The following is a 57,671-nucleotide window of genomic DNA, read 5'->3' on the forward strand; positions in this document are numbered from 1 at the left end:
TTACGGGTTCCACTTAACATTCCACCGTTGCTGTTGGGCAGCATTTGCTGCTGGCTGGAATTAAACTCGCCAGGCTGAGACTGAAGGACGCGCTGGGAGTTGGAATTGATTTGGTTTTCCATATGCTGTTGTTGCATACGCGTCTGTGTTTGCAACTGCTGATTGAGCATCCCTTTCTGCTGAATCTGCTGCGATTGCATTTGGGTTTGCATACGCTGCTGGCTCGGGATCTGATAACCGGGTTGATTCGGGTTATTCATGGTGTTGATGGGCTGTGCAAAGCCTGCAAACGGCAACAGCATGGCTAAAAGTAAGAGTCGTTTCATCGCTTTTCTCCTCTCGGGGATCTCTTAAGTTTACTCCTTTCTCGCCGTTACGATGATTATTTCAGAGTTATGCACCAGGCTTAGTGGGGGCTGACCCCATACATCTGGAGAATAACGATGATAAAACCGACGTTTTTACGCCGGGTAGCCATTGCTGCTCTGCTCTCAGGAAGTTGTTTTAGCGTTGCTGCCGCTCCGGCTGCACCGCCGCCGGTATCATACGGTGTTGAGGAGGATGTGTTCCATCCCGTGCGTGCGCAGCAGGGGATGGTGGCCTCCGTGGATGCGCTTGCCACTCAGGTGGGGGTGGATATTCTTAAACAGGGTGGGAATGCCGTCGATGCCGCCGTGGCCGTTGGCTACGCGCTGGCGGTGACGCATCCCCAGGCGGGCAATCTGGGTGGTGGCGGTTTTATGCTGCTGCGTACCAAAGACGGTAACACCACGGCGATTGATTTTCGCGAAATGGCCCCTGCTGGCGCGACCCGCGACATGTTCCTTGATGAGCAGGGCAACGCCGATGCGAAAAAGTCGCTGACGTCGCATCTGGCATCCGGTACGCCGGGTACCGTCGCGGGTTTTTCGCTGGCGCTGGAGAAATACGGCACGATGCCGCTGAACAAAGTGGTACGTCCGGCGATGAAGCTGGCGGAAGAGGGCTTTGTGGTTAATGACGCACTGGCCGACGATCTGAAAACCTATGGCAGTGAAGTGCTCCCTAATCACGAGAACAGCAAAGCCATTTTCTGGAAAGACGGCGAGCCACTGAAAAAAGGCGATAAGCTGGTACAAAAGAACCTGGCGAAAAGCCTGGAAATGATTGCCGAAAGCGGCCCGGATGCGTTTTATAAAGGGGCTATTGCCGATCAGATCGCCGGGGAAATGCAGAAGAACGGTGGGCTGATGACCAAAGAGGACTTAGCCAGCTATAAAGCCGTGGAGCGTACGCCGATTAGCGGTGACTATCGCGGGTATCAGGTCTTCTCCATGCCGCCGCCGTCCTCTGGCGGTATTCACATCGTGCAGATCCTCAATATTCTTGAAAACTTTGATATGAAGAAGTACGGGTTTGGCAGCGCCGACGCCATGCAGGTCATGGCTGAAGCGGAGAAATATGCCTACGCTGACCGCTCGGAGTATCTGGGCGATCCCGATTTTGTGAAAGTGCCATGGCAGGCACTGACCAACAAAGCCTATGCTAAAACGCTTGCCGATCAGATTGATATCAACAAGGCTAAGCCTTCCAGCCAGATTAAACCTGGCAAGCTCGCCCCGTATGAAAGCAATCAGACCACTCACTTCTCGGTGGTGGATAAAGACGGCAATGCCGTGGCGGTGACCTATACCCTGAATACCACCTTCGGGACCGGTATTGTGGCGGGTAACACTGGCATTCTGCTCAATAATGAAATGGACGACTTCTCTGCCAAGCCGGGCGTACCGAACGTATACGGTCTGGTAGGCGGCGATGCCAACGCGGTCGGACCGAAGAAGCGTCCGCTGTCATCTATGTCGCCGACTATCGTGGTAAAAGATGGGAAAACCTGGCTGGTTACCGGCAGCCCAGGCGGGAGTCGAATTATCACTACTGTGCTGCAAATGGTGGTCAACAGCATTGATTTCGGGATGAACGTCGCCGAAGCGACCAACGCACCACGCTTCCATCATCAGTGGTTGCCGGACGAGCTTCGTATTGAGAAGGGCTTCAGCCCGGATACAATCAAACTGCTGGAGCAAAAAGGACAGAAAGTAGCGCTGAAAGAAGCGATGGGCAGCACGCAGAGCATTATGGTTGGACCGGATGGCGCACTGTATGGCGCGTCCGACCCGCGTTCCGTGGATGATTTAACGGCGGGTTACTGAGGATAATGGCCCTCTTCGCTGGAAGAGGGCCGGTTTGGAAGGCCCAATGGCAGTTATTATAATTCATTGTCTCCAGGTAACCTTAGCTTCGTGTTGTTTTGCTCTCTTCATAGTCTTGTAAATATTTCTCCAGCGGCCAGGCAGTGCCTAAACCAACGATTTCACCGCTATCTTTTATCGATGATGAATGGCGCATATCGCTGCAGCGATTCAGACCAGCGGAATATTTGGCTGCTTTTATCCTGCAGGTTTACTCGCTCTAAATCATAAAACTCGTGCGTTTTTGCCGAACGCATTTTGAGGATATATTTACTTTCGCTGATGTCGTGCTGTCTTGTACCGTCTTTATTCCACTCTCCGGCGATGTCCGTATATTGATAAACAAGGTCGGAATACACGTTGATTATCCTGTTGTCTTTGATCGCATAGAGCTCCAGCACTTCATAAAATGCGCCGCCGCCGGAATACGCATCAGAGTATCCACCGCGCACCCCAAACGCCAGCGTATCGGGTGCGATCCGGTACGGTGCCAGATCCAGTTTTGTATAATAGGCCAGCGGTCTGACGGACTCATCATCGCTCTCTTTTTCGGCGGTTTTATTCCACTCAGAGAGTTGGTTTAATGGTTTTTCCGAGCGTGCAATCGGCGTTAGCTGTTGGTTCTGCCAGGAAAAAACGCCGAGATATAATTTATTGGCGTGCCCGTTGCTGTAGTTTTCCGGACAGTTGTTATCCGCGTATTTCTTTGCCTGCCCGGCGTCGGCCGGATTGTCGGCGAAACAGGCGACACCGATATATTTGCCGTCTTTGCCCCAGGCTTTGGCACCCGTGAGGATCAGGTTGTCAGGATCTTCATTCGGCGCAACCCAGGCAATCCACGCGTTCTCAGATAATCCCTGTGGAAGCTCGCCAAATCCTTTGGCTGGGGTTGCTCCCGCCATTTGCTCAGCAAAAATCTGTTTACCTTCCGGGTGTTGAATGGCGCTGGGCACGGAATCGAGATTTTGTACGGTAGTGGCGAAAGCAGGGGAGAGTGCTGCCAGCAACACCAGGGGAAGGTACTTTTTCACTCTTGCGTCCTTTCAATAAGAAGGGCGATAAGACTCGCCCTTAATTTTATTTCACGCGCGCCATAAAGTAGGCATCAACGTATTCACCGTTGCGCAGGCCGTATTTCTTACCTGTGCCTTCGATTTCAAAGCCGTATTTCTTATACACCGCCACGGCCGGCTCATTATCAACAAATACCGTTAGCTCAATACGCTCGACGCGCAGCCAGTTGTCGCACATGTCGATCATCGTGCGAATCAACGCGCTGGCAACGCCGCGATTGTGCCACCGTGCATCCACGCAGATACCAAAATCAGCCACGTGGCTGCGACGCGGGCGTTGCGCGACCTCAATACAGAGATGCCCCACGACGATATCGTCAATACAGGCAACCAGTTGTTTGACCCCGGCTTGCTCGGTTAGCCTCGCTTGCCACATCTCGAGGGAAGGATGAGGAACCTGTAGCGTGTTGTGGTACACCTCCGGCTGGGCGTGGATCTGACGAATTGCGTCGTAATCTTTCGGTTCAGCGTGGCGTATCACTATCTCACTCATTCCTTATCTCCAGCAGGGTTAATTGTGTATTTACACTCGCTGAGAAAGAAAATTCCGTCAACTGCATTTTTTTGCAAAAAGAAGTAGACAAGTGCGAATGAGAATGATTATTATTGCTCTGCGTTCAGGGGAACCCCTACGGAGAACCTGAAAGCACGACATTGCTCACATTGCTTCCAGTATTACTTTAGCCAGCTTTTGCTGGCTTTTTTTTTGAGGTTTTGTGTCTGCCTGGCTTACTTGCCATTTCGTCCCCGGGAAGTGCTCGTGCTCCTCACGTACATTTAGTACGCTCCGGGCCCTGCGCGCTTGCCGTGAACAAACTGCCTGCGACGCCGACGGCCGATCCTGTCGCCCTGTGGTGCAGTTCAAGCGCCATCCGGCAAAGAATCCAACATTCAGTCTCCAGCCGCTTTGCGCTATGGTGTAGACAATCACCTTCGAAAGGATCGTCTCATGACCTTACACTGCGCATTTATTGGTTTTGGTAAAAGCACCACTCGCTACCATTTGCCGTACGTCCTCAACCGCAAAAATAGCTGGCATGTCGCGCACATTTTTCGCCGCCACGCCAAGCCGGAAGAGCAGGCACCACAATATTCACATATTCACTTCACCAGTGACCTTGACGAGATCTTAAACGATCCGCAGGTGAAGCTGGTGATCGTCTGTACCCATGCTGACAGCCATTTTGAATACGCCAAACGCGCGCTGGAAGCGGGTAAAAACGTGTTGGTTGAGAAACCCTTCACGCCGACGCTTGCGCAAGCAAAAGCACTGTTCGAACTGGCGCAAAGCAAAGGGCTGACCGTTACGCCATATCAGAACCGTCGTTTTGATTCCTGCTTCCTCACCGCTAAAAAAGCGATTGAGAGCGGCAAGCTCGGCGAAATTGTTGAGGTTGAAAGCCATTTCGATTACTACCGCCCCGAGGCGGAAACCAAGCCGGGACTGCCGCAGGACGGCGCATTCTATGGTCTGGGCGTACACACCATGGATCAGATTATCTCGCTGTTCGGTCGTCCCGATTGCGTGGCCTATGACATCCGCAGCCTGCGCAACAAAGCGAACCCGGATGATACCTTTGAAGCACAGCTGTTCTACGGCTCCCTGAAAGCCATTGTTAAAACCAGTCACTTGGTGAAAATCGACTATCCGAAGTTTATCGTTCACGGTACCAAAGGCTCGTTTGTGAAGTACGGCATCGACCAGCAGGAAACCAGCCTGAAGGCCAATATCATGCCTGGTGAGCCAGGTTTCGCTGCTGACGATTCCATTGGGATGCTGGAGTACGTTAACGATGACGGCCTGACGGTAAAAGAAGAGGTGCAGCCGGAAGTGGGGGACTATGGTCGCGTCTATGATGCGCTTTACCAGACGCTGACAGCCGGTACGCCTAATTACGTCAAGGAATCTGAAGTTCTTACCAACCTGGAACTCCTCGAACGCGCCTTTGAACAGGCTTCTCCGGCGACGATAACTCTCGCCAAATAGCCTGCGCAGACTCCTCTGGGCTTGTTCATTTTTTTTGAACAGAGGAGTCAATTTTCACCCTCTATGATCCCCGGCGGATTGAGTCCACACTTACTCCATCGAAAACATCTGGGGGTGAACACAATGATCTACTTACGCAAAGCTAATGACCGTGGCCACGCTAATCATGGCTGGCTCGATTCCTGGCATACCTTCTCTTTTGCCAACTACTATGACCCAAACTTTATGGGGTTCTCGGCACTGCGCGTGATTAACGATGACGTGATCGACGCAGGTCAGGGCTTTGGTACTCATCCCCATAAAGACATGGAAATCCTGACTTACGTGCTGGAAGGCGCGGTGGAACATCAGGACAGCATGGGGAACAAAGAGCAGGTTCCGGCCGGTGAGTTCCAGATAATGAGCGCCGGGACGGGGATCCGTCACTCGGAGTACAACCCGAGCAATACTGAGAAGCTGCATCTGTATCAGATTTGGATCATGCCGCAGGAAAACGGTATTACCCCACGCTATGAGCAGCGCCGTTTTGATGCCGCTCAGGGTAAACAACTGGTGCTGTCGCCAGATGCCCGTGATGGTTCGCTGAAAGTGTACCAGGATATGGAGTTGTACCGTTGGGCACTGGTCAAAGATGAGCAGTCGGTGCATCAGATTGCCGCTGAACGCCGCGTCTGGATCCAGGTAGTAAAAGGTAACGTGACAATTAACGGGACCAAAGCGACCACCAGTGATGGTCTGGCAATCTGGGATGAGCAGGCCATTTCTATTCATGCCGACAGCGACAGCGACAGCGAAGTGTTGTTGTTTGATCTGCCGCCAGTATAAAAATACACGGCATGCTTAAAGCTGCATCTGTGTTGGCTTTCCTCGCTCACCCCGGTCGCGTACTTAATGTACGCTCCCGGGGATTTACTGCGTCGCCGCCTTGATGCAACTCGAATGATTTTGTGTATTTCTCACAATAAAAAACTCCTTTTTTTCTCTGCGAAGGTTCACGCACGTCCGTGGTAAACTGGGAGAATCTATCCCTTTTTAACGCTTCAGGACGATGAAAAAGAAAAGACCCGTACTTCAGGATGTAGCCGACCGCGTGGGCGTGACCAAAATGACGGTCAGCCGCTTTTTGCGTAACCCGGAGCAGGTCTCCGTGGCGCTGCGGGGCAAAATTGCCGCTGCACTTGATGAGCTGGGTTATATTCCCAATCGCGCTCCTGATATCCTTTCTAACGCCACCAGCCGCGCTATCGGCGTACTGTTACCGTCTCTCACCAACCAGGTTTTTGCTGAAGTGCTACGCGGCATTGAGGCTGTCACTGACGCTCATGGTTATCAAACCATGCTGGCGCACTACGGCTATAAGCCTGAGATGGAACAAGAGCGTCTGGAATCGATGCTGTCGTGGAATATTGATGGCCTGATCCTCACCGAACGTAGCCATACGCCCCGTACGCTGAAAATGATTGAGGTTGCCGGTATCCCGGTGGTTGAGCTGATGGACAGCCAGTCCCCATGCCTTGATATTGCCGTGGGCTTCGACAACTTCGAAGCCGCGCGTCAGATGACAGCCGCTATCATCGCCCGCGGGCACCGTCATGTTGCCTATCTTGGCGCACGCCTTGATGAACGTACTATCATCAAACAGAGAGGCTACGAGCAGGCAATGCGCGATGCCGACCTGGTGCCGTACAGCGTGATGGTGGAGCAGTCCTCTTCCTACTCCTCCGGTATTGAACTTATCCGTCAGGCGCGGCGTGAATACCCGCAGCTCGATGGTGTCTTTTGTACCAACGATGACCTGGCGGTAGGGGCGGCCTTCGAATGCCAGCGTTTAGGGCTGAAAATCCCTGATGACATGGCGATTGCCGGATTCCACGGTCACGACATCGGGCAGGTGATGGAGCCGCGTCTGGCGAGCGTGCTCACGCCGCGTGAACGCATGGGCAGCATTGGCGCAGAACGTCTGCTGGCGCGCATCCGCGGTGAGGCCGTCACACCTAAAATGTTAGATTTAGGTTTCACCTTGTCACCGGGCGGATCTATTTAAGCCAACAAGTTTGAAGTAGCTCACACTTATACACTTCGAGCACGAATGGATATTGCTTCTCTATTTATCCGGCTGGACAATGTTACCGATAACAGTTACCCGTAACAATTTCCTGATTCTTGTACCAGTGGGGGCAACGCTTTGAGCACGACTAATCATGATCACCACGTTTACGTTCTGATGGGCGTATCGGGCAGCGGTAAATCTGCTGTCGCCAGCGAAGTGGCGCATCAACTGCAGGCCGCGTTTCTTGATGGCGATTTTCTCCATCCGCGCAGCAACATCATGAAAATGGCTTCTGGTGAGCCACTCAACGATGACGACCGCAAACCGTGGTTACAGGCGTTGAATGACGCCGCCTTTGCGATGCAGCGTACCAACAAGGTTTCGCTGATCGTCTGTTCCGCCCTGAAAAAAGTCTATCGCGACCAGCTACGCGACGGTAACCCGAACCTCTCTTTCATCTATCTGAAAGGGGATTTTGACGTTATCGAAAGCCGCCTGAAAGCGCGTAAAGGCCACTTCTTCAAAACGCAGATGCTGGTGACCCAGTTTGAAGCGCTGGAAGAACCGGGTGCGAATGAAAACGATGTACTGGTGGTCGATATCGATCAACCACTGGACGGTGTGGTCGCCAGCACCATTGAGGTTATTAACCAGGGCAGTAAGTAGTGAGTACATTAACGCTTGTTTTAACAGCAGTAGGGTCCGTTTTATTACTGCTGTTTTTAGTAATGAAGGCGCGTATGCACGCCTTCGTTGCTTTGATGGTGGTATCCATTGGTGCAGGTCTCTTTTCCGGTATGCCGCTCGATAAAATCGCGGCGACCATGGAAAAAGGGATGGGAGGCACGCTCGGTTTCCTGGCGATTGTTGTGGCGCTGGGGGCGATGTTCGGCAAGATTTTGCATGAGACCGGAGCTGTCGATCAGATTGCCGTCAAAATGCTGAAATCCTTCGGTCACAGCCGCGCACATTATGCGATTGGCCTGGCCGGTCTGATTTGCGCGCTGCCGCTGTTCTTTGAGGTGGCGATTGTGCTGCTGATTAGCGTGGCATTCTCAATGGCGCGCCATACGGGGACGAACCTGGTTAAGCTTGTGATCCCGCTGTTTGCGGGGGTGGCGGCTGCTGCGGCATTCCTGCTGCCTGGGCCTGCGCCGATGCTGCTGGCCTCTCAGATGCACGCCGACTTTGGCTGGATGATCCTGATTGGCCTGTGTGCCGCGATTCCGGGCATGATTATCGCCGGGCCGCTGTGGGGGAATTTCATCAGCCGTTACGTCGAGCTGCACGTACCGGAAGATATTTCCGAGCCGCATTTGGGCGAAGGCAAAATGCCATCCTTTGGCTTCAGCTTATCGCTTATCCTGCTGCCGCTGGTGCTGGTGGGACTGAAAACTATCGCCGCACGCTTTGTTCCGGTCGGTTCTACAACCTATGAATGGTTCGAGTTTATCGGTCACCCGTTTACCGCGATTCTGGTTGCCTGTCTGGTGGCGATTTACGGTCTGGCGGTGCGCCAGGGCATGCCAAAAGACCGCGTGATGGAGATCTGTGGCCATGCGCTGCAGCCGGCGGGGATTATTCTGCTGGTGATTGGTGCGGGCGGTGTGTTCAAACAGGTTCTGGTTGATTCTGGCGTCGGTCCGGCGCTGGGCGAAGCGTTAACCGGTATGGGCCTGCCGATTGCCATCACCTGCTTCGTGCTGGCGGCGGCGGTGCGTATCATTCAGGGTTCCGCGACTGTGGCCTGCTTAACGGCGGTTGGTCTGGTGATGCCGGTGATTGAGCAACTGAACTACTCCGGTGCCCAGATGGCGGCACTGTCTATCTGTATCGCGGGCGGCTCTATCGTGGTCAGCCACGTTAACGACGCCGGTTTCTGGTTGTTCGGTAAATTTACCGGTGCGACCGAAACGCAAACGCTGAAGACCTGGACGATGATGGAAACTATTCTCGGCACGGTCGGTGCGATTGTCGGTATGATTGCCTTTCAGCTGTTGAGCTGATGGCATTGCCCGGTGGCGCTTGCGCTTACCGGGCCTGGAAATGAGCACACATCCACACCGTAGGCCGGGTAAGCGCAAGCGCTACCCGGCTTTTTTATAGCACGACCAGCCCTTCTTCTGTTTTCAGCCAGCGCGGCGCTTTTAGCGTATCGGCGAAATAGCCCACCAGATCCTGCAGTAAGTCACCCGCCACTCGTTCCATCTCGTCAGACTGCGTTTTACTCATCAGCAGGTGCGTTAATAACTGACAGTAGCGCCCCATCTGGTCTGGTTCCGGCTCGAAAAGGGGAAAACGGGTCGGGAATGTTTCTACCGTCAGACTGGCCTGTAGATGCTGCGGTACAGGCTCCGTTAAGGTCGGTTGCAATAACGCGAGACAGGCCGACAGACGTGCACAAACCGCCAGTTTTTCAACCGGGTCATGGCATTCAACCAGCCCTTCGACAAAACGCTCGCAGTTATCCGCCAGTTCGGTGAAATCCGTGGCATGGCTAAAGGGCAGGGTAAATAAAGAGTGTGAAAAGAGAGGGGGAGTCGCCATAGGGCAGCCTCCAATGAGCCAAATTTTACCGCCACCTAAGGGACCAACCTTTTGGTGGCGGGCTGAACGGAGTTGGTCCTACCGGCCTCATTGGATACCGGCGCGTCTTACAACGCCACCGTCCAGCCCACCATTGAGGTGTAGCTGGTCGCACGACAAAAGTGAATTTTATCGCGAATGAGGTAATCAGGGGACCAATCCTGGCACCTGATTTTGCAGGTGCAGCGAGAAGATAATGCCAATCCGCGATGCTGACAAGAGGGCATTCCGGAAGGCACCTCGCAGAAATGAAAATACGTTTTTTCAGCGAGTTAAAAGCGTAAGGAATACCTGAAATTACAGCGGTGCCGGAGAGCCAGGATTGTTAAGGGGGTTGCGTAGCCCCCTTAACACGTTCACTGGTGACGAGATCTCAGAGAAGTAATGAGCATAACGTGAACGGAACTGTTCTCCGGGTAACATGCTATCTGAGCCAAAAAGTAGAGATTACCCCTTCATCCACATCCTTACGCCGTCGAGGAACATCTGGGTAGCCATCATCACCAGAATCAGCCCCATCAGGCGCTCCAGTGCGTTAACCCCTTTCTCGCCCAGCAGGCGTAAAAACAGCGAAGACTGCAGCAAAATCACAAAAGTACCACCCCAGGCGATCAGCAGCGCAATCACCAGATGCCCCATCTGGTTCGGATACTGATGTGATAACAGCATTAATGAAGCCAGGATTGTTGGACCCGCTACCAGCGGGATCGCCAGTGGCACGATAAACGGCTCTTCGCCTGCCGGAAGCCCGGTGCTATTCCCGGTGGCGCTGGGGAAAATCATCTTAATGGCGATCAGGAACAAAATGATGCCCCCGGAGATCGAAACGGTTTCCGCGCGCAGGTTAAGAAATGCCAGTATTTTCTCGCCAGCAAACAGGAATATCAGCATCACCAACAGCGCAATGAACAGCTCGCGAATCATAATCGCGCGGCGGCGTTTTGGTTCGGTATGTTTCAATACGGACATGAAAATGGGCAGATTTCCGAGCGGGTCCATAATAAGGATCAATAAAACTGCCGCTGAAATGATTTCATTCATAACTCAAATTCCCTTACTATTACCGCGGACTTTCTGCTTGCTTGCGCAGCGAGATAAGTCGCATTACTGATGGCTTCGCTATCATTGATTAATTTCACTTGCGACTTTGGCTGCTTTTTGTATGGTGAAGGATAGGCCAGTAGGATACTGGTTAGCATACACAGCACACATCTCTGCAGGAAAAAAACGCTATGAAAAATGTTGGTTTTATCGGCTGGCGCGGTATGGTCGGCTCTGTTCTCATGCAACGCATGGTTGAGGAGCGTGACTTCGACGCCATTCGCCCTGTTTTCTTTTCTACTTCCCAGCTCGGGCAGGCGGCACCGACATTCGGTGGAACCACGACCGGCACGCTTCAGGACGCTTTTGATCTGGATGCGCTGAAGGCGCTCGATATCATCGTGACCTGTCAGGGCGGCGATTATACCAACGAAATCTATCCAAAGCTTCGTGAAAGCGGTTGGCAGGGTTACTGGATTGACGCGGCCTCTTCGCTGCGTATGAAAGACGATGCCATCATCATTCTCGATCCGGTTAACCAGGATGTCATCACTGACGGCCTGAACAAAGGTATTAAGACCTTTGTCGGCGGTAACTGTACCGTTAGCCTGATGCTGATGTCCCTCGGTGGCCTGTTTGCCAATGACCTGGTTGACTGGGTTTCCGTGGCGACCTATCAGGCGGCCTCCGGCGGCGGCGCGCGCCATATGCGCGAACTGCTGTCCCAGATGGGTCATCTGTATGGCCATGTGGCCGATGAACTGGCAACCCCTTCCTCTGCTATTCTCGATATCGAACGTAAAGTGACGACCCTGTCCCGCAGCGGTGAACTGCCGGTTGATAACTTTGGCGTACCGCTGGCCGGTAGCCTGATTCCGTGGATCGACAAACAACTTGATAATGGTCAGAGCCGCGAAGAGTGGAAGGGACAGGCTGAAACCAACAAAATTCTTAACACCTCTTCCGTGATCCCGGTTGATGGTCTGTGCGTGCGCGTCGGTGCGCTGCGCTGCCACAGCCAGGCGTTCACCATTAAACTGAAAAAAGATGTGTCTATTCCGACCGTGGAAGAACTGCTGGCAGCGCACAATCCGTGGGCCAAAGTCGTGCCAAACGATCGGGATATCACCATGCGTGAGTTAACCCCGGCGGCCGTTACCGGCACGCTGACCACGCCAGTAGGCCGTCTGCGTAAGCTGAATATGGGACCGGAGTTCCTGTCAGCCTTTACTGTGGGCGACCAGTTGCTGTGGGGTGCTGCAGAGCCATTGCGCCGTATGCTGAGTCAGTTGGCGTAATGTGGGACGGCCTGATGACGCCACGTTTATCAGGCCTACAAACGACGCGAACCACCTGGCCGGATCAGTCAATACGGCTTTCCGGCAGAGTGATTGCGTGTTTTAACAATGGGTGCTGAGTCACCCATTTTTTTGCGTAATACAGGAGTAAGCGCAGATGTTTCATTTTTTACCAGGAGTAAGATAAAGCATTGGCTATTCTTTAAGGGTGACTTAGTACCGGAGGTATTAAGTTGTTGCCTGAAGGTGGGACGACGCAGAGAGGATGCACAATTGTGCTGCGCCGTTCAGGTCAAAAAAAGTGTCACTACCTGATGTCGAAGATCAGTTGGAAGGCGTGACACCATAAAACAGGATGACAACCATGTCCGTTCGTATCGATAGAGACGTGATTAATGCGCTAATTGCAGGCCATTTTGCGGATCCTTTTTCCGTACTCGGTATGCACCAAACTGACGCTGGACTTGAAGTCCGCGCCCTATTACCTGACGCCACCGAAGTGTGGGTGATCGAACCCAAAACCGGACGCAAAGTCGGCAAGCTGGACTGCCTCGACTCTCGCGGTTTTTTCTGTGCTGTACTTCCCCGCCGTAAAAATTTCTTTCGCTATCAGTTAGCTGTTGTCTGGCATGGACAGGAGAATCTGATTGATGACCCTTATCGTTTTGGCCCGCTGATCCAGGATATGGATGCCTGGCTGTTATCTGAAGGTACGCACCTGCGACCTTACGAAACGCTGGGCGCGCATGCGGATACCATGGATGGCGTAACTGGTACGCGCTTCTCCGTCTGGGCGCCTAACGCTCAACGCGTGTCAGTGGTTGGGCAGTTCAACTACTGGGATGGCCGTCGCCACCCGATGCGCCTGCGTAAAGAAAGCGGTATCTGGGAGTTGTTTATCCCCGGCGCGCAGCATGGTCAACTGTATAAATACGAGATGATCGATGCGAACGGTAAGCTGCGAATCAAAGCGGACCCTTACGCCTTCGAAGCGCAAATGCGCCCGGAAACCGCGTCGCTTATCTGCGGTCTGCCGGAAAAAGTGGTGCAAAGCGAGGAGCGAAAAAAAGCCAACCAGTTTGACGCGCCGATCTCTATCTATGAAGTGCACCTGGGCTCATGGCGTCGTCATACCGATAACAACTTCTGGCTGAGCTACCGCGAACTGGCGGATCAGTTGGTGCCTTACGTCAAGTGGATGGGCTTTACCCATCTCGAACTGTTGCCGATTAATGAGCATCCGTTCGACGGTAGCTGGGGCTACCAACCTACCGGTATGTATGCACCGACCCGTCGTTTCGGGACGCGTGATGATTTCCGTTATTTTGTGAATGCCGCGCATCAGGCCGGACTGAACGTCATTCTCGACTGGGTGCCGGGCCATTTCCCGTCGGACGACTTTGGTCTGGCAGAGTTTGATGGCACCAATCTGTATGAGCACAGCGACCCGCGCGAAGGGTATCACCAGGACTGGAACACGCTGATCTACAACTACGGTCGCCGTGAAGTCAGTAACTATCTGGTGGGCAATGCCCTGTACTGGATTGAACGTTTTGGTATCGATGCGCTGCGCGTAGATGCCGTGGCGTCGATGATTTATCGCGACTACAGCCGTAAAGAAGGGGAGTGGGTCCCGAACGAATTTGGCGGTCGTGAAAACCTCGAAGCCATTGAGTTTTTACGCAATACCAACCGTATTCTTGGCGAGCAGGTGCCGGGGGCCGTGAGCATGGCGGAAGAGTCCACCGACTTTGCCGGCGTTTCAAGGCCGCAGGATATGGGCGGTTTAGGATTCTGGTATAAGTGGAACCTCGGCTGGATGCACGACACGCTGGACTACATGAAGTTGGATCCGGTTCATCGTCAGTTCCATCACGATAAGCTGACCTTCGGCATGCTGTACAACTACACCGAAAACTTTGTCCTGCCGCTGTCGCACGATGAAGTGGTACACGGTAAAAAATCAATTCTCGATCGCATGCCGGGGGACGCATGGCAGAAGTTTGCCAACCTGCGCGCCTACTACGGCTGGATGTGGGCCTTCCCGGGCAAGAAACTGCTGTTTATGGGCAACGAGTTTGCTCAGGGGCGTGAGTGGAACCATGACGCCAGCCTCGACTGGCATCTGCTGGAAGGCGGCGATAACTGGCACCACGGCGTACAGCGTTTGGTGCGCGATCTGAACCTTACCTATCGTCATCACAAAGCGCTGCACGAGCTTGATTTTGATGCCTATGGCTTCGAGTGGCTGGTGGTGGATGACAAAGAACGTTCGGTGCTGGCTTTCGTTCGTCGTGACAAAGTCGGTAATGAAATCATTGTTATCAGCAACTTTACGCCAGTACCTCGCCACGGCTATCGCTTCGGTATCAATCAGCCGGGCAAATGGCGCGAGATCCTCAATACCGACTCGATGCATTATCACGGTAGCAATACCGGTAACGGCGGCGCGGTACACAGCGATGAAATCGCCAGTCATGGTCGTCAGCACTCACTGAGCCTGACGTTGCCACCGCTGGCAACGATCTGGCTGGTGCGGGAGGGATAATGACGCAACTGGCAACCGGCAACGCCACCCCCCATGGTGCAACGTATGACGGCCATGGCGTCAATTTCACCCTCTTTTCGGCCCACGCTGAACGCGTTGAATTATGCGTATTCGATGAGCAAGGCTGCGAACTCCGCTACGACCTGCCGGGGCGTAGCGGCGATGTCTGGCACGGCTATCTGGCCAACGCCCGTCCCGGTCTACGCTATGGCTATCGCGTACATGGTCCGTGGCAACCGCAGCAGGGCCACCGGTTTAATCCGGCGAAACTGCTGCTTGACCCTTGCGCGCGTCGGGTGGATGGCGAGTTAAAAGATAACCCACTGCTGCATGGTGGGCTGAATGAACCGGATCATCATGATAACGCCGCCATCGCGCTGAAGGGCGTGGTGGTGTCCGACCATTATGACTGGGAGGATGATGCCCCGCCGCGCACGCCGTGGGGCAATACCGTAATTTACGAAGCGCATGTCAAAGGGCTGACGTATTTGCATCCTGACCTGCCGGAAGAGATTCGCGGGACCTACAAAGCGCTGGGTCATCCGGTGATGATCGACTATTTCAAGCGCCTCGGCATTACCGCGCTGGAGCTGTTACCGGTGGCGCATTTCGCCAGCGAACCGCGGCTTCAGCGACTGGGCCTGTCAAACTACTGGGGCTACAACCCGGTGGCGATGTACGCGCTGCATCCGGCCTATGCCAGCTCGCCGGAGAGTGCGCTTGATGAGTTTCGCGACGCGGTAAAAGCGCTGCATAAAGCGGGTATTGAGGTCATTCTCGACATCGTTTTAAACCACAGCGCCGAGCTGGATCTCGAAGGACCTGTCTTCTCGCTGCGCGGAATTGATAACCGTAGCTATTATTGGATCAGAGATGATGGCGATTACTACAACTGGACCGGTTGTGGGAACACCATCAATCTGAGCCATCCTGGCGTTGTGGAATACGCATGCGAGTGCCTGCGCTACTGGGTTGAAACCTGCCATGTGGATGGTTTTCGTTTTGATTTGGCTTCCGTCATGGGGCGTACGCCTGAGTTTCGTCAGGATGCTCCGCTGTTTACCGCGATCCAAAACTGTCCGCTGCTCTCACGCGCCAAGCTGATTGCGGAACCGTGGGATATTGGTGAAGGCGGGTATCAGGTGGGGAATTTCCCCCCGCCGTTTGCCGAGTGGAATGACCATTTCCGCGATGCGACGCGACGTTTTTGGCTCCAGCGTAATCTTTCGTTGGGCGAGTTTGCCGGACGTTTTGCCGCATCCAGCGACGTGTTTAAACGCCCGGGCCGCAATCCCAGCGCCACGGTCAATCTGGTGACCGCGCATGACGGTTTTACGCTACGCGACTGCGTTTGCTTCACAAATAAGCACAATGAAGCGAATGGTGAGGAAAATCGCGACGGCACTAGCAATAACTACAGTGACAATCATGGTAAAGAAGGATTAGGCGGCTCGCTGGACCTGATTGAGCGGCGGCGCGACAGCATTCATGCGCTGTTAACCACGCTGTTGCTCTCCCAGGGAACGCCGATGCTGCTGGCGGGTGATGAGCATGGTCATAGCCAGCACGGTAATAATAACGCTTACTGCCAGGATAACGCCTTAACCTGGCTGGACTGGCAGCAGGCAAACAGTGGGCTAACCACATTTACCGCCGCGTTGATTCATCTGCGTCGGCAAATACCTGCATTAACAGGCGATTGCTGGTGGGAAGAGGGCGATGGCAATGTTCGTTGGCTGAATAAGTACGCACAACCCTTAAGTGCGGATGAGTGGCATAACGGCCCGAGGCAGATGCAAATCCTGCTTTCAGATCGTTTCCTGATTGCAATAAACGCCACGCTTGAGGTGACAGATATCGTTTTACCTGAAGGGGAATGGCACGCCATTCCCCCATTTGCCGGAGAGGATAATCCGGTGCTTACGGCGGTCTGGCAGGGACCTGCGCACGGACTGTGTGTGTTCCAGAGAAGATAAAAAGGAGTTAGTCATGGTAAGTTTAGAGAAGAACGATCGTGTAATGTTGGCGCGCCAGCTGCCATTAAAATCTGTTGCCCTGATCCTGGCCGGTGGCCGCGGTACTCGCCTGAAAGATTTAACCAATAAGCGTGCCAAGCCTGCCGTGCACTTTGGCGGTAAGTTCCGCATTATCGATTTTGCCTTATCCAACTGTCTTAATTCCGGGATCCGCCGTATCGGCGTGATCACTCAGTACCAGTCACACACGCTGGTGCAGCATATTCAGCGCGGCTGGTCGTTCTTTAGCGAAGAGATGAACGAGTTCGTCGATCTGCTGCCTGCCCAGCAGAGGATGCAGGGTGAAAACTGGTATCGCGGTACGGCGGATGCGGTGACCCAAAACCTGGACATCATTCGACGCTATAAAGCGGAATATGTGGTGATCCTCGCGGGCGATCATATTTATAAGCAGGACTACTCACGCATGCTGATCGACCACGTTGAGAAAGGCGCGCGTTGCACGGTGGCCTGTATGCCAGTGCCTATTGAAGAGGCCAGCGCGTTTGGTGTAATGGACGTGGACGACACCGATAAAATTATCGAGTTCGTTGAAAAACCTGCCAACCCGCCAGCGATGCCTAATGATCCGACCAAATCGCTTGCCAGTATGGGGATCTACATCTTCGACGCCGATTATCTGTATGAACTGCTGGCGGAAGATGATCTCGATGAAAAATCCAGTCACGATTTTGGCAAAGACATCATCCCGAAAATCACCGAAGCTGGCATGGCATATGCTCATCCATTCCCATTGTCCTGCGTACAGTCTGACCCGGAATCCGAGCCGTACTGGCGCGATGTGGGAACGCTGGAAGCCTACTGGAAAGCAAACCTCGATCTGGCTTCGGTGACGCCTGAACTGGATATGTACGACCAGGACTGGCCAATCCGTACGCATATGGAATCACTGCCGCCGGCGAAATTTGTTCAGGACCGTTCCGGTAGCCATGGAATGACGCTGAACTCGCTGGTCTCCGGCGGCTGTATTATTTCTGGTTCGGTGGTAGTGCAGTCCGTTCTGTTCCCGCGAGTGCGGGTGAATTCATTCTGTAACATTGATTCGGCAGTGTTGTTACCTGAAGTGTGGGTGGGACGTTCGTGCCGCTTACGTCGTTGCATTATCGACCGCGCCTGCGTTATTCCTGAAGGCATGGTGATTGGTGAAAACGCGGAAGAAGATGCTCGTCGTTTCTACCGTTCAGAGGAAGGTATTGTACTGGTCACGCGTGAAATGCTGCGCAAACTGCAGATCAAACAGGAGCGATAATGCAGGTTTTACACGTTTGTTCAGAGATGTTCCCTTTGTTAAAAACCGGGGGACTGGCGGATGTTATTGGGGCGTTACCCGCAGCGCAAATCGCGGACGGTGTGGATGCCCGCGTGCTGCTCCCGGCGTTTCCTGATATCCGTCGCGGCATTCCCGATGCGCAGGTAGTGACGCGTCGCGATACCTTCGCCGGACGTATTACGCTGTTGTTCGGGCATTTCAACGGTGTGGGCATTTACCTGATTGACGCGCCGCATCTCTATGACCGTCCCGGTAGCCCGTATCACGACACTAACCTGTTTGCATATACCGATAACGTGCTGCGTTTTGCGCTGCTGGGTTGGGTCGGCAGTGAAATGGCCTGTGGCTTTGACCCATTCTGGCGCCCGGATGTGGTGCATGCGCACGACTGGCATGCCGGTCTGGCCCCGGCGTATCTGGCGGCGCGCGGCCATCCGGCGAAATCGGTGTTCACTGTGCACAACCTGGCGTATCAAGGCATGTTTTATGCAAAGCATATGGATGACATCCAATTGCCATGGTCGTTCTTTAACGTGCACGGACTGGAGTTTAACGGGCAGATTTCTTTCCTGAAGGCCGGGTTGTACTACGCCGACCACATTACGGCGGTCAGTCCGACCTACGCGCGGGAAATTACCGAGCCGCAGTTTGCCTACGGCATGGAAGGTCTGTTGCAGCAGCGTCATCGTGAAGGACGTCTTTCCGGTGTGCTGAACGGCGTTGATGAAAAAATCTGGAGCCCGGAAACCGATCTGCTGCTGGCGTCGCGGTATACGCGTGAAACGCTGGAAGAGAAGGCGGAGAACAAACGCCAACTACAGATCGCGATGGGACTTAAGGTTAACGACAAAGTGCCGTTATTTGCCGTAGTCAGCCGCCTGACCAGTCAGAAAGGGCTGGATCTGGTGCTGGAAGCGCTACCGGGGTTGTTAGAGCAGGGTGGACAACTGGCATTGCTCGGCGCGGGCGATCCGGTTTTACAGGAAGGTTTCCTCGCCGCGGCGGCGGAACATCCGGGACAGGTGGGCGTACAGATTGGCTATCACGAAGCCTTCTCGCACCGCATCATGGGTGGGGCCGACGTTATATTGGTTCCCAGCCGTTTTGAGCCGTGTGGCTTAACGCAGTTGTATGGACTGAAGTACGGCACGCTGCCGCTGGTGCGGCGCACCGGTGGGCTGGCTGATACGGTCTCTGACAGTTCGCTGGAAAACCTTGCGGATGGTATCGCCAGTGGGTTTGTATTTGAAGATAGTAATGCCTGGTCGCTGCTACGCGCGATTCGGCGTGCTTTCGTATTGTGGTCCCGGCCTTCGTTGTGGCGGTTTGTACAACGTCAGGCCATGACCATGGATTTTAGCTGGCAAGTCGCGGCGAAGTCATACCGTGAGCTTTACTATCGTTTGAAATAGATATCCAGGAATCACCTATATGAATGCTCCATTTACTTATGCATCGCCCACACTCAGCGTAGAGGCACTTAAGCATTCTATCGCCTACAAGCTGATGTTCACGATTGGTAAAGACCCGGTCATTGCCAATAAACATGAGTGGCTGAACGCCACGTTGTTCGCGGTGCGCGATCGTCTCGTGGAGCGCTGGCTGCGTTCTAACCGTGCGCAATTATCCCAGGAAACTCGACAGGTTTATTATCTGTCAATGGAGTTTCTGATTGGCCGCACACTTTCCAATGCACTGTTATCGTTGGGTATTTATGACGATGTCAAAAATGCGCTGGAAGGTATGGGGTTGGATCTTGAAGATCTGATCGATGAAGAAAACGACCCTGGTCTTGGCAACGGTGGCCTCGGGCGCCTGGCGGCCTGCTTCCTGGACTCACTGGCAACGTTGGGTCTGCCGGGACGCGGCTACGGTATTCGTTATGACTACGGCATGTTCAAACAGAACATTGTTGATGGCCGACAGAAAGAGTCACCGGACTACTGGCTGGAATACGGTAACCCGTGGGAATTCAAACGCCACAATACGCGCTACAAAGTGCGCTTTGGCGGGCGTATTCAGCAGGAAGGTAAGAAAACGCGCTGGATAGAAACTGAAGAGATCCTCGCGGTAGCCTACGACCAAATTATTCCCGGTTATGACACAGACGCCACTAATACGCTGCGCTTGTGGAGTGCCCAGGCCAGTAGCGAAATCAACCTCGGTAAATTTAACCAGGGTGACTACTTTGCGGCGGTGGAAGATAAAAACCACTCCGAGAACGTCTCCCGCGTGCTTTATCCGGATGACTCCACCTATTCAGGACGCGAGCTGCGTTTGCGCCAGGAGTATTTTCTGGTCTCCTCCACGGTGCAGGACATCCTGAACCGTCATTATCAACTGCACAAAACCTACGACAACCTGGCAGATAAGATCGCCATTCACCTCAACGACACCCATCCGGTACTGTCGATTCCTGAGCTGATGCGTCTGCTGATCGATGAGCACAAATTCAGTTGGGATAATGCGTTTGAGGTCTGCTGCCAGGTCTTCTCGTATACCAACCACACCTTGATGAGCGAAGCGCTGGAGACCTGGCCTGTCGATATGCTGGGCAAAATTCTGCCGCGCCATCTGCAAATCATCTTTGAGATTAACGACTACTTCCTGAAGACGTTGCAGGAACAGTATCCGAACGATACCAGTCTGCTGGGACGGACGTCGATTATCGATGAATCCAATGGCCGCCGGGTGCGTATGGCATGGCTCGCAGTGGTGGTGAGCCACAAGGTTAACGGCGTTTCTGAGCTGCACTCCAACCTGATGGTGCAGTCGCTGTTTGCTGACTTTGCGAAGATTTTCCCGACTCGCTTCTGCAACGTCACAAACGGCGTAACGCCGCGCCGCTGGCTGGCGCTGGCTAACCCATCGCTCTCTGAGGTGCTGGATGAGAACATTGGCCGCACCTGGCGAACCGATCTCAGCCAGCTAAGCGAGCTTGAACAGCACTGCGATTACCCGCTGGTAAATCAGGCGGTGCGCCGTGCGAAACTGGAGAATAAAAAACGTCTGGCAACGCTCATTGCCCAGCAGCTTAACGTGGTGGTGAACCCGAAATCGCTGTTTGATGTGCAGATCAAGCGTATTCACGAATACAAACGCCAGTTGATGAACGTGCTGCATGTGATCACCCGCTACAACCGCATTAAGGCCGATCCTGACGCCGAGTGGGTGCCGCGTGTGAATATCTTCGCCGGTAAAGCGGCTTCGGCCTATTACATGGCGAAGCACATCATTCACCTGATCAACGACGTCGCGAAAGTGATCAACAACGATCCGCAAATTGGTGACAAGCTGAAAGTGGTGTTTATTCCTAACTACAGCGTCAGCCTGGCGCAGGTGATTATTCCTGCTGCCGACCTGTCTGAGCAGATTTCGCTGGCCGGGACCGAAGCCTCTGGTACCAGTAATATGAAGTTTGCCCTCAACGGCGCGCTGACTATTGGGACGCTGGACGGTGCCAACGTCGAGATGCTGGAGCATGTGGGCGCAGAAAATATCTTTATCTTTGGTAATACGGCGGAAGAGGTCGAAGCCTTACGCAGCCAGGGCTACAAGCCGCGTGAGTATTACGAGAAAGACGAAGAGCTGCACCAGGTGCTGACGCAGATTGGCAGCGGTGTATTCAGCCCTGAGGAGCCGGGGCGCTATCGTGACCTGGTTGACTCGCTGATCAACTTTGGCGACCACTATCAGGTTCTGGCGGATTATCGCAGCTACGTTGACTGCCAGGATAAGGTTGACGAACTGTATCGCCACCCGGAAGAGTGGACCACCAAGTCGATGATTAATATCGCCAACATGGGCTACTTCTCGTCGGACAGGACGATCAAAGAGTACGCCGAAAACATCTGGCATATCGACTCGGTGCGGTTGTAACAAGGGCAGGACGATCTGTAGGCCGGATGGATAAGGCGTTAGCCGCCATCCGGCAAAAGGCCCGGTAGCGCTGACGCTTACCGGGCCTACAGTTTTATATCGAGTGTCTTAAGACGCCAGCGACAGCTGCTGTTTCTCAATGTACTCCGCCAGCCACTGGGTCATGCGCGACTGCTGTTCAGCGTTCAGCCACATACCTTCTTTCGTGCGACGCCACAGCGCATCTTCCGCACGGCGCACCCATTCGTGATCGACCAGATATTTCAGCTCGGCCTCATAGAACTCATGGCCGAAGTCTTCACCTAACTCGGCAAGCGAGGTGGCTTTCCCGATAATCCATTCGGTGTTACTGCCGTAGGTGCGCGAATAATGGCGCGCCAGCGACTCGGTCAGGAACGGGTAGCGACGGCGCAGTTTGGCCGCGTAATCTTCACGATCGCCGCCGATGTCACCGCCTGGCAGAATGCACTCTTTTGTCCACGCCGGACCGATTCCCTGATAGTACGACGCCAGTTTTTCCATCGCGTGTTCGGCCAGCTTACGATAGGTCGTCAGCTTACCACCAAAGACCGACAGCAGCGGCGCTTTGCCGTTTTCGTCGTGGATATCCAGCGTGTAATCACGGGTGATAGCCTGCGGCGAGTCGGACTCGTCATCGCACAGCGGACGTACGCCCGAGTAGGTCCAGACGATATCGTCACGGCCCAGCTGTTTCTTAAAGTGCGCGTTGTAGACCTTCAGCAGGTAATTGATTTCACTCTCATCAATTTTTACCGCTTTCGGATCGCCTTTGTATTCGACGTCAGTCGTCCCGATGATCGAGAATTCGTCCATCCATGGGATGACAAACACAATACGTTTATCTTCGTTTTGCAGTATATAAGCTTGCTTCTGGGTATGGACGCGCGGCACTACGATGTGACTGCCTTTAATCAGACGAATACCGTACGGCGATGGCAGATGCATGCCGTCGTCGAAGAACTCTTTCACCCATGGGCCGGTGGCATTGACCAGACCACGCGCCTGCCAGGTGTGCTTTTTACCGGTATCGATATCTTCAGCTTCAACAATCCACAATCCGTTTTCACGGCGAGCGGAGGTAGCGCGAGTGCGGGTTAACACCTCTCCGCCTTTGCGTACGACCATTTGGGCGTTTGCCAAAACCAGTCGCGCATCGTCTACCCAGCAGTCAGAATATTCGAAACCGCGCACAATCTCAGGTTTCATTACGGAATCTGCGCCAAAACGCAAACCGGTCGAACTCGGCAAACTGGTGCGTTTGCCCAGATGATCGTACATAAACAGACCAATGCGGATCATCCACGCTGGACGCAGGTGCGGGCGATGGGGCAGACGAAAGCGCATCGGGAAGGCGATATGCGGTGCCATTTTCAACAACACCTCACGTTCGGCCAGCGCTTCGCTCACCAGGCGAAATTCGTAGTGTTCCAGGTAGCGCAGGCCACCGTGGATGAGTTTGGAGCTAGCGGAAGAGGTGGCGCAGGCTAAATCCTGCGCTTCCAGCATCAGCACGGATAAACCGCGTCCAGCGGCATCTGCCGCGATACCGGCACCGTTGATGCCTCCACCTATCACAATCAGATCTTTGGTTTCCATGCTGGCCTCTCGCACTTTCGTTATAGCTCATTAATGTTCGTTATCGAGCATAATAGCAAAGAATCGCGCCATTGGTAACATCGGATAAACAATTTACAGTGATACATATAACATTATGGCGTTTAACTGCCGTCGGGACGTACACTAAGAAGTAACATGTCTGAAAAGCGTCACCTGCAATATAAAGAAGAGAGAGCAATGGATCAGTTTGAATGTATTAATGTCGAAGAAGCGCATCAGAAGCTGCACCAGGGGGCCGCGGTGTTAGTGGATATCCGCGACCCGCAAAGCTATGCGATGGGTCACGCCCCGCAGGCGTTTCATCTGACGAACGACACGCTGGGGTCATTTATGCGCGAGCATGATTTCGACACCGCCGTGTTAGTAATGTGTTATCACGGCAACAGCAGTAAAGGCGCGGCGCAATATCTTCTTCAGCAGGGCTATGACGCGGTTTACAGTGTTGACGGCGGCTTCGACGCCTGGCATCGACATTTTCCGGCAGAAGTGGCATACGGTTCGTAAGACTATACCCAAATTAATTCGAGTTGCATCGCGACGGCGACGCAGCAAATCTCCGGGCGCGTACGAACAGTATGTGACCGGAGTGAGTGAGGAAAGCCAACAAAGATGCAGCTCGAAGTAAGAAGGGTATATATACTGTCCTCTTTTGTGTGGAATAAGCGACAGCAACCATGTTGATGATTACCTCTTTTGCTAACCCCCGCGTGGCGCAGGCATTTGTTGATTATATGGCGACACAGGGCGTTATCCTGACGATTCAACAACATCAGCAAACGGATGTCTGGCTGGCGGATGAGTCCCAGGCTGAGCGCGTGCATGCTGAGCTGGCGCGATTTCTGGAGAATCCAGGCGATCCGCGTTACCTCGCGGCAAGCTGGCAGTCGGGTCATACCGACAGCGGTCTGCGCTACCAGCGTTATCCGTTCCTGGCCACATTGCGCGAACGCGCAGGCCCGGTAACCTGGGTGGTGATGGCCGCGTGTGTGCTGGTGTTTATCGCGATGAACACGCTGGGCGACCAGACGGTGATGCTCTGGCTGGCATGGCCGTTTGACCCTTCGCTGAAATTTGAATTCTGGCGTTATTTCACCCACGCTTTTATGCACTTCTCGCTGATGCATATTCTGTTCAACCTGCTGTGGTGGTGGTATCTCGGTGGTGCGGTAGAAAAGCGTCTGGGCAGCGGAAAACTGATTGTAATTACCGTGATCAGCGCCCTGCTAAGCGGCTACGTTCAGCAGAAATTTAGCGGCCCGTGGTTTGGTGGGCTGTCTGGCGTGGTATATGCGCTGATGGGTTATGTGTGGTTGCGCGGCGAGCGCGATCCACAAAGTGGTATTTTCCTGCAGCGTGGTTTGATTATCTTTGCTTTGATCTGGATTGTTGCCGGCTGGTTTGATGTGTTCGGCATGTCGATGGCGAACGGCGCACATATCGCCGGGCTGGCCGTGGGTCTGGCAATGGCGTTTGCCGATACTATGAATGTACGAAAACGAACGTAATTTCAGGGAACAATAATGAAGCAAACACAACGACATGACGCGATCATCGAGCTGGTAAAGAAACAAGGATACGTCAGTACTGAGGAGCTGGTGGAGCATTTCTCCGTCAGCCCGCAGACGATTCGCCGCGATCTTAACGATCTGGCCGATCAGAACATGATTTTGCGCCATCACGGTGGCGCGGCGCTGCCCTCCAGCTCGGTCAACACCCCGTGGCATGACCGTAAAGCGACACAGACGGCGGAAAAAGAGCGCATTGCCCGCAAAGTTGCCACGCAGATCCCGAACGGTTCTACGTTGTTCATTGATATCGGCACTACGCCGGAAGCGGTGGCTCACGCGCTGCTCAATCACAGCAATTTACGCATTGTGACCAACAACCTCAATGTGGCGAATACGCTGATGGCGAAAGAGGATTTTCGCATCATACTCGCCGGTGGCGAACTGCGTAGCCGCGACGGCGGTATTATGGGCGAAGCGACCCTCGACTTTATTTCTCAGTTCCGCCTGGACTTCGGCATCTTAGGGATTAGCGGTATCGATAGCGATGGCTCCCTGCTGGAGTTTGATTATCACGAAGTTCGCACCAAGCGCGCGATTATTGAGAATTCACGGCATGTGATGCTGGTGGTGGATCACTCGAAGTTTGGGCGTAACGCGATGGTGAATATGGGCAGTATCAGCATGGTGGATGCGGTGTATACCGACACGCTGCCGCCAGCTGGCGTGATGCAGGTTATTGCGGACCATCATATTCAGTTAGAGCTGTGCTAAGTTAATTCCAGGCCTGATAAGCGTAGCGTATCAGGCATTAACTAAACCCCATACCCCATCATTTTCAGCAGTTTCTGCGCATGTTGCACCGCATCCTGGCGGTGTGCGACGCCGAGCTTTTGATACAAATTGCGGATGTGCGTCTTGATGGTCGTTGCCGCGACGGCTAATTCTCCGGCGATCTGCTCGTTGCTGTAGCCCGAATAAATCAGTCCCAGAACCTGCCATTCGCGCTGGGTCAGCGGGCTGGTGCGGATAAGCTCCGGTACTTCCGGGTGAGTAAGCAGACGCTCAACGAACCCTTCATCGAAGTGGGCGAATTTATGGCGGTGATGCTGGTTAATCTCACGCAAAATACGCTGGGCGCGGTGCTGATCGAGTTCCGGTAAGGTATTGAGCTGAATCAACTGACGCAGTTGCTGCGCCATGGCCTCACCTTCAATGACAAAGTGACTGATAAATCCGGTGCGGTTCGCCAGCTGCAGCGCGTCGAGTAACACGCGCTGTGCGTCATTTTTGCGTCCTGCCTGCCAGTAGAGCTGATTAAGCAGCAGCAGGTTACGGTTCAGATCGCTCATCAGGCGCAGATTGCGCGCATTTTCATTCAACTCTTCCAGCACAATCTCAGCCGGTTCAAACTCGCCCAGCAGGATCTGCGCGCGGGCGATGTTGCGCCACTGGCTTTGCAGAAAGTGGTTATTGGCGAATTCCGGTTTCGGCGTGTGGCGCAGCCAGTTGGCGGCCGAGTTTTTGTCGCCCACCATTTGCCAGTAAATCACCCGTACCTTATCGGCGTTCGAGATCCAGTCACTGTGATAGTGACCGTTACCCAGCAGGTTTTCCAGGCGGTTGAGCAGGCTACGCGCATTATCCAGATCCCCCCGGGCCAGCGAACATTGAATCAGCAGCGCCAGGCACTGTAGCTGTTGCTGCGGCTGGAATGTGGAAAGCAGTTCAATACCCGAGCGGGCAGACGCTTCCGATTCGTCCAGGCGCGCCCATGCCCACAGCAGCTGCGCGCGAATACGCACCAGGAACTCGTGCATCGGCAACTGTTCCAGATGCTGCTCTTTGATCAGCTGAAACGCTTTTTCCTGAGTCTCCCAGGCGGCCTGTAAAAAGCCCTGGGCAAACAAAATTTCGCTTTGCTGGATTAAACTCCACAGTGCGTAATGCCAGACGTCATGGTGGCGCGCCATTTGCTCGGTTTGCTGCATCAACGCCAGAGAACGCGTGAGATCGCCCTTACAGTGCAGGACTTCACCATGTACCGAGGTGGCGACGATACGGCTATAGAACCAGGCGATGGGTAACTCATCCAGCGCCAGCTTTGCCAGGCGCTCGGCTTCGTCAGGATTGCCGTCGTTAATCGCGACCTGCGCACGCAGGGCGTTAAATTCGGCGTGCAGCGTCGGTTCCATGTCGCCTTTCATTTCCTGCTCAGCGCGCGCCAGCAGGGTATTAACCTCGCCGTAGCGGTGCTGGCTTTGCATCAGCCAGGCTTGCAGCAGAACCAGACGCGGATTTTCCAGCAGACTTTCCCACGGCAGGGCTTTCAGCGACTCTTCCAGTAATGTCAGTTCGCTGTGGTTAAACAGTCCCCACGCATGGTTAAGCAGGATATCGCGTAGCATATGGGCGTCGCCTGCCGCCAGCGCGTGGTGGATAGCTTCGCTGGGGAAACCTTGCGCCATCCAGCTTTCAGCGGCGGCGCGGTGTATTTCGGGCAGTTCGCTTGCCAGCTCCCACTGACAGCGCTGGCGTAAAAAGCTGCCAAACAGCGGGTGGTAGCTGAACCACTCACCGACGTCATCCATCCGCTGCAAGAATAATCCCTGGCGCTCAATCTCCTCCAGCCGCATCTGGCCGTTTTCTTCCCCAGTGACCCGGACGATCAGTGCGTCGTTCATTGAGCGCAGAATGGCGCTTTTCAGCAGGAAATGACGGGTGCCGAGGTCGACGCTGTCCAGCACTTCATCAACCAGATAATCGGACAGATGGCTGGCGTTGATCCCGGCGAGGCGGCGTGCGGACTGGTGCGCAGAATGGTTGTTCTGGCGGGCGGAGAGGGCAATCAGCTGTAACGCCGTGGCCCAGCCAGCAACGTCATCGCACATCCGGCTGCTTTCTGCCGCTTCGATAGGTGAGGACAAACGTCGATCAAAAAATTGTTTGGCTTCCTGGTGGTTAAACGCCAGCTGTTGGCTGCCTATCTCCAGCAACTGATCGCGTACTCGCAGGTTGGCAATACCCAACTGCGGCAGGTTGCGCGACAGCACGACCAGCGTGAGGTTCTCAGGCTGATGACGCAGGAAGAAACGCATCGCTTCGTGAATTGCCGGATTGGAGATGAGATGATAATCATCCACTACCAGGTAGAGCGGGCGATGCCACTCGGCCAGTTCAATAAATAGCTGCGCAAACAGTGACGTCAGGCTGGCGTATTGGCGCTTTTGCACCATCGCTTCGCTGGTGGTGCAGTGTCCACCGGTTGCCTGCTGGATAGCGGCGATCAGATAGCTGGCAAAGCGTTCTTGTTGATTATCGCCTTCATCCAGAGAGTACCAGCCTAAGTCGTTCTTCCCCGCTGCCCATTGTGAAACCAACGTCGTTTTTCCATAACCAGCAGGACTTGTTATCAGGGCAAGCCTGAAATTGTTCGCGCCGGAAAGTTTAGCCAACAGGCGCTCACGAACCACCGTATGGTCGAGTCGAACCGAACGACTTAATTTAGACGGAATCAACATAAGTTAGTCACTTCACTGTGTGAAAATGGGGAAAAATGATTTTTTTTGCGCTTCGTAATTAATAGATATAAGGTCGGCCAGATTAGTGTTTTATGCAAGCTAAGCGGACTTTTTGTGTGTCTGATTTTGCACTATGTCACAAATCTAAACATCTATTACATTAATTGCTTTAAAGAGTCACAACAGGCGTGGCGACTGGATCCGTCGGTATTTTGGCTGAGCCGAAAAATACCTCCCTTTTTATAAGGTTACTCAGTTGCTTAATGTAAAGAGCCGAATTTTGTGGCCGACTTAAAAGTTTTATGTGAATTATCTTATCCACCTTGGATATTTCAGGTTAGAAACTATTTCTCTGTTTACAGATTGTTTCCCATCGTCACCCCTCTATTTGATATTGTCGATTTATCTCTTGTTATTAATGCGCCGTCCGTTGGGCATTACAGGGGCGTTATGCCGGACTTACGCGAATTTACGGGCGATAACACCCTCTTTAAGTGGCAGCGATCACACTTTTATGCTCATCCCCGCTCCTCCTCCCTGCCTAATCCGTGCCAGGATGAGGAAGGTCAACAACGAGCCTGGCAAACTAGCGATAACGTTGTTTTATTACCTAAGGATCTGGAACCCCTATGTCACAGCCTACTTTCAACAAAGATCAATTTCAGGCTGCCCTGACGCGTCAGTGGCAGCGCTTCGGTTTACTGTCGGCTCAAGAAATGACGTCGCGCCAGTGGTGGCAGGCAGTGAGTGGGGCGTTGGCTGAGTTACTCAGCGCCCAGCCTGCGGCGAAGCCGGCAAAAAATCAGCGCCATGTTAACTACATCTCGATGGAGTTTTTGATTGGCCGTCTGACCGGCAACAACTTACTCAATCTCGGCTGGTATCAGGCGGTGAGCGATGAGCTGCAAGCGCATGACGTCAACCTGACCGACCTGCTGGAAGAAGAGATCGACCCGGCGCTGGGTAACGGTGGATTGGGGCGCCTGGCGGCCTGCTTCCTTGATTCGATGGCGACAGTCGGTCAATCGGCGACGGGCTATGGTCTCAACTACCAGTACGGCCTGTTCCGTCAGTCGTTTGCCGATGGGCAGCAGATGGAAGCCCCGGATGACTGGCATCGCGGCAGCTATCCGTGGTTCCGTCACAACGAGGCACTGGATGTGCAAGTAGGGATTGGCGGCAAGATCACCAAAGAAGGGCACTGGGAGCCGGGGTTTGTTATCACCGGCCAGGCCTGGGATCTACCGGTTCTCGGCTACCGTAACGGCGTGGCGCAACCGCTGCGTCTGTGGCAGGCCAGTCACGCGCATCCGTTTAACCTGACCAAATTTAATGACGGCGATTTCCTGCGCGCAGAGCAGCAGGGCATCGACGCTGAAAAACTGACCAAAGTGCTGTACCCGAACGACAACCACACCGCGGGTAAAAAGCTGCGCCTGATGCAGCAATACTTCCAGTGCGCTTGCTCCGTAGCTGACATTCTGCGCCGCCATCATCTGGCAGGGCGTAAGCTGCATGAGCTGGCTGATTTTGAGGTGATTCAGCTCAACGATACTCACCCGACCATCGCCATCCCTGAGCTACTGCGTGTGCTGATTGATGAGCACCAGATGAGCTGGGACGATGCGTGGGCTATTACCAGTAAGACCTTTGCTTATACCAACCACACTTTGATGCCAGAGGCGCTGGAGTGCTGGGACGAGAAGCTGGTGAAAGCACTACTGCCGCGCCATATGCAAATCATCAAAGAGATTAACGACCGCTTTAAGAAGCTGGTCGATAAAACCTGGCCGGGTGACGCTGAAGTTTGGGCGAAGCTGGCGGTGGTGCACAACAAACAGGTGCGTATGGCCAACATGTGCGTGGTCAGCGGCTTTGCGGTTAACGGCGTGGCGGCGCTGCACTCCGATTTGGTGGTGAAGGATCTGTTCCCGGAATATCATCAGCTCTGGCCGAACAAATTCCATAACGTCACTAACGGGATTACTCCGCGTCGCTGGATTAAGCAGTGCAACCCGGCACTTGCCGCGCTGCTGGATAAATCGCTGAAAAAAGAGTGGGCCAACGACCTCGATCAGTTGATTAACCTGGAAAAATACGCCGACGACGCGAAGTTTCGTCAGCAGTATCGTGACATCAAGCTGGCGAACAAAGCGCGTCTGGTGAAGTTTATTAAAGCGCGTACCGGTATTGAGATAACGACTAACGCTCTCTTTGATATTCAGATTAAACGCCTGCATGAGTACAAGCGTCAGCACCTCAACTTGCTGCATATTCTGGCGTTATACAAAGAAATCCGTGAGAACCCGCAGGCCGATCGCGTGCCGCGCGTATTCCTGTTTGGCGCGAAAGCCGCTCCGGGTTACTACCTGGCGAAAAATATCATCTTCGCCATTAACAAGGTTGCAGAAACCATCAATAACGACCCGCAAGTGGGCGACAAGCTGAAGGTCGTATTCCTGCCGGATTATTGTGTCTCGGCGGCGGAAATGCTGATCCCGGCGGCAGATATCTCTGAGCAAATCTCCACCGCCGGGAAAGAGGCTTCCGGCACCGGTAACATGAAGCTGGCGCTGAACGGTGCGTTAACCGTCGGTACGCTGGATGGCGCAAACGTCGAAATCGCCGAGAAGGTAGGTGATGAGAATATCTTTATCTTTGGTCATACCGTGGAAGAGGTGAAGGCGCTCAAGGCTAAAGGTTACGACCCGGTGAAATGGCGTAAGAAAGATAAAGTGCTGGATGCTGTTCTGAAAGAGCTGGAAAGCGGGAAGTACAGCGACGGCGATAAACATGCCTTCGACCAGATGCTGCACAGTATCGGCAAGCAGGGCGGTGACCCGTATCTGGTAATGGCGGACTTCGCGGCCTACGTTGAAGCCCAGAAGCAGGTTGACGTGTTGTATCGTGACCAGGAAGCCTGGACCCGGGCGGCGATTCTGAATACCGCGCGTTGCGGCATGTTCAGTTCGGATCGCTCCATCCGCGATTATCAGACTCGTATCTGGCAGGCGAAACGTTAAGGAATCGCGATGGAAAGCAAACGTCTGGATAATGCCGCGTTGGCGGCGGGGATCAGCCCCAATTACATTAATGCCCACGGTAAACCGCAGTCTATTGGCGTCGAAACCAAGCGGCGTTTGCTTGACGCTATGCATCGCTCCACCGCCACCGCTCAGGTGGCGGTGACCCCGGTGCCGAATGTCATGGTTTATACCGCTGGTAAGAAAATGCCGCTGGCAGTTGAGGGACGCGGAGAGTTTACCTGGCTGCTGACCACCGAAGAGGGCGTGCAGCACAAAGGGCATGCCGTCGGCGGTAAATCGTTCAACCTTCCGGCGAAGCTGCCGGAAGGGTATCACACGCTTACCCTCACCCAGGGGGAGTTGCGTACCCATTGCCGCATCATCGTCGCGCCGAAACGCTGCTATGAGCCGCAGGCTCTGTTAGCCGGGCAGAAGCTGTGGGGCGCATGCGTTCAGCTCTATACCCTGCGTTCAGAAAAAAACTGGGGGATTGGCGACTTTGGCGATCTCCGTGCCATGCTGGTGGAGGTGGCGCAACGCGGCGGCGCGTTTATCGGCCTGAATCCGATTCACGCGCTGTATCCGGCGAACCCGGAGAGTGCCAGTCCGTACAGCCCGTCGTCACGCCGCTGGCTGAACGTTATTTATATAGATGTGAACGCAGTAGACGATTTTCGCCTGAGTAAAGAGGCGCAGGCCTGGTGGCAGAAACCCGCGACTCAGCAAGCTCTGCAACGCGCGCGTGATACCGAGTGGGTTGATTATTCTGCCGTTACCGCATTGAAGATGACAGCGCTGCGTATGGCATGGAAAAGCTTCTCTGCACGTGACGATGAGCAGATGGCGGCATTTCGCCAGTTTGTGACTCAGGAAGGGGATAGCCTGTACTGGCAGGCGGCCTTTGACGCGCTGCATGCGCATCAGGTGAAAGAGGACGCACTGCGCTGGGGCTGGCCGGTGTGGCCGCAAGCTTTCCAGTCGGTGGATTCGCCAGAGGTAAAACGCTTTTGCGAAGAGCATCGTGATGAAGTGGATTTCTACCTGTGGTTGCAGTGGCTGGCGTATACCCAGTTTGCTGACTGCTGGAAAACCAGCCAGGGCTTTGCGATGCCGATTGGATTATATCGCGATCTGGCTGTCGGCGTGGCCGAAGGCGGGGCGGAAACCTGGTGCGACCGCGAGTTGTATTGCCTGAAAGCCTCGGTTGGCGCACCGCCGGATATTCTCGGTCCGCTCGGGCAAAACTGGGGATTGCCGCCGATGGATCCGCATATCATCACGGCACGCGCTTACGAACCGTTTATCGAACTGCTGCGTGCCAATATGCAGAACTGCGGTGCGTTGCGTATCGACCATGTTATGTCGATGCTGCGTCTGTGGTGGATCCCTTACGGTGAAACTGCCGATCACGGCGCCTACGTGCATTATCCGGTCGACGATCTGCTTTCAATTCTGGCGCTGGAAAGTAAACGTCATCACTGCATGGTAATTGGTGAAGATCTGGGGACTGTGCCGGTAGAGATCGTCAGCAAGCTGCGTGATAGCGGCGTGTACTCCTACAAAGTGCTTTATTTTGAGAATGACCATGAGAAAAATTTCCGCGCGCCGAAAGCGTACCCGGAACAATCAATGGCAGTCGCGGCGACGCATGACCTTCCTACGCTTAAAGGTTATTGGGATAGCGGCGATCTGACGCTGGGTAAGGCACTGGGTCTGTATCCGGATGAAGTCGTGTTGCGTGGGTTGTATCAGGACAGAGAACTGGCGAAACAGGGGCTGCTGGACGCGCTGCACAAATACGGGTGCCTGCCAAAACGTGCTGGTCACAAGGCGTCACTGATGTCGATGACGCCGATTCTTAATCGCGGCATGCAACGCTACATTGCTGACAGCAACAGTGCGCTGTTGGGCCTGCAACCGGAAGACTGGCTGGATATGGCTGAGCCGGTCAATATTCCCGGGACCAGCGATCAGTACAAAAACTGGCGGCGTAAGCTCACCGCCACGCTGGAGCAGATGTTTGCCGATGACGGTGTGAACAAGCTGATTAAGGATTTGGATAAGCGCCGAAAAGCGGCCGCGAAGAAGAAGTAAAAAAGCCGGGGATTTCCCCGGCTTTTTTAGGGTGATAGCAGGTAGGCAGGGTAAGCGAAGCGCCACCCGGCACAGTTTTATCAGACCACCATACCCAGCAGCAGACACCCTACCAGACCGCAGACGGAGATAATGGTTTCCAGCATTGACCATGACTTGATGGTTTCACCGATGGTCAAGTTGAAGTACTCCTTGAACAGCCAGAAGCCCGGATCGTTCACGTGGGAGAAAATGACGGAACCGGAACCAACCGCAATAACCATTAGCTCAGGGCTTACGCCGGTCGTTGCAATCAGCGGTGCCACAATCCCACCAGCGGTGATCGCCGCTACGGTTGCGGAGCCCAGTGCGATACGCAGTACCGCAGCGATAGACCATGCCATCAGCAGCGGAGAAACGTTTGAACCGTGCATCATTGACGCGATGTACTTGTCCACGCCGCTATCCACCAGGACCTGTTTGAAGGCACCGCCACCACCAATGATCAACAGCATCATCGCGATGATTTTGATGGAGGACACCAGCGTGTCGTTGATCTGATCCATCGAACGTCCACGGTTCAGACCAAAAGTGAACATCGCAATCAGCACCGCGATAAGCGTTGCCATAACCGGGTCACCCAGGAATTCTGCCACCGTCAGGAAAGCGTGACCTTTTGGCAGAATCATCTCCGCCACGGCGCGCATCGCCATCAGGATAACCGGTACCAGAGAGGTCCAGACGCTGACGCCAAAGCCAGGCATCTCTTCTTCAGTAAACGTTTTCGCGCTGTACAGACCTTCCGGGATTGGCTTATCGATGCCTTTCAGGAAGCGAGCGTACACCGGACCGGCGAGAATAACGGTCGGGATTGCCAGAATCGTACCAAACAGCAGGGTTTTACCCATATCTGCATGGAAAATGGTGGCAATAGCGGTCGGACCTGGGTGCGGCGGCAGGAAGCCGTGAGTTACGGACAGCGCAGCAGCCATCGGCACGCCAACATACAGCAGCGGGATGTTGGCAGCAGCGGCGATGGTGAACACCAGCGGCAGCATCAGCACGAAGCCGACTTCGTAGAACAGGGCAAAACCGACGGTGAAGCCGGTTAATACCACCGCCCACTGAATATGTTTTTTGCCGAATTTAGCAATCAGGGTGGTTGCGATGCGCTGTGCGCCGCCGCAGTCCGCCAGCATTTTGCCCAGCATGGCGCCAAAACCCATAATCAGGGCGAGGCTGCCAAGGGTTCCGCCGACGCCGGCTTTAATCGAACCGATGACTTTATCCAGTGGCATCCCTTGCATCAATCCGACAGCAAGCGCCACCAGGACGAGAGCGATGAAACCGTTCATTTTGAAACGGATCATCAGGAGGAGTAACAAGATTACACCGATAGCAACGATGACTAATGGCATGATTTACCTGGCCTTTACTTTGTTATGGGTAACGTCAGTGTTTAGATGACAAATTCCGATTGTCCCGACCGGGAACAGAGCATTCTCAGCACCAATGCTGGTTGCCTTCAAAACTAATCAGTTTAGCTGGCTGTTATGTGTGTGTTAGGTGCTGATGCGAATGATACGGGTAACATGCGGCGCTTGAAAATCACCTGGGCAGGCAAAATTTAAATTATGAGAGGCTGGTCAAATTATGAGGGGGATTGTTGCAGGAAATATGCGGAAAAATGCAAGGTTGTAGGCCGGATAAAGCGATTACGCTGCCATCCGGCATCAATGCCCGATGGCGGCGCGGATGCGTCTTAACGGGCCTACGGAAACTCTACAGGTTGAGGCGTTAGTAGTAAGAGTGCTCGCCGCGCTGGTGTTCGGTTAAATCGCGAACGCCTTTCAGTTCAGGGAATTCAGCCAGCAGCTGTTTCTCGATACCTTCTTTCAGCGTTACATCCACCATTGAACAGCCGTTACATCCGCCGCCAAACTGCAGAATAGCGTAGCCTTCATCGGTGATTTCCATCAGAGAGACGCGACCACCGTGACCTGCCAGCTGTGGGTTGATCTGCGATTGCAGCATGTACTCCACGCGTTCCATCAGCGGCGCATCATCGGCAACTTTACGCATTTTGGCGTTTGGTGCTTTCAGGGTCAGCTGGGAGCCTAACTGGTCGGTAACGAAATCGATTTCTGCATCTTCCAGATACGGTGCGCTCAGTTCATCAACATATGCGGTCAGCAGGTCAAATTTAATGGCGGTGTCGGTTGCTTCCACGGCGTCCGGCGGACAATAAGAAACGCCGCATTCAGCGTTAGGCGTGCCGGGATTAATCACAAATACGCGGATTTGTGTCCCTTCTTCCTGATTTGCCAGCAGTTTGGCAAAGTGCGCTTGTGCAGCATCGGAAATATGGATCATAGTAATGGCCTAATAGTTGACTATTTTACTTGGTTATAATACGCCCATCATCGAGGCTCTACAAGGTTCGACACAGGCACCATACCTGGACAGTCGCCGCGCCGTTGCGTAAAAGCAGCTGCGCGATTTCCGCGACGGTACTTCCGGTAGTGACGACATCATCCACAATGACCATATGGAGTCCCTGCACTGGCAATTCAAGGCGAAAGGCGTTTTTCAGGTTACGTTTACGTAATCGGGCGCTGAGATGGTGCTGTGTGGCGGTTGCCCGAACCCGCGTGATGGCCCGGCTGTCCCAGTCGCAGCCTAGCCAGCGTGCCAGGGGACGACACAGTAAGTCGCTCTGATTAAACCCTCTGCGCCAGTGCCGGCGTTGCCAGAGCGGGACGCTGACGAGCCTGTCCGGCAGAGGAAGACCGCTGACGCGCCGGGCCTGTAATACCTCCAGCAACAACAAGCGTGAAAGAGCGGGGGCCATTTCGCCACGTCGGGAAAACTTGAGCTGGTGGATAAGCCCGCTCAATGGCGGAGCATAGTCGCTGACGGTAACCAGTCGCTGCCACGGCGGTGGTTTTTGCAGACAGCGCCCGCAGGGAACGACGGTATGCGCGGCAGGGAGTCCACATTGAGGGCACCGGCTGACGTGCTGATGCGTTGCCCGTGTGCAGACTGAACAGATCCCCCAATGCCCTAACGTCAGGGGCATTCGGCATAGCCAGCACAATCCCGGTACTGTTAGCATAGAAGCATCCTTTCAGGCTAAAAGAGAACAATAACTGATGAATGACATCTGGTGGCAGACCCAGGGTTCGGGAAATTGCCATCTTGTGCTGCTGCACGGATGGGGACTGAATGCGCAAGTGTGGCATTGCATAAGCGAGGAATTGAGTTCGCATTTCACGCTGCATCTTGTCGACTTACCGGGATTTGGTCGCAGCCAGGGGTTCGGCGCAATGTCGCTGGAAGAGATGGCTGAGCGGGTAGTAAAACAGGCACCGGAGAAAGCCATCTGGCTTGGCTGGAGTCTGGGCGGGCTGGTCGCAAGCCAGGTGGCGTTAACCCATCCTGAACGTGTTCAGGCGCTGGTGACCGTGGCGTCTTCCCCTTGCTTTAGCGCGCGCGACGAGTGGCCGGGTATCAAGCCAGAAGTGCTGGCAGGTTTCCAGCAGCAGTTGAGCGAAGATTTCCAGCGTACGGTGGAACGTTTTCTGGCGTTGCAGACGATGGGCACGGACACCGCGCGTCAGGATGCGCGAGCACTGAAGAAAACAGTGCTGGCGTTACCCATGCCGAATGTCGAGGTGCTCAATGGCGGACTGGAGATCCTGAAAACGGTCGATCTGCGTGAGCCTCTGTGTGCTGTGGACATGCCTTTTCTGCGGTTGTACGGCTATCTCGATGGACTGGTTCCGCGCAAAGTGGTCCCAATGCTCGATGCCCTGTGGCCGCATAGCGAGTCGTTGATATTTGCTAAAGCGGCGCATGCACCGTTTATCTCGCATCCTGCAGAGTTCTGTGCGGCGCTGGTGGCGTTAAAAAAACGCCTATAAATCTGTTGTGTTGCCCGGTAGAGCCGCGCTTACCGGGCTTGAGATTAATGGCTGCGTGTAGCCAGATCCTCAGCGGTCAGGCCGGTAATTCTGAAGATGGTCAGCGGGTCGATACCATCAGCCTGCAGGGTTGATGCAATACGTAAAGCTTCCTCTCGTTTACCTTGTTGCAAGCCCGTTTGTAACCCCTCTTGTAACCCTTTCATATGACCTTCCTGAAGACCATTAAGATGCCCTTCTTGTCGTAATCTTTCGGCGATAGTCATCAACTTTTCCTTATGTTGGGGTAAACGTTCGGCGACCTCATGAAGAAACTCGGTAAAATGTGTGGTGTCCCCGACCTGCATTAGATAATTAAACAAGGCTTTCAACTGGCTGTCATTAGCGTGTCCTTTAATAATCAGGATGGCCAGTTTTTCTACCAGCCCCATCAAATCGCGTTTACGAATATGTTTTTGGATGAGTTCCAACAGCGCCATCCGGCGATGCTGCATGATCTCGTCATCGGGAACCACGGTGATATCGATCAGTGGAAACGCTGAGGTATAAAGTTGTCTGGCGGCCTTTGGGTCGTCAAATTCGTCCAGCCAGCAGAGTGAGTAGGGGTATGGGCTTGCCGCGCCATGATAAAAAAACATGGGTATCACCAGCGGGAGTTTCTTGTGACCTGCAGCCAAATGACGATGCATGACCGCAATGGCATAACGCATCAGCCGAAATGCCATATGGGCATCGGCGGTGCTCTGATGCTCAATGATGGTGTAAATATAGCCATCGCCTTCGCGGGTTTTTAATGACCACAGCACATCGGAATAGTACGCGCGCAAATCGTCCTCAATAAAGCTGCCCGATTCCAGTTGTAGCGTGTTCAGATCGCACAGTTTTTGCAAAGAGGCTGGAAGATGGAGCCGAATAAAGTCGCGTGCGGTAGCAGGGTGGTTTAAGAACGTTTTAAAAATCGCGTCATGCGGCGTAGCAGTCGTGTCAGTATTCATGGCGATCCGTCACCTGAGAAACAAGATGACGAGACTCTACTTCCCTGGTCGCCAGTAATCATTCACGAGTTGATAACGATGCGCGACAGGCTGGAGGATAGATCTGCTTTGCTGAAACAGAGACATCTTTGTGGAATCCATTACGCAAAAAGCCGGATATCAGCATAAACGCTTTATCCGGACAGGACGTTTGCAGTCATTTTTAGACCGGAAGCGTAGCGCCATCCGGCATCGAACTAGCGCAAAGCCCACCACTCGCGCAGGCAGGCTTTACCTTCCGGACAACTCTTGCAGCTTCCGGAAAGACACCCGTCGGCATCGTCCTGAATCCGCACCGCTTTACCCATCTTTTCTAACTGATTCAGCATGGCGTCAATCATGGGCTGCGGGGTGTGCAGCGTGTGGCTAATTTGAGTTGCCTCCATGCGTCCCCGCAAAGCCAATAAATCACGAACCTGAATAAGCGATGCCATTGTCGATAACCTTAGTGGCAGTCGCCAGTGGTGCTGGAACAACAGGAGCTTGCCGTCCTGTTGGTCGCCAGCAGTGCGAGATCCACGCGACTGCGAGCTCGACGCAGCAGGCCCAGCAATACAATGTTAAACAGGATGACAGCTAAAATGCACACCAGGCTGTAGGTCGGGTGCTCTTTGTAGCTGACCGCCTGATAAAACAGCGTCGACAGAGAGTAGGCGATGTTCAGGCCCCACAGAATCGAGAAGCCCATCCAGCCACGGCTGGATTCACGTGCAATAGCGCCCATTACCGAAATACACGGCACATACAGCAGCACGAAAATCAGGTAGCTGTAAGCGGCGGCAGCGCTGCCAAATTTTTCGCCCATCACGCCCATTGCACCCGTAGCCATTTCACCGTCGCCCTTGCTGGCTTCAATAGGGTTAGCCAGTACGCTCAGGCTGAAGGTGTCTTTCAGGCTTTGCCAGGTCTCATCTACCGCGCCGAGCAGCTCGTCACCGAGGTGGAAATCTGCCGGGTTGAACTCTTCTTCCTGAATGTTTTCTGCGGTATAGAGCGTGTTCAGCGTACCGACAACCACTTCTTTCGCCATCGCGCCGGTGAACAGACCTACGGTTGCCTGCCAGTTATCTTCGTGAACGCCAATCGGCTTGAAGACCGGCGTGATTACGCGGCTGACGGAAGCCAGAGCAGAGTCGTTGATGTTGTCGACGATTTTTCCGCTCAGCGAGAAACTGTTAAACGCGCTGAGGAAAATGCTGACGATGATGATGACTTTACCCGCACGCAGAACGAAGCCTTTCAGGCGTTGCCAGGTCTGAATAATCAGACTCTTAATGTGCGGCACGTGGTACACCGGTAGCTCCATCACGAACGGCGTTGCTTCGCCACGCATGATGGTGTGTTTGAGCATCAGACCGGTCAATACCGCCATAACGATACCCAGTACGTACAGTGAGAAGACCGCCAGCGCACCGTTCTGACCAAAGAACGCTGCGGCAAAGACGGCGAAAATCGCCAGGCGAGCGCCACAAGACATAAACGGCGCCATCATGATGGTCATCAGACGTTCACGCGGGGCGTCCAGCGTACGTGCGCCCATCACTGACGGTACGTTACAGCCAAAGCCGACGATCAGCGGGACAAACGATTTGCCCGGCAGTCCCAGCGCCTGCATCAGACGGTCCATTACAAACGCGGCGCGCGCCATGTAACCGGAGTCTTCAAGGAAGGAGAGGAACAGGTACATCATGCCGATTTGCGGTACCAGTGGCAGCACGGTGTTAATCCCGCCGCCAAGACCTTGCGCCAAAAAGATAGTGAGCCAGTCCGGGAAGTGCAGCGTGTAGCCAACCCACTGAATCCCATGGATAAAGAGCGCTACGGAGCCGACGTCAAACAACGGTTGCAGCGCGCCGCCAATGTTGATGGCGAGCAGGAACATCAGGTACATCACGAACAGGAAAATCGGCAGCCCGAGGAAGCGGTTGAGGACGATTTTATCTACTGCGGTGGTGAAGCGGCTTGGCTCTGCCGTCAGGGTGTTGCTGACGGTATCGCAGATAGCTGCAATGCACTGATAGCGCGCATCGGCGATATGCAGTGCCGGATCGTCCATTGTCTCGCTCAGACGTGCAATGGCGGCATCAAGGTTTTGCGCGGCATCCCCCGCGTAGGCCCGGCTGTAGATATCGCCTTCCAGCATCTGCAGGCCCAGCCAGCGGCGCTGTTTTAACGGCATATCTTTGGCCATCGCATCGGCGAGGGAATCCGCTTCCTGCAGCAGCGGTTGGGCATAATGAACCAGCTCGACGGTGTCGTTTTCTTTGTAGCGATCGATCGCCAGTTTCAGCGCTTCAATGCCGCGGGCGCGGGTGGATACCAGCGGAACCACCGGGCAGCCAAGGCGAGCGGAGAGGGCATCGATATCAATACGGATTTGCTGCTTCTCGGCAATATCCAGCATATTCAACGCGACGATGCAGGGGATGCCCAGCTCAAGCAGTTGCAACGTCAGGTAGAGGTTGCGTTCAAGGTTTGAAGCATCGACCACGTTGATCAAGAGATCCGCGTCGCCGCTTAAAATATAGTGACAGGCGATCTGCTCATCGAGAGAGGTCTGGGATGAGATTGTCGTCAGAGAATAGGTGCCGGGTAAATCAACCAGCGTGACCTGGTGGTCCGTCGTTGCGAAATGACCTTCTTTACGCTCAACGGTAACGCCAGCCCAGTTGCCTACACGCTGGCGTGCGCCGGTAAGCTGGTTGAATAAAGTAGTCTTGCCGGAATTAGGATTGCCAATTAAACCAATGGTTAGTTTTTTCATTTTTATAGACTCACTGTATTAACAGGAAACCGCTTCCACTTCTAATAACGCCAGATCTTTCTTACGCAATACCAGACTTACGCGACGCGTTTCGATATGGATAGGATCGCCGAGTGGGGCGACGCGTACCACGTTGAAAGAGGAGCCGGGTAGCATGCCAAGTGACAACAGTTTCTGACGATAAGCCGGGCTGATTTCACGGGCAAAACCGGTAATTTTCCACGCACTGTCAGGAGTGAATTGCATAGGGACCTACTTATATCTCGCTAACTGGATGATTACCTCATGGGGCGGCAAGGCGGCATGAGGCCAGATGATTAGCCAACGTAAGGAAAGAGTAAATAATCAACAGATCAATGATAATGAGAATGGTTTCTATCATCAATAGAATAAATGTGACGGAATGTACAATTGGATAATAATTTGCGCCAATTTTGATATTCCTCAATATTTATTCTGGTTGGGAACGAATGATTCGCGGAAATAATTAGTGAGGATCTTAATGTTTAATTAAGGTTTCATCTGTTAATGAAGTGATAAATATATGGCGGTAGAAAGCGGGAAAGAGACTAAATATGCCGGATGGCGACGCTCACGCGTGTTATCCGGCTTACAAATTAATTGCGACAAGTTAGCCGGATAAGGAGGTTACCCCCCATCCGGCACAAAAGTCACACTAGCGTTTTTTACCCATTGCCGCCGCCAGCGCATCCATCATGGCGCTGTTACCCGCAGGCTGTGCGTCACGACCACGAGGTTTCGCGGCTTTTGGCGCCGGGCGATTGCTTTGAGTGCGATCGTTATTCCCGCCGCCGCGACGCGCATTGGTTTCACCCGGCTGCTCGTCCAGACGCATGGTCAGTGCGATACGCTTACGTTGCAGGTCAACTTCCAGCACTTTCACCTTCACAATGTCGCCCGCTTTCACCACGGTGTGTGGATCTTCGACGAACTTATTCGACAATGAAGAGATATGCACCAGACCATCCTGATGAACGCCAATATCAACAAACGCGCCGAAGTTCGTGACGTTAGTGACTGCCCCTTCCAGAATCATTCCCGGCAGCAGATCGTTCATGGTTTCTACGCCATCAGCAAACTGCGCGGTTTTAAATTCAGGACGCGGGTCGCGGCCCGGTTTTTCCAGCTCTTTGATGATGTCGGTGACGGTCGGCACCCCGAAGCGTTCGTCGGTAAAATCGGCTGCTTTCAGATTGCGTAGTTCGTTGCTGTTGCCCATCAGGTCACGCAGCGATTGCTCGGTTGCGGCCAGAATGCGTTCCACAATCGGATAAGCTTCCGGGTGAACGGTAGAAGCATCCAGTGGGTTATCGCCATGGTTGATACGCAGGAAGCCCGCGCACTGTTCAAAGGCTTTTGGCCCCAGGCGGCTAACTTTTAGCAGTTGCTGACGGTTCTGAAACTGACCGTTCTCATCGCGCCAGGCGACGATGTTTTGCGCCATCATGCGCGTCAGGCCGGCAACGCGGGTCAGTAGCGGCACGGAGGCGGTATTCAGATCGACACCGACGGCGTTCACGCAGTCTTCCACCACCGCATCCAGCTTACGCGCCAGCTGCGTCTGGCTAACATCGTGCTGATACTGGCCCACGCCGATAGATTTCGGATCGATTTTCACCAGCTCCGCCAGCGGATCCTGCAAACGACGGGCGATAGACACCGCGCCACGCAGCGAAACATCGAGATCCGGGAACTCCAGCGCCGCCAGCTCGGAAGCAGAGTAAACCGATGCCCCGGCTTCGCTGACGATCACCTTCTGCGCGGTCACTTTCGGGAATTGTTTCTGTACGTCGAGGAAGAAACGCTCGGTTTCGCGCGACGCCGTGCCGTTACCAATCGCGACCAGCTCAACGTTGTATTTTTCACACAACGCCGCCACGGCAACGGCGGCTTTGGCTGCCTGGCCGGTATGCGGATAAATAGTGTCGGTCGCGACCAGCTTGCCGGTACCATCAACCACTGCCACTTTTACACCGGTACGCAGACCCGGATCGAGACCCATTGTGGCGCGCAGCCCGGCCGGAGCGGCCATCAGCAGGTCATGCAGGTTACGGGCAAAGACGTTGATCGCTTCATCTTCCGCACGTTCACGCACGGTACCCATCAGCTCAGTTTCAAGGTGCATCAGCACTTTGATGCGCCACGTCCAGCTAACAACGCCTTTACGCCAGCTGTCAGCGGGGGCGTTGTTCAGGCGCAGTCCCAGGTGATCCTGGATAATCTGCTCGCCGTGGCTCTCTTTTGGCGGCTCATCGAATTGCGGATCGGCATTTAGTGAAAGCTGCAACACGCCTTCGTTACGACCACGGAACATGGCCAGCGCACGGTGGGATGGAACGGTAGAAATAGGTTCGTGGTGATCGAAGTAATCGCGGAACTTAGCGCCTTCCTCTTCTTTGCCACTAACCACGGCGGCAACCAGATGGGCGTTTTTCCACAAATAATCACGCACTTTTGCCAGCAGCGCAGCGTCTTCGGCGAAGCGCTCCATCAGAATGTAGCGTGCGCCATCGAGGGCGGCTTTGGTATCGGCCACGCCGTTTTCGGCGTTGAGATATTTTGCGGCTTCGGTTTCCGGGTCATGGGACGGTTCGTTCCACAGCAGATCTGCCAGCGGCTCCAGTCCGGCCTCAATGGCTATCTGCCCACGGGTGCGGCGCTTAGGTTTGTACGGCAGATAGAGATCTTCGAGTTCGGTCTTACTTAACGTGCCGTTGATCGCGTTCGCCAGATCGTCGGTCAGTTTGCCTTGCTCGCCGATAGATTTCAGGATTGCCTGACGGCGGTCTTCCAGTTCACGCAGATATCCCAGACGGGTCTCCAGATTACGCAGTTGCGTATCGTCCAGACCGCCGGTGATTTCCTTACGATAACGTGCGATAAACGGCACGGTGTTCCCTTCGTCAAGCAGGCGAACGGCAGCTTCTACCTGTTCAGCACGAGCCTGAATTTCACCTGCGATAATGCGGCAGAAAGAATCATTCATCATGGATAGCTTCGTCTATAGGATAAAAAATCAGGGGATAGTTATACGGATTGACTGGCAAAAATGCCAGTCATCTACCGGGGCTTCGGATTGTTCCGGTCTCACTTAACATATTCAATTTCGTTCACGTACCAGCTGGCTTCACCACCAGGGGTGTTGACTATCGCGAGATCGCCGACCTCTTTTTTCAGCAGCGCCCGCGCCATCGGTGAGTCGATAGAAATGTAATCTTTACGACCGAAGATCTCATCGTAGCCGACAATACGGAATTTACGGATGTCGCCATCGTCATTTTCAATCTCGACCCACGCGCCAAAGAAGACTTTGCCCTCTTGCTGCGGGGAGTAATCGACGATTTTCAAATTCTCCATGCACTTGGTCAAATAACGGACACGGCGGTCGATCTCACGCAGACGCTTTTTATTATACTGGTAGTCGGCATTTTCGCTGCGGTCACCCAGACTTGCGGCCCAGGTAACCTTTTTAGTGACTTCCGGGCGCTCTTCACGCCAGAGGTAATTCAGCTCTTGTTTGAGTTTTTCATACCCTTCGCGGGTTATCAGGGGCGTTTTCATCTTATTGTTTTACCTTCGACTCTGTGATGATGCGCACAATTAGTATTACGCGAGCATATCAACAGAATAAATAATGTATTGCGAGAAACATTGTATACTTAAGCTGCTGTTTAATATGCTTTGTAACAATTTAGCCTGGAATTCATACCAGAATTCGCTGGTGACTCACGTTAGCTTTCTTAAGAATATACACTTAATTGTTGCGAACCTTTGGGAGTAATAACAATGCAAGAGAACTATAAGATTCTGGTGGTCGATGACGACATGCGCTTGCGTGCGCTTCTGGAGCGTTATCTGACCGAGCAGGGCTTCCAGGTTCGAAGCGTCGCTAACGCTGAGCAGATGGATCGTCTGCTGACCCGTGAGTCCTTTCACCTGATGGTGCTGGATTTAATGCTGCCGGGAGAAGATGGCCTGTCTATTTGCCGTCGCCTGCGCAGTCAAAGCAACCCGATGCCGATCATTATGGTCACGGCGAAGGGTGAAGAAGTCGATCGTATCGTTGGGCTGGAAATCGGCGCTGACGATTACATTCCGAAACCGTTTAACCCGCGAGAACTGCTGGCCCGTATTCGCGCTGTACTGCGTCGTCAGGCGAACGAACTGCCGGGCGCGCCTTCTCAGGAAGAAGCGGTCATTGCTTTTGGTAAGTTTAAACTGAACCTCGGTACGCGTGAAATGTTCCGTGAAGATGAGCCAATGCCGCTCACCAGCGGGGAATTTGCGGTACTGAAAGCGCTGGTAAGCCACCCGCGCGAGCCGCTGTCCCGCGATAAGCTGATGAACCTGGCCCGTGGTCGTGAATATTCGGCGATGGAGCGTTCTATCGATGTCCAGATTTCTCGTCTGCGCCGTATGGTGGAAGAGGACCCGGCGCATCCGCGCTACATTCAGACCGTGTGGGGTCTCGGCTACGTCTTTGTTCCGGACGGTTCTAAAGCATGAGGCGAATGCGCTTCTCGCCACGAAGTTCGTTTGCCCGCACGTTATTGCTCATCGTCACCTTGCTGTTTGCCAGCCTGGTGACGACTTACCTGGTAGTGCTGAACTTCGCGATACTGCCGAGCCTCCAGCAGTTTAATAAGGTCCTGGCCTACGAAGTTCGTATGCTGATGACCGATAAACTGCAGCTGGAGGACGGTACGCAACTGGTGGTGCCGCCCGCATTCCGCCGGGAAATTTATCGTGAGCTGGGTATTTCCCTCTATTCCAACGAGGCCGCTGAAGAAGCTGGGCTGCGTTGGGCGCAACACTATGAATTCTTAAGCCATCAGATGGCGCAGCAACTGGGCGGTCCGACGGAAGTCCGCGTTGAGGTGAACAAAAGCTCGCCGGTCGTATGGCTGAAAACCTGGCTGTCGCCCAATATCTGGGTACGCGTGCCGCTGACGGAGATCCATCAGGGCGATTTCTCACCGCTGTTCCGCTACACGCTGGCGATTATGCTGTTGGCTATCGGTGGCGCGTGGCTGTTTATCCGTATCCAGAACCGACCGCTGGTGGATCTTGAACATGCAGCGCTGCAGGTGGGAAAAGGTATCATTCCGCCGCCGTTGCGTGAGTATGGCGCTTCAGAGGTGCGCTCTGTTACCCGTGCCTTTAACCATATGGCCGCGGGGGTGAAGCAACTGGCCGATGACCGTACGCTGTTAATGGCGGGCGTGAGCCACGATTTACGTACTCCGCTGACGCGTATTCGTCTGGCGACCGAAATGATGGGCGAAGAGGATGGTTATCTCGCGGAATCCATCAATAAGGACATCGAAGAGTGTAATGCCATTATCGAGCAGTTCATCGATTATCTGCGTACCGGTCAGGAGATGCCGATGGAGATGGCGGATCTGAACTCGGTGTTAGGCGAAGTGGTCGCAGCGGAAAGCGGCTATGAACGTGAAATCGAAACTGCGCTGCTGCCGGGCAGCATTCAGGTGAAAATGCACCCGCTGTCGATCAAGCGTGCGGTTGCCAATATGGTGGTTAACGCCGCCCGTTACGGCAACGGCTGGATTAAGGTCAGCAGCGGTACGGAGACGCATCGCGCCTGGTTCCAGGTAGAAGATGATGGTCCGGGCATCAAGCCGGAGCAGCGTAAACACCTGTTCCAGCCGTTTGTCCGCGGCGACAGCGCGCGTAGTACCAGCGGCACGGGCCTGGGTCTGGCGATTGTGCAGCGTATTATCGATAACCATAACGGTATGCTGGAAATTGGCACCAGTGAACGAGGAGGGTTGTCGATCCGCGCCTGGCTTCCGGTTCCCTTCACTCGCGCGCAGGGCATCACGAAAGACGCATAAGAAAGGGAGGCGAAATGCCTCCCTTTTTGTTGCTGTAGGCCGGATAAGGCGAAACCGCCATCCGGCACTCTTCGTTACAGCTTCGGTCCGGCGCTAACCAGCGCTTCACCCGCAGGGGTATCGGTGTATTTCTCGAAGTTCTCGATAAACAGTTTCGCCAGTGCGTTGGCTTTTTCCTGCCACTGCTCCGGAGAAGCATAGGTATTACGCGGATCGAGAATGCGAGTATCTACGCCAGGCAGCTCGGTTGGGATAGCCAGGTCAAACATCGGCAGACGGAACGTTTCTGCGTCATCCAGCGAACCGTTCAGGATAGCGTCGATAATCGCGCGAGTATCTTTGATAGAGATACGCTTGCCGGTACCGTTCCAGCCGGTGTTAACCAGATATGCCTGCGCACCTGCCGCCTGCATACGTTTCACCAGTACTTCTGCGTACTGCGTTGGGTGCAGTGACAGGAATGCTGCGCCAAAGCAGGCTGAGAAGGTTGGGGTTGGTTCGGTGACGCCACGTTCGGTACCGGCCAGTTTGGCGGTGAAGCCAGACAGGAAGTGGTACTGGGTTTGGTCTGCCGTCAGACGAGAGACCGGCGGCAGCACGCCAAACGCGTCGGCGGTCAGGAAGATCACTTTGGTGGCGTGACCCGCTTTTGACACCGGCTTAACGATGTTATCGATGTGATAAATCGGGTAGGACACGCGGGTGTTTTCGGTTTTGGAACCGTCGTCGAAGTCGATGGAACCATCTGCGCGCACGGTGACGTTTTCCAGCAGCGCGTCACGACGGATTGCGTTGTAGATTTCCGGCTCGGCATCTTTAGACAGTTTGATGGTCTTCGCGTAGCAACCGCCTTCAAAGTTAAACACGCCGTCGTCATCCCAGCCGTGTTCGTCATCGCCAATCAGGCGGCGTTTCGGATCGGTGGACAGCGTTGTTTTACCCGTACCGGACAGGCCAAAGAAGACTGCCACATCACCTTTTTCCCCGACGTTTGCCGAGCAGTGCATGGAGGCAATGCCTTTCAGCGGCAGCAGGTAGTTCATTACGGAGAACATACCTTTCTTCATTTCGCCGCCGTACCAGGTGCCACCAATCAACTGGATACGCTCAGTCAGATTGAAAGCCACGAAGTTTTCGGAGTTCAGACCCTGCTCTTTCCACTGCGGGTTAGTGCATTTAGCGCCGTTCATCACGATGAAATCAGGTTTGAAATCAACCAGCTCTTCGTCGCTTGGGCGGATGAACATGTTTTTAACAAAATGCGCCTGCCAGGCTACTTCGGTAATGAAGCGTACGGAAAGGCGGGTATCGGCGTTAGCGCCGCAGAATGCATCAATGATAAACAGACGCTTGCCGGAAAGCTGCTGGGTGACTAATCCTTTCAGATGCTGCCAGGTTTCCGGGGAGAGCGGTTTGTTGTCGTTCTTACCTTTACCTTTGTCGGACCACCAGAGCGTGTCGCGCGTGGTGTCGTCACGGACAATATACTTATCCTTTGGCGAACGTCCGGTAAAGATACCGGTATCAACGGCAACGGCGCCCAGGTTTGTTAACACGCCACGCTCATAACCTTCCAGGTTTGGATCAAGTTCCTCCTGGAAAAGCGTGTCGTAGTCTGGATTGTAAACGATATCCTGAACGTCATTGATACCATAAGCCTTGAGATCTTGCGGGGTTAAACTGTTGTTCACACGCATTTCACTGCTCCTTAGCCAATATGTATTACCTGGAATAGTAAGGTTTTTTAGGGATTGCTAACCGCGACAAGGCTCATAGATTTACGCATCCGGGAAAATCACGGATAACCGAATGCGCTGCGACTCCTGTCACAAAGAGGCGGATATTATGGCAGGAAACCCTTTTTTGTTGTGGAAAATGTTCTTAAAACGTTAATAGAGAGTGTTTTTGGCGGGGAACTTGTGAGTGTAATCGCATTCACGTAAGAAAATAACGTAACTCATACATAAACAATATCGATTCACTTCCCGCCGCAGTGGTCCGGGATCGGCCTATCAATGCTCAAAATTGTGAAGTTGATGCGATAATTACCTTTTCTCTTCATTCTGGGTGACGACATGGATAGTGTTGAACTTTCACGTACTACTCGCTGGGGCATGATATCTATCGGCCTGTTACAGGGGATATTGTGCTACCTGCTGATGACATATCTGGTGCCGCATAATGACGGCTGGCTGTTCTATGGCATGCCCGCGACAATTGCTCTCTCCTCGGCGCTTTTACTCACCGTTGTCTCTTTCAAACAACGTGCGCTGTGGTACTGGATGGCGCTGATCTTTGTTGTCGTGCTGGCGATGAGCGTCTGGCTAAAGTGGCAAGTCGAGGACAGCGATAAGTGGCGGCAAAATGATATTTTTATGTTGTACGGCTGGCGCTTACTGCTGATGGCGATGCTGGCATTGCCATGGATTCAGTACTCGCTCCACGCATCCCGCCAGCAGGCGCGCTATGCGCAGTTTTATACGAGTTTGTGGCTTAATGCGCTGACGTTACTGATTGTCTTTGTCGCCAACGGTCTGTTCTGGATGGTGCTCCTGCTATGGAGCGAGATGTTTAAGCTCGTTGGTATTACCTTCTTCGACACGCTTTTCTTTGATACCGACTGGTTTGGCTACGTGGCCTTTGGCCTGGTTACCGCACTGGCGGTGGTACTGACCCGCACGCAGTCGCGTCTGGTTGCGGCGGTCCAAAAGTTACTGACTTTGATCGCCACCGGTCTGTTACCCCTGGTCGCGCTGCTGGCGCTGATGTTTGTGCTGACCTTGCCCTTCACCGGCCTGGAGGCTATCTCGCAGCGGGTATCTGCGGCTGGGTTGATGTCAACGCTGGCGCTGCTCCTGCTGTTGTTGATGGCTATCGTTCGCGAGCCGCAGAAAGAGGCGCTTCCCTATCCAGCCGCGTTACGCTACCTGATCAAATGCGCCCTGGTTGTCGCGCCCATCTATATGCTGATTGCCGGTTGGTCACTGTGGGTGCGAATTCAACAGTACGGTTGGACGCCCGAGCGTTTATATGGCGTGCTGGTGGTCTGTGTGCTGCTGCTCTGGTCGTTTGGCTATCTGGCGAGTATTTTACGCCGTGGGCGCAATTCGCTTGAGCTTCAGGGGAAGGTGATTCTTTGCGTGTCGTTGCTGGCGTTGGGGCTGTTGATTTTGCTGTCGTCGCCGGTTATTGATGCCTGGCGCATCAGCGTCAACAGCCATATGGGGCTGTATCATAGCGGCAAAATTAAGCCGGATCAGGTCAGCCTGTATATGTTGGGTAATAGCGGAAAACCGGGACGTGCGGCGTTGGAGGCATTACAAAAAGATGCGGCGTTTAACCAAGACAGTAAGCGTCGGCGCGACTTAAATTCTCTGCTGCAAGGACGTCGCGATCCCATGCAGAACCTGACTATCACTCAACTAGCGCCGAAAGTGATGATAGCTCCGGGTAGCAGGCAACCCGATGAGACCTTCTGGGCGTTTGTCAAAGGGCAGAGCTACCGCATTACATCCTGCGTTGAGCAGGATGCATGCGTCCTGGTCGATCAGGACCTCAATGCTGATGGTAAGCCTGAGCAGGTGCTGTATGCTTTTGGCGATGGTGAGAGTCTGGTCTTTGCCAGGAAAGAGGATAAATGGGAACTCATCGCATCAGGTCAGCTACCTGCAGGATTCAATAAGGATAAACTGCTGCAGGCGGTGGCGAATCATCAACTGAATTCAGCCCCCAGAGTTTGGCGTGATATCACCATTGATGGCACCCGATTGCCGATGAATTATTACAACGAGTGAGCGTGTTGCAGATAGCGTTTTGATGGATGGCGGTGCGAACGCCTATCCGGTCGACGATTGTGGGCCGGATAGGCAGTGGTGATTAATGTACCTGCGGGTCCGCCGGGGAAGCGTTGCTACGGATCTCAGCAATGTCCATGGCATTAAACAGATAGTGGCTCCCGCAGTAATCGCAGTGCATATCGATCTCGCCTTCTTCCGCCAGAATGCTGTCCACTTCTTCGTCCGGCAGCGTTTTCAGTGCGCCAGCGCAGCGTTCGCGTGAACAGGTGCATTTGAACTCAACGTCCTGCGGATCGTAGAGAGTAACCTCTTCTTCGTGGTACAAGCGCCACAGCACTTCGTTGGCCGGGAGCGTTAACAGCTCTTCGGTTTTGATGGTTTCGGTCAGGGCTGTCAGGTGATCGAAATCATCTGCCTGCGCGTTTTGCGCCGGCATTACCTGCAGAAGCATCCCGCCAGCAGCGGGTTTGCCATCGACGTCGCCAGTACGGATAAACAGACGTGTCGGCAGTTGTTCAGAACGCATGAAGTAATCTTCCAGACATGCGGCCAGCGTGTCGCCTTCCAGACCAACCACGCCCTGATAGCGCTCGCCTTCTTCTGGGGTAATGGTGATCACCAGGTAGCCGTTGCCTACCAGCGTTTTGAGATCAGCTCCTTCAGGGATATCGCCCTGCATACGGGCCACGCCGCGCATCTGCTGATTGTTGTTGCCGTTAATGACGGCCAGGCTCAGCGGACCATCGCCCTGCAGCTGTACGGTGATATCACCGGCAAACTTCAGCGTGGCGGTGAGCAGGCTGGTGGCGACCAGCAGTTCAGCCAGCACGTTCTTGACCGGCTGCGGGTAAGTATGATTTTCGAGGATCTGTTGCAGGGTTTCCGAAACGGTCACCAGCTCGCCGCGCACGGCAAAGTTTTCAAACAGATAACGATGTAATTGGTCATGTTGCGGCATAATCATCTCTCTTGCAGGTGACAGTCACTCGCTGTCGCCATGTTTAAATCGTAACAGGTCGCGGCGCTCTTTCTTGTCCGGTCGCCTGTCCGGGTGCGGCATGGTTAACGCGTTAAGTTTACGCGCCAGCGCCACTTTTTCGCGTTTTTCTACGCTTTCCGCGGTTTCTTCATACAGCGTAACGGCTTCCGTGGCCGGGCGACGCTGCTCGGTAATAGCCTTGATAATGACCGTTCGCTCGTCATTTCCCTGGCGCAGGGTGAGGGTGGCGTTCAGCTCGACAATCTTGCTCGGTTTGCTGCGCTGGCCGTTGTAATGCACCTTACCGCCTTCAACCATTTCGCGGGCTAGCGCACGCGTTTTGTAAAAGCGTGCAGCCCACAGCCATTTATCCAGCCTGACATCAGCAGAGGGCTTTTCTTTCATGGCGTCTCCTTCACATCAGTGAGGGGATCAGTCGGCGGTAGTCATTCAGTGACGGATGGCGTGCGTACTGTTTTTCCGCGATGCCTGAGTCGGGATTGGTCACGCCGAGGCAGTAACGAATACCGTACAGAGCAGCGGCGTCGAGAATGGGTTCGCTGTCATCAATAAACAGCGTCTTCTCTGCACTCATTCCCGTTTCTTCAGCCACAGCGTGCCATAACCGCTGATCCTCTTTGGGATAACCAAATGTGTGGGTGGAAAGTAATAAATCAAGGTGTGAGGCCAGACCGGTATGCTCCAGCTTCACCGCCAGGTTATGGGGATGCGCGTTGGTGAGCAAAATACGGCGCTTGCCGCTGGCTTTTAAGGCATCAAGAAACGGTACGGTATCTTCACGCAAAACGGCGCGCGGTCCCTGTTCCGTTGTCATGGCGCAAATATCAAGATCCAGGCATTCGCTCCAGTAATCCAGGCAGTACCAGTTTAGCGTATGCTGCACGGCATGATACTGCTGACGAATATAGTCCTGGGCTTCCTGGGGAGAGATACCCTGTTTCGCGCCATAGGTTTCCGGCACCAGTTTTTGCCAGAAATAGTTATCGAATGCCAGGTCGAGCAGCGTGCCGTCCATATCTAACAACACGGTATCGACATCCTGCCAGGCAATATTGATCTGCATGGAAACTCCCCAGAAGAAAACATGATGCGCGACAGGGTAGCATATCCTGTCGCGCGAGCGTGTTATCGAATCAGGCTTTCGGGGTTGTCAATCAGCGTTGGATTCAGGCAACTTTCGTAGTAGCTCTGAATTTCCGTGATGCGGGAGCGGTGACGCTGGTAGCGTCTGAAAGCCTGTATGCTGTTGTAGACAGCGCATCCGAGCATGGAGAACATCAGCAGCGTTGTGCCAAGGTAACGCCATAATCCTGAACGATCCGGGATACGGTGCAGGCCAATGTGCTGGGTGCCATTGGCGTCAGTCGAAATATTGGTGACGATCCCCTCCGCGCGAAACGGCGTCTGCATCAGCATCTGCGCCAGGCGCAGGAAGGCGTTCCACTGTTCCTGTGGGGGATAGTCATATAGCGAGGTTGTCGGCCACGGCTGATCGACCAGATCGCTGCCTTCGTCGCTGATAATCAGGAAACCGCCAGGGGCTGGGCTATTCAGCGTCTGGGCCGCTCGCGCAGTCTCGCGTGAAATAAACGGCGCCGTAGAGGTATTCACCAGATTATCCAACGACTCCGCGCTTACCGGACGCAGCAGCACGTTCACACCATCCAGTTTGCCTGCGTTCGCCCGTTTCACCAGCGCCGTCCAGTCTTTACTGTTACCAAGGTTAACCAGTGCATTTTTTAAACGTACACATTCATCTTTGGCCGCGCACAGATCGGCCGTTTTCAGGACAATCTCGCCAAAATCGTCCAGTAACACCATTCCGGACTTTTGGATTGCCGAGCGTAACGATGCGCTGACGCGAGAGTCATCATCCGCTTTGGGGTGCAGTTGGCGGTTCACCGCCTGCGTGAGCGCGGTGGCTTTATTCACCAGATCGGACTCAGGCAGCGGTAATGCGCGCGCATCATTCCAGATAATTTGCGTGCAATCGAAAGGCATAAACGGCGCGGAAGGCTGCGCATTCCAGCTCCCTTGGGTATGAATGTTACACATACCCGTACCGCTCAGATGCAGCGTGTCACCCACGCGAACGCCCGCGTTTTCAAGCTGTTTAACGCTGGTGGCTTCGATAGTTTGCGCGCCCTTCATCCAGGAAAGCGTAAGCTTTATCGGCATATCCAGCGGGATCCAAAACAGCAGCATCAGCAGCACCAGCAACGAGCCGCCCGCGATGACGGCGTTGCGCAGCCAGTGCTGTAACGGGAAGTTTTTGACTTCGTCATGCAGCGATAAAAAACGCCCCTGGCGTACAACGTGGCGATCGAGATAAATATCAATATCCGTTTGCTGGCCAAGATCTTGTGCGATGTAAGGCTGCCAGTGCGGTGGATAAATCAGATCAATAATACCTAGCGAGATATTATTAATTTGCTCCTGGTCGTTTTCGCCAAACAGCCCCCAGCGACGCGGCGTACCGCGCAGACAATGAATTTCCCGCAGGGCGGTTTTAGACGGTGGGGCAAACAGCCCCCACAGACCCGCAGCCAGTAGCAGCACCGCGCCACCAACTGTCCACGGAACAAACGTATCCGGGATTATCAAACAGAAAAAGAACAGCAGGAACGATGCGGCAATCAGTAACGCCTCGCGCAATCCCGATGGGCGGCTGAGCGCATATTCTTCATGGGTTTCCTGACGAATATTCAGCAGTTCAATCTGCTCGCTTTCTTCACCGCGAATGGACGCCTGAGTAGAGGCGGTGTGCTGTAACGCATAGCCACGCGCTTCCTGCATATATTCCTGCAGCGTATGGCCGTTCAGGGAGATAACCAGCGGTATCGTATTGGTGTGGATTAGCTCAACGCTGTTTTCGTCATTGATGTATTGTTCCCAGAAAGGGGGAAGATGTACCTCAACGGAATCAAGATAGTAACGCCATTTGTTAGGATCGTCGGTAGTAATGCCGTAACGTGTAATCGCGTGCGTAAGTACGATGACGCTATTACTTTGGGCATTCAGCGTTAATGACACCGGCGCGGAGCTGGCGCCCGTTGGACCAGGTACCTGTTGAATTTGACTAAGGCTTTCGAGATAGTTTTCGACTGCACTGCGCTCTTCAGGCGTGAGTTTACGCTTCGAGGCGTCTGAGAAGACGTTGCTCAAGGGTAAATTTTTCCGTCTGGATTTCGTTCTGAGTAGCCATCCTGCAAGCAATGAGCAGGCCAGCAAAGCAGCTAAAAAAATCAGAATGGTGCTCATGCTTTCCCCATCTTACTTAGTCTGTCAGGCGTGGTCAGTCGCACCCTGTTCAATATTCGTGATTATGTGGTTGGCTATCGGCAAGTGTGGAGTCGAACTTGAGCATCTTTAAGTACAGCCCAGTAAATGCGAATCATAGCAAAATCACTAAAAATGGAATATCAGCAAATTCCTGGAGTTATTTCAACCTATTGACTTTTAATTTGAAATAGGGATTAACTTTTAGTACGTTACATAAATGTAAATAAACGGCAATTCACATTGCCGAAACCGTGCGGTATATCGCACAATAACCCCAGATTTCACAGCAAAGATCCTCACAATGAGCAAATCATTACAGAAACCCACGATTTTGAAAGTGGAAACCGTCGCCCAATCCCGGCTGTTTAAAGTCGAAAGCGTGGAGCTTGAGTTCAGCAATGGCGTACGCCGCGTTTATGAACGTATGCGCCCGTCCACGCGTGAAGCGGTAATGATTGTGCCGATTGTGGACGACCACCTGATCCTCATCCGCGAATACGCGGTCGGGACCGAATCTTACGAACTGGGTTTTTCCAAGGGGTTAATCGATCCTGGCGAAAGCGTGTATGAAGCGGCGAATCGGGAGCTGAAAGAAGAGGTGGGGTTTGGCGCAAAAGATCTGACGTTTTTAAAGAAACTCAGCATGGCGCCGTCCTATTTCTCCAGCAAAATGAACATCGTGGTGGCGGAGGACTTATATCCTGAATCGCTGGAAGGTGATGAGCCTGAACCATTACCACAGGTGCGCTGGCCGCTGGCGCATATGATGGACCTGCTGAAAGATCCTGACTTTCACGAAGCGCGTAATGTGAGTGCGCTGTTCCTCGTGCGTGAATGGCTGAAAGGACAAGGGCGGCTTTAATTTCTCTTCACGAATAATAAAAAAGGCGCCGAAGCGCCTTTTTTTGAACGGTCAGGGATCAGAACAGTTCGTGCGTCTCACCATTATCAATAATGGTCGTCCCCACCTCATGCACCGCCTGTTGCGTCGGCTGAGTGCCTTCAATGAAGTATTCTGCGCGGCTGTTGCCACCGCTTGCCAGTTGACCGGTGCTGCGATCGATATTGACCGTCACGATACCCGGCGGCGGCGTCAGCGGCTGCTCAGGCACGCCTTCCAGCACGGACTTCATATAGGCATCCCAGGCAGGCTGTGCGCTCTTTGCGCCGCCTTCGTAGCCGGAGATCTGGTCTTTGATCGCCCCAGAAGCCGTCGTGTGTCCGAGATTGCGGCGATGGTCATCAAACCCGATCCATACCGACGTCACCACGCCTGGCCCGTAGCCGGAGAACCATGCATCTTTAGAGCTGTTGGTGGTCCCGGTTTTCCCGCCGATATCATGGCGCTGTAAATCGCGACCTGCACGCCAACCGGTTCCCATCCAGCCCGGCTCACCAAAGATATTGGTGTTCAGGGCGCTTTTAATCAGGAAGGCCAGCGGCGTGTTGATCACGTGTGGAGCGTACTCCTGCGTGCCGCTTTGCGCGACCAGCGCCTGGTTTGCCTGCTCAAGCTGAGGCATAGGCACGGCGGCATTCTGCTGTTCCTGCGAGACGGCGACATCTTCGACGTTACTGTTCTCCAGCACGTTAGATTTCTGGGTATCACCATAAATCACCGGAATATCGCATTCCGGACAGGCAATTTTCGGCTTCGCCTCGAAGATAACGCCGCCCATATCGCTTTCGATTTTACTGATGAAATACGGATCGACCAGGAAGCCGCCGTTAGACATCACTGCATAACCGCGCGCCACCTGCAACGGCGTGAACGAGGCAGAACCCAGCGCCAGCGACTCGGTGTGCACAATGTTTTGTGCCGGGAAGCCGAAACGTTGCAGATACTCTGCTGCGTAATCCACGCCCATCGCGCGCATGGCGCGTACCATCACCACGTTTTTCGACTGACCCAGCCCCTGACGTAAGCGGATAGGACCGGCGTATTGCGGCGGTGAGTTCTTCGGCTGCCAGTCGGAACCCGCGCCGGCATCCCAGCGGGAGATCGGCACGTCGTTGAGCATGCTCGCCAGCGTCAGACCTTTATCCATCGCGGCGGTATACAGGAATGGTTTGATGTTGGAACCCACCTGGCGTAACGCCTGGGTTGCACGGTTAAACTTGCTCTGGTTGAAGTCAAAACCACCGACCAGCGCCAGCACCGCGCCGTTTTGCGGATTGATGGAGACCAGTGCGGAGTTGACGTCCGGTACTTGTGCCAGCCACCAGGCATCGCCAA

43 protein-coding genes and 2 pseudogenes (2 of these 45 only partly in view) are annotated in these 57,671 nt (G+C 53.9%); 22 read left to right on the forward strand and 23 right to left on the reverse strand.

Going from position 1 to position 57,671, the window contains the following annotated elements:
- Positions 1-326: the 5' portion of a DUF2756 family protein gene (locus HV237_RS01345; protein WP_016157658.1), read on the reverse strand. It extends 115 nt beyond the left edge of the window; the window shows 326 of its 441 coding nt (coding positions 1-326); the start codon lies at positions 324-326; the stop codon falls past the left edge of the window.
- 117 nt (positions 327-443) lie between these two features.
- Here HV237_RS01345 and ggt point away from each other — a divergent pair, with 117 nt between their 5' ends.
- Complete coding sequence (ggt, locus tag HV237_RS01350) at positions 444-2,189, forward strand: gamma-glutamyltransferase (protein WP_046274514.1); 1,746 nt, start codon at positions 444-446, stop codon at positions 2,187-2,189.
- A gap of 82 nt (positions 2,190-2,271) precedes the next feature.
- Here the strand turns inward: ggt and HV237_RS26090 are convergent.
- The 3 genes and pseudogenes from HV237_RS26090 to yhhY all read right to left on the reverse strand — a co-directional run.
- Positions 2,272-2,383 (reverse strand): annotated as a pseudogene (locus HV237_RS26090) (hypothetical protein); the annotation flags it as partial.
- A pseudogene (locus tag HV237_RS26335) lies at positions 2,378-3,259 on the reverse strand (hypothetical protein); the annotation flags it as partial. The pseudogenes HV237_RS26335 and HV237_RS26090, both read right to left, overlap by 6 nt.
- Positions 3,260-3,305: 46 nt before the next feature.
- Entirely contained in the window at positions 3,306-3,794 is a 489-nt protein-coding gene (yhhY, locus tag HV237_RS01360; protein ID WP_019078130.1) for an N-acetyltransferase, read from the reverse strand.
- Positions 3,795-4,250: 456 nt separating this feature from the next.
- Here yhhY and HV237_RS01365 point away from each other — a divergent pair, with 456 nt between their 5' ends.
- The 5 genes from HV237_RS01365 to gntU all read left to right on the forward strand — a co-directional run bounded on the left by HV237_RS01365 (position 4,251) and on the right by gntU (position 9,344).
- Positions 4,251-5,288, forward strand: a complete 1,038-nt coding sequence (locus HV237_RS01365; protein ID WP_046274517.1) for an oxidoreductase — start codon at positions 4,251-4,253, stop codon at positions 5,286-5,288.
- A gap of 123 nt (positions 5,289-5,411) precedes the next feature.
- Positions 5,412-6,113 (forward strand): quercetin 2,3-dioxygenase, encoded by a 702-nt coding sequence (gene yhhW, locus HV237_RS01370; protein ID WP_019078131.1) that lies wholly within the window; start codon positions 5,412-5,414, stop codon positions 6,111-6,113.
- Positions 6,114-6,336: 223 nt separating this feature from the next.
- Entirely contained in the window at positions 6,337-7,332 is a 996-nt protein-coding gene (gntR, locus tag HV237_RS01375; RefSeq protein ID WP_016157654.1) for a gluconate operon transcriptional repressor GntR, read from the forward strand.
- A 141-nt stretch (positions 7,333-7,473) separates the two neighbouring features.
- Complete coding sequence (gntK, locus tag HV237_RS01380) at positions 7,474-8,004, forward strand: gluconokinase (RefSeq protein ID WP_003023475.1); 531 nt, start codon at positions 7,474-7,476, stop codon at positions 8,002-8,004.
- Positions 8,004-9,344, forward strand: a complete 1,341-nt coding sequence (gntU, locus tag HV237_RS01385) for a gluconate transporter (RefSeq protein WP_047358177.1) — start codon at positions 8,004-8,006, stop codon at positions 9,342-9,344. Before gntK ends, gntU begins: the two co-directional genes overlap by 1 nt.
- A gap of 94 nt (positions 9,345-9,438) precedes the next feature.
- Here the strand turns inward: gntU and HV237_RS01390 are convergent, their stop codons facing one another.
- Together HV237_RS01390 and yhgN are read right to left on the reverse strand one after the other, a co-directional pair.
- Positions 9,439-9,885 (reverse strand): hypothetical protein, encoded by a 447-nt coding sequence (locus tag HV237_RS01390; protein WP_047358176.1) that lies wholly within the window; start codon positions 9,883-9,885, stop codon positions 9,439-9,441.
- A 486-nt stretch (positions 9,886-10,371) separates the two neighbouring features.
- Entirely contained in the window at positions 10,372-10,965 is a 594-nt protein-coding gene (yhgN, locus tag HV237_RS01395; RefSeq protein WP_003023480.1) for an NAAT family transporter YhgN, read from the reverse strand.
- A 191-nt stretch (positions 10,966-11,156) separates the two neighbouring features.
- Between yhgN and asd the strand changes: the two genes are divergently transcribed.
- The 6 genes from asd (at position 11,157) to glgP (ending at position 21,996) form a co-directional block, all read left to right on the forward strand.
- Positions 11,157-12,263 (forward strand): aspartate-semialdehyde dehydrogenase, encoded by a 1,107-nt coding sequence (asd, locus tag HV237_RS01400; protein WP_047358175.1) that lies wholly within the window; start codon positions 11,157-11,159, stop codon positions 12,261-12,263.
- A gap of 364 nt (positions 12,264-12,627) precedes the next feature.
- A complete protein-coding gene (gene glgB, locus HV237_RS01405; protein WP_016154817.1) occupies positions 12,628-14,811 on the forward strand; it encodes a 1,4-alpha-glucan branching enzyme in 2,184 nt (727 codons plus the stop codon).
- The gene (gene glgX, locus HV237_RS01410) at positions 14,811-16,787 is read left to right on the forward strand and encodes a glycogen debranching protein GlgX (protein WP_019078135.1); all 1,977 of its coding nucleotides are present in this window, start codon (positions 14,811-14,813) and stop codon (positions 16,785-16,787) included. Before glgB ends, glgX begins: the two co-directional genes overlap by 1 nt.
- Before the next feature lie 13 nt (positions 16,788-16,800).
- A complete protein-coding gene (glgC, locus tag HV237_RS01415; protein ID WP_016154815.1) occupies positions 16,801-18,096 on the forward strand; it encodes a glucose-1-phosphate adenylyltransferase in 1,296 nt (431 codons plus the stop codon).
- The gene (glgA, locus tag HV237_RS01420; protein WP_016154814.1) at positions 18,096-19,529 is read left to right on the forward strand and encodes a glycogen synthase GlgA; all 1,434 of its coding nucleotides are present in this window, start codon (positions 18,096-18,098) and stop codon (positions 19,527-19,529) included. Before glgC ends, glgA begins: the two co-directional genes overlap by 1 nt.
- Positions 19,530-19,548: 19 nt before the next feature.
- Entirely contained in the window at positions 19,549-21,996 is a 2,448-nt protein-coding gene (glgP, locus tag HV237_RS01425; protein WP_046274519.1) for a glycogen phosphorylase, read from the forward strand.
- A 108-nt stretch (positions 21,997-22,104) separates the two neighbouring features.
- Here the strand turns inward: glgP and glpD are convergent, their stop codons facing one another.
- Positions 22,105-23,613, reverse strand: coding sequence for a glycerol-3-phosphate dehydrogenase (gene glpD, locus HV237_RS01430; RefSeq protein ID WP_047358174.1), 1,509 nt, complete (start codon positions 23,611-23,613; stop codon positions 22,105-22,107).
- Between the two features lie 198 nt (positions 23,614-23,811).
- On the opposite strand from glpD, the gene glpE reads away from it, so the two are divergent.
- The 3 genes from glpE (at position 23,812) to HV237_RS01445 (ending at position 25,913) form a co-directional block, all read left to right on the forward strand.
- Positions 23,812-24,138 (forward strand): thiosulfate sulfurtransferase GlpE, encoded by a 327-nt coding sequence (gene glpE / locus HV237_RS01435; RefSeq protein ID WP_003023495.1) that lies wholly within the window; start codon positions 23,812-23,814, stop codon positions 24,136-24,138.
- A 170-nt stretch (positions 24,139-24,308) separates the two neighbouring features.
- Positions 24,309-25,139, forward strand: coding sequence for a rhomboid family intramembrane serine protease GlpG (gene glpG, locus HV237_RS01440; protein WP_016154811.1), 831 nt, complete (start codon positions 24,309-24,311; stop codon positions 25,137-25,139).
- Positions 25,140-25,154: 15 nt separating this feature from the next.
- Positions 25,155-25,913 (forward strand): DeoR/GlpR family transcriptional regulator, encoded by a 759-nt coding sequence (locus HV237_RS01445; RefSeq protein WP_003023499.1) that lies wholly within the window; start codon positions 25,155-25,157, stop codon positions 25,911-25,913.
- Between the two features lie 41 nt (positions 25,914-25,954).
- Here the strand turns inward: HV237_RS01445 and malT are convergent, their stop codons facing one another.
- Complete coding sequence (gene malT, locus HV237_RS01450) at positions 25,955-28,660, reverse strand: HTH-type transcriptional regulator MalT (RefSeq protein WP_181541666.1); 2,706 nt, start codon at positions 28,658-28,660, stop codon at positions 25,955-25,957.
- A gap of 629 nt (positions 28,661-29,289) precedes the next feature.
- On the opposite strand from malT, the gene malP reads away from it, so the two are divergent.
- Together malP and malQ are read left to right on the forward strand one after the other, a co-directional pair.
- Positions 29,290-31,683, forward strand: coding sequence for a maltodextrin phosphorylase (gene malP / locus HV237_RS01455; RefSeq protein ID WP_047358172.1), 2,394 nt, complete (start codon positions 29,290-29,292; stop codon positions 31,681-31,683).
- Positions 31,684-31,692: 9 nt separating this feature from the next.
- The gene (malQ, locus tag HV237_RS01460; protein WP_047358171.1) at positions 31,693-33,780 is read left to right on the forward strand and encodes a 4-alpha-glucanotransferase; all 2,088 of its coding nucleotides are present in this window, start codon (positions 31,693-31,695) and stop codon (positions 33,778-33,780) included.
- A gap of 80 nt (positions 33,781-33,860) precedes the next feature.
- Here malQ and gntT read toward each other — a convergent pair whose 3' ends face one another.
- The 3 genes from gntT to gntX all read right to left on the reverse strand — a co-directional run bounded on the left by gntT (position 33,861) and on the right by gntX (position 36,874).
- Entirely contained in the window at positions 33,861-35,177 is a 1,317-nt protein-coding gene (gene gntT / locus HV237_RS01465) for a gluconate transporter (protein ID WP_003023507.1), read from the reverse strand.
- A gap of 379 nt (positions 35,178-35,556) precedes the next feature.
- Positions 35,557-36,132: a Fe-S biogenesis protein NfuA gene (gene nfuA / locus HV237_RS01470; RefSeq protein WP_003023509.1), complete on the reverse strand. Its 576-nt coding sequence runs from the start codon at positions 36,130-36,132 to the stop codon at positions 35,557-35,559.
- Positions 36,133-36,190: 58 nt separating this feature from the next.
- Entirely contained in the window at positions 36,191-36,874 is a 684-nt protein-coding gene (gene gntX / locus HV237_RS01475) for a DNA utilization protein GntX (protein WP_016154807.1), read from the reverse strand.
- 37 nt (positions 36,875-36,911) lie between these two features.
- On the opposite strand from gntX, the gene bioH reads away from it, so the two are divergent.
- Entirely contained in the window at positions 36,912-37,682 is a 771-nt protein-coding gene (bioH, locus tag HV237_RS01480) for a pimeloyl-ACP methyl ester esterase BioH (RefSeq protein WP_016154806.1), read from the forward strand.
- Between the two features lie 44 nt (positions 37,683-37,726).
- On the opposite strand, the gene HV237_RS01485 is transcribed toward bioH, so the two are convergent.
- The 6 genes from HV237_RS01485 to greB form a co-directional block, all read right to left on the reverse strand.
- A complete protein-coding gene (locus HV237_RS01485; protein WP_047358170.1) occupies positions 37,727-38,677 on the reverse strand; it encodes an Rpn family recombination-promoting nuclease/putative transposase in 951 nt (316 codons plus the stop codon).
- Between the two features lie 236 nt (positions 38,678-38,913).
- Complete coding sequence (feoC, locus tag HV237_RS01490) at positions 38,914-39,150, reverse strand: [Fe-S]-dependent transcriptional repressor FeoC (protein WP_047358169.1); 237 nt, start codon at positions 39,148-39,150, stop codon at positions 38,914-38,916.
- Between the two features lie 11 nt (positions 39,151-39,161).
- On the reverse strand, positions 39,162-41,480 hold the full coding sequence (gene feoB / locus HV237_RS01495; protein ID WP_047358168.1) for a Fe(2+) transporter permease subunit FeoB: 2,319 nt from the start codon (positions 41,478-41,480) through the stop codon (positions 39,162-39,164).
- A gap of 18 nt (positions 41,481-41,498) precedes the next feature.
- A complete protein-coding gene (gene feoA / locus HV237_RS01500) occupies positions 41,499-41,726 on the reverse strand; it encodes a ferrous iron transporter A (RefSeq protein ID WP_003023519.1) in 228 nt (75 codons plus the stop codon).
- 430 nt (positions 41,727-42,156) lie between these two features.
- Entirely contained in the window at positions 42,157-44,490 is a 2,334-nt protein-coding gene (locus HV237_RS01505) for a Tex family protein (RefSeq protein WP_016154803.1), read from the reverse strand.
- A 98-nt stretch (positions 44,491-44,588) separates the two neighbouring features.
- Positions 44,589-45,062 (reverse strand): transcription elongation factor GreB, encoded by a 474-nt coding sequence (greB, locus tag HV237_RS01510; protein WP_016154802.1) that lies wholly within the window; start codon positions 45,060-45,062, stop codon positions 44,589-44,591.
- Between the two features lie 225 nt (positions 45,063-45,287).
- Here greB and ompR point away from each other — a divergent pair, with 225 nt between their 5' ends.
- Complete coding sequence (ompR, locus tag HV237_RS01515; protein ID WP_001157751.1) at positions 45,288-46,007, forward strand: two-component system response regulator OmpR; 720 nt, start codon at positions 45,288-45,290, stop codon at positions 46,005-46,007.
- The gene (gene envZ, locus HV237_RS01520) at positions 46,004-47,356 is read left to right on the forward strand and encodes a two-component system sensor histidine kinase EnvZ (protein WP_029139732.1); all 1,353 of its coding nucleotides are present in this window, start codon (positions 46,004-46,006) and stop codon (positions 47,354-47,356) included. The genes ompR and envZ overlap by 4 nt, the downstream gene beginning before the upstream one ends.
- A gap of 74 nt (positions 47,357-47,430) precedes the next feature.
- Here the strand turns inward: envZ and pckA are convergent, their stop codons facing one another.
- A complete protein-coding gene (gene pckA, locus HV237_RS01525; protein WP_016154801.1) occupies positions 47,431-49,053 on the reverse strand; it encodes a phosphoenolpyruvate carboxykinase (ATP) in 1,623 nt (540 codons plus the stop codon).
- A gap of 378 nt (positions 49,054-49,431) precedes the next feature.
- On the opposite strand from pckA, the gene HV237_RS01530 reads away from it, so the two are divergent.
- Entirely contained in the window at positions 49,432-51,150 is a 1,719-nt protein-coding gene (locus HV237_RS01530) for a DUF4153 domain-containing protein (protein WP_047358167.1), read from the forward strand.
- 82 nt (positions 51,151-51,232) lie between these two features.
- On the opposite strand, the gene hslO is transcribed toward HV237_RS01530, so the two are convergent.
- The 4 genes from hslO to igaA form a co-directional block, all read right to left on the reverse strand.
- Positions 51,233-52,111, reverse strand: coding sequence for an Hsp33 family molecular chaperone HslO (gene hslO / locus HV237_RS01535; protein WP_016157640.1), 879 nt, complete (start codon positions 52,109-52,111; stop codon positions 51,233-51,235).
- 24 nt (positions 52,112-52,135) lie between these two features.
- Entirely contained in the window at positions 52,136-52,537 is a 402-nt protein-coding gene (hslR, locus tag HV237_RS01540; RefSeq protein WP_016154798.1) for a ribosome-associated heat shock protein Hsp15, read from the reverse strand.
- A gap of 10 nt (positions 52,538-52,547) precedes the next feature.
- Positions 52,548-53,216, reverse strand: coding sequence for a GMP/IMP nucleotidase (gene yrfG, locus HV237_RS01545; RefSeq protein ID WP_016157638.1), 669 nt, complete (start codon positions 53,214-53,216; stop codon positions 52,548-52,550).
- Positions 53,217-53,278: 62 nt separating this feature from the next.
- Positions 53,279-55,414, reverse strand: a complete 2,136-nt coding sequence (gene igaA / locus HV237_RS01550; RefSeq protein ID WP_047358166.1) for an intracellular growth attenuator protein IgaA — start codon at positions 55,412-55,414, stop codon at positions 53,279-53,281.
- A 322-nt stretch (positions 55,415-55,736) separates the two neighbouring features.
- On the opposite strand from igaA, the gene nudE reads away from it, so the two are divergent.
- Positions 55,737-56,297, forward strand: a complete 561-nt coding sequence (gene nudE, locus HV237_RS01555; protein ID WP_047358165.1) for an ADP compounds hydrolase NudE — start codon at positions 55,737-55,739, stop codon at positions 56,295-56,297.
- A 58-nt stretch (positions 56,298-56,355) separates the two neighbouring features.
- On the opposite strand, the gene mrcA is transcribed toward nudE, so the two are convergent.
- On the reverse strand, positions 56,356-57,671 hold the 3' portion of the coding sequence (mrcA, locus tag HV237_RS01560; RefSeq protein WP_047358164.1) for a peptidoglycan glycosyltransferase/peptidoglycan DD-transpeptidase MrcA. Its footprint extends 1,237 nt past the window's final position; the window shows 1,316 of its 2,553 coding nt (coding positions 1,238-2,553); its start codon lies beyond the right edge, outside the window; the stop codon is at positions 56,356-56,358.

It is taken from the genome of Citrobacter sp. RHBSTW-00570 (assembly GCF_013739755.1).
GTDB lineage: Bacteria > Pseudomonadota > Gammaproteobacteria > Enterobacterales > Enterobacteriaceae > Citrobacter > Citrobacter braakii.

Bases quoted from the DNA above. Each gene is read 5' to 3' on its own strand.
- nfuA (WP_003023509.1), bottom strand. From the start codon at position 36,132: ATGATCCATATTTCCGATGCTGCACAAGCGCACTTTGCCAAACTGCTG.
- glpE (WP_003023495.1), top strand. From the start codon at position 23,812: ATGGATCAGTTTGAATGTATTAATGTCGAAGAAGCGCATCAGAAGCTG.
- malT (WP_181541666.1), bottom strand. From the start codon at position 28,660: ATGTTGATTCCGTCTAAATTAAGTCGTTCGGTTCGACTCGACCATACG.
- malP (WP_047358172.1), top strand. From the start codon at position 29,290: ATGTCACAGCCTACTTTCAACAAAGATCAATTTCAGGCTGCCCTGACG.
- feoA (WP_003023519.1), bottom strand. From the start codon at position 41,726: ATGCAATTCACTCCTGACAGTGCGTGGAAAATTACCGGTTTTGCCCGT.
- glgA (WP_016154814.1), top strand. From the start codon at position 18,096: ATGCAGGTTTTACACGTTTGTTCAGAGATGTTCCCTTTGTTAAAAACC.
- HV237_RS01390 (WP_047358176.1), bottom strand. From the start codon at position 9,885: ATGGCGACTCCCCCTCTCTTTTCACACTCTTTATTTACCCTGCCCTTT.
- glgX (WP_019078135.1), top strand. From the start codon at position 14,811: ATGACGCAACTGGCAACCGGCAACGCCACCCCCCATGGTGCAACGTAT.
- asd (WP_047358175.1), top strand. From the start codon at position 11,157: ATGAAAAATGTTGGTTTTATCGGCTGGCGCGGTATGGTCGGCTCTGTT.
- glpD (WP_047358174.1), bottom strand. From the start codon at position 23,613: ATGGAAACCAAAGATCTGATTGTGATAGGTGGAGGCATCAACGGTGCC.
- HV237_RS01365 (WP_046274517.1), top strand. From the start codon at position 4,251: ATGACCTTACACTGCGCATTTATTGGTTTTGGTAAAAGCACCACTCGC.
- gntR (WP_016157654.1), top strand. From the start codon at position 6,337: ATGAAAAAGAAAAGACCCGTACTTCAGGATGTAGCCGACCGCGTGGGC.
- bioH (WP_016154806.1), top strand. From the start codon at position 36,912: ATGAATGACATCTGGTGGCAGACCCAGGGTTCGGGAAATTGCCATCTT.
- HV237_RS01530 (WP_047358167.1), top strand. From the start codon at position 49,432: ATGGATAGTGTTGAACTTTCACGTACTACTCGCTGGGGCATGATATCT.
- hslR (WP_016154798.1), bottom strand. From the start codon at position 52,537: ATGAAAGAAAAGCCCTCTGCTGATGTCAGGCTGGATAAATGGCTGTGG.
- yhhY (WP_019078130.1), bottom strand. From the start codon at position 3,794: ATGAGTGAGATAGTGATACGCCACGCTGAACCGAAAGATTACGACGCA.
- ggt (WP_046274514.1), top strand. From the start codon at position 444: ATGATAAAACCGACGTTTTTACGCCGGGTAGCCATTGCTGCTCTGCTC.
- yhhW (WP_019078131.1), top strand. From the start codon at position 5,412: ATGATCTACTTACGCAAAGCTAATGACCGTGGCCACGCTAATCATGGC.
- yrfG (WP_016157638.1), bottom strand. From the start codon at position 53,216: ATGCAGATCAATATTGCCTGGCAGGATGTCGATACCGTGTTGTTAGAT.
- glgB (WP_016154817.1), top strand. From the start codon at position 12,628: ATGTCCGTTCGTATCGATAGAGACGTGATTAATGCGCTAATTGCAGGC.
- HV237_RS01485 (WP_047358170.1), bottom strand. From the start codon at position 38,677: ATGAATACTGACACGACTGCTACGCCGCATGACGCGATTTTTAAAACG.
- HV237_RS01445 (WP_003023499.1), top strand. From the start codon at position 25,155: ATGAAGCAAACACAACGACATGACGCGATCATCGAGCTGGTAAAGAAA.
- feoC (WP_047358169.1), bottom strand. From the start codon at position 39,150: ATGGCATCGCTTATTCAGGTTCGTGATTTATTGGCTTTGCGGGGACGC.
- hslO (WP_016157640.1), bottom strand. From the start codon at position 52,111: ATGCCGCAACATGACCAATTACATCGTTATCTGTTTGAAAACTTTGCC.
- ompR (WP_001157751.1), top strand. From the start codon at position 45,288: ATGCAAGAGAACTATAAGATTCTGGTGGTCGATGACGACATGCGCTTG.
- greB (WP_016154802.1), bottom strand. From the start codon at position 45,062: ATGAAAACGCCCCTGATAACCCGCGAAGGGTATGAAAAACTCAAACAA.
- glpG (WP_016154811.1), top strand. From the start codon at position 24,309: ATGTTGATGATTACCTCTTTTGCTAACCCCCGCGTGGCGCAGGCATTT.
- glgP (WP_046274519.1), top strand. From the start codon at position 19,549: ATGAATGCTCCATTTACTTATGCATCGCCCACACTCAGCGTAGAGGCA.
- feoB (WP_047358168.1), bottom strand. From the start codon at position 41,480: ATGAAAAAACTAACCATTGGTTTAATTGGCAATCCTAATTCCGGCAAG.
- pckA (WP_016154801.1), bottom strand. From the start codon at position 49,053: ATGCGTGTGAACAACAGTTTAACCCCGCAAGATCTCAAGGCTTATGGT.
- envZ (WP_029139732.1), top strand. From the start codon at position 46,004: ATGAGGCGAATGCGCTTCTCGCCACGAAGTTCGTTTGCCCGCACGTTA.
- nudE (WP_047358165.1), top strand. From the start codon at position 55,737: ATGAGCAAATCATTACAGAAACCCACGATTTTGAAAGTGGAAACCGTC.
- glgC (WP_016154815.1), top strand. From the start codon at position 16,801: ATGGTAAGTTTAGAGAAGAACGATCGTGTAATGTTGGCGCGCCAGCTG.
- HV237_RS01505 (WP_016154803.1), bottom strand. From the start codon at position 44,490: ATGATGAATGATTCTTTCTGCCGCATTATCGCAGGTGAAATTCAGGCT.
- gntT (WP_003023507.1), bottom strand. From the start codon at position 35,177: ATGCCATTAGTCATCGTTGCTATCGGTGTAATCTTGTTACTCCTCCTG.
- gntX (WP_016154807.1), bottom strand. From the start codon at position 36,874: ATGCTAACAGTACCGGGATTGTGCTGGCTATGCCGAATGCCCCTGACG.
- yhgN (WP_003023480.1), bottom strand. From the start codon at position 10,965: ATGAATGAAATCATTTCAGCGGCAGTTTTATTGATCCTTATTATGGAC.
- malQ (WP_047358171.1), top strand. From the start codon at position 31,693: ATGGAAAGCAAACGTCTGGATAATGCCGCGTTGGCGGCGGGGATCAGC.
- igaA (WP_047358166.1), bottom strand. From the start codon at position 55,414: ATGAGCACCATTCTGATTTTTTTAGCTGCTTTGCTGGCCTGCTCATTG.